The 43,518-nt window shown below is 45.7% G+C and carries 25 protein-coding genes and 2 pseudogenes; 12 read left to right on the top strand and 15 right to left on the bottom strand.

The genetic code is table 11. The features are described 5' to 3' along the window. Positions 1-311 precede the first annotated feature (311 nt). Complete coding sequence (locus QUA47_RS07090) at positions 312-914, bottom strand: thioredoxin family protein (RefSeq protein ID WP_190737270.1); 603 nt, start codon at positions 912-914, stop codon at positions 312-314. Between the two features lie 175 nt (positions 915-1,089). Here QUA47_RS07090 and QUA47_RS07095 point away from each other — a divergent pair, with 175 nt between their 5' ends. Together QUA47_RS07095 and QUA47_RS07100 are read left to right on the top strand one after the other, a co-directional pair. Next, positions 1,090-1,494, top strand: coding sequence for an NIL domain-containing protein (locus tag QUA47_RS07095; RefSeq protein WP_006635751.1), 405 nt, complete (start codon positions 1,090-1,092; stop codon positions 1,492-1,494). 65 nt (positions 1,495-1,559) lie between these two features. Then, positions 1,560-2,003 (top strand): hypothetical protein, encoded by a 444-nt coding sequence (locus QUA47_RS07100; protein ID WP_333218034.1) that lies wholly within the window; start codon positions 1,560-1,562, stop codon positions 2,001-2,003. A 951-nt stretch (positions 2,004-2,954) separates the two neighbouring features. Here QUA47_RS07100 and QUA47_RS07105 read toward each other — a convergent pair. From QUA47_RS07105 to QUA47_RS07120, 4 genes are all read right to left on the bottom strand, one after another. After that, positions 2,955-3,506 (bottom strand): shikimate kinase, encoded by a 552-nt coding sequence (locus QUA47_RS07105; protein ID WP_333219147.1) that lies wholly within the window; start codon positions 3,504-3,506, stop codon positions 2,955-2,957. A 22-nt stretch (positions 3,507-3,528) separates the two neighbouring features. Beyond that, the gene (locus tag QUA47_RS07110) at positions 3,529-4,413 is read right to left on the bottom strand and encodes a LapA family protein (RefSeq protein ID WP_333430214.1); all 885 of its coding nucleotides are present in this window, start codon (positions 4,411-4,413) and stop codon (positions 3,529-3,531) included. Between the two features lie 108 nt (positions 4,414-4,521). Continuing rightward, positions 4,522-5,145: a flavin prenyltransferase UbiX gene (locus tag QUA47_RS07115; RefSeq protein WP_190737279.1), complete on the bottom strand. Its 624-nt coding sequence runs from the start codon at positions 5,143-5,145 to the stop codon at positions 4,522-4,524. A gap of 402 nt (positions 5,146-5,547) precedes the next feature. After that, complete coding sequence (locus tag QUA47_RS07120; RefSeq protein ID WP_333430215.1) at positions 5,548-7,914, bottom strand: ribonuclease R family protein; 2,367 nt, start codon at positions 7,912-7,914, stop codon at positions 5,548-5,550. Positions 7,915-8,793: 879 nt separating this feature from the next. On the opposite strand from QUA47_RS07120, the gene QUA47_RS07125 reads away from it, so the two are divergent. Then, the gene (locus tag QUA47_RS07125) at positions 8,794-9,774 is read left to right on the top strand and encodes a hypothetical protein (RefSeq protein ID WP_333430216.1); all 981 of its coding nucleotides are present in this window, start codon (positions 8,794-8,796) and stop codon (positions 9,772-9,774) included. 214 nt (positions 9,775-9,988) lie between these two features. Here QUA47_RS07125 and clpP read toward each other — a convergent pair whose 3' ends face one another. After that, the gene (clpP, locus tag QUA47_RS07130; RefSeq protein ID WP_333047400.1) at positions 9,989-10,621 is read right to left on the bottom strand and encodes an ATP-dependent Clp endopeptidase proteolytic subunit ClpP; all 633 of its coding nucleotides are present in this window, start codon (positions 10,619-10,621) and stop codon (positions 9,989-9,991) included. Positions 10,622-11,647: 1,026 nt separating this feature from the next. Between clpP and QUA47_RS07135 the strand changes: the two genes are divergently transcribed. Together QUA47_RS07135 and QUA47_RS07140 are read left to right on the top strand one after the other, a co-directional pair. Then, a complete protein-coding gene (locus tag QUA47_RS07135; protein ID WP_445302490.1) occupies positions 11,648-15,559 on the top strand; it encodes a PAS domain-containing protein in 3,912 nt (1,303 codons plus the stop codon). Positions 15,560-15,772: 213 nt separating this feature from the next. Then, a complete protein-coding gene (locus QUA47_RS07140; protein ID WP_333430218.1) occupies positions 15,773-17,167 on the top strand; it encodes a transposase in 1,395 nt (464 codons plus the stop codon). 158 nt (positions 17,168-17,325) lie between these two features. On the opposite strand, the gene QUA47_RS07145 is transcribed toward QUA47_RS07140, so the two are convergent. From QUA47_RS07145 to QUA47_RS07155, 3 genes are all read right to left on the bottom strand, one after another. Next, positions 17,326-18,546: a heparan-alpha-glucosaminide N-acetyltransferase domain-containing protein gene (locus tag QUA47_RS07145; protein ID WP_333430219.1), complete on the bottom strand. Its 1,221-nt coding sequence runs from the start codon at positions 18,544-18,546 to the stop codon at positions 17,326-17,328. A gap of 156 nt (positions 18,547-18,702) precedes the next feature. Continuing rightward, entirely contained in the window at positions 18,703-20,115 is a 1,413-nt protein-coding gene (locus QUA47_RS07150; protein ID WP_333281163.1) for an adenylate/guanylate cyclase domain-containing protein, read from the bottom strand. Positions 20,116-20,163: 48 nt separating this feature from the next. Next, entirely contained in the window at positions 20,164-25,692 is a 5,529-nt protein-coding gene (locus QUA47_RS07155; protein ID WP_333430220.1) for an ATP-binding sensor histidine kinase, read from the bottom strand. A 355-nt stretch (positions 25,693-26,047) separates the two neighbouring features. Between QUA47_RS07155 and QUA47_RS07160 the strand changes: the two genes are divergently transcribed. Further along, positions 26,048-26,929, top strand: coding sequence for a Cof-type HAD-IIB family hydrolase (locus tag QUA47_RS07160; protein WP_333430221.1), 882 nt, complete (start codon positions 26,048-26,050; stop codon positions 26,927-26,929). A 583-nt stretch (positions 26,930-27,512) separates the two neighbouring features. On the opposite strand, the gene QUA47_RS07165 is transcribed toward QUA47_RS07160, so the two are convergent. The 4 genes from QUA47_RS07165 to QUA47_RS07180 form a co-directional block, all read right to left on the bottom strand. Further along, positions 27,513-28,403 carry an alpha/beta fold hydrolase gene (locus QUA47_RS07165; protein ID WP_242718618.1) on the bottom strand — a complete coding sequence of 297 codons (891 nt, stop codon included), beginning with the start codon at positions 28,401-28,403 and terminating at the stop codon, positions 27,513-27,515. A 235-nt stretch (positions 28,404-28,638) separates the two neighbouring features. After that, positions 28,639-30,666 (bottom strand): adenylate/guanylate cyclase domain-containing protein, encoded by a 2,028-nt coding sequence (locus QUA47_RS07170; protein ID WP_333430222.1) that lies wholly within the window; start codon positions 30,664-30,666, stop codon positions 28,639-28,641. Continuing rightward, on the bottom strand, positions 30,632-35,332 hold the full coding sequence (locus tag QUA47_RS07175) for a PAS domain S-box protein (RefSeq protein WP_333430223.1): 4,701 nt from the start codon (positions 35,330-35,332) through the stop codon (positions 30,632-30,634). Before QUA47_RS07175 ends, QUA47_RS07170 begins: the two co-directional genes overlap by 35 nt. A gap of 818 nt (positions 35,333-36,150) precedes the next feature. Continuing rightward, entirely contained in the window at positions 36,151-36,660 is a 510-nt protein-coding gene (locus QUA47_RS07180; protein ID WP_333430224.1) for a hypothetical protein, read from the bottom strand. Positions 36,661-36,737: 77 nt separating this feature from the next. On the opposite strand from QUA47_RS07180, the gene QUA47_RS07185 reads away from it, so the two are divergent. The 6 genes from QUA47_RS07185 to QUA47_RS07210 all read left to right on the top strand — a co-directional run bounded on the left by QUA47_RS07185 (position 36,738) and on the right by QUA47_RS07210 (position 42,697). Next, positions 36,738-37,655 (top strand): histone deacetylase, encoded by a 918-nt coding sequence (locus QUA47_RS07185; RefSeq protein ID WP_333430225.1) that lies wholly within the window; start codon positions 36,738-36,740, stop codon positions 37,653-37,655. Positions 37,656-37,797: 142 nt separating this feature from the next. Further along, entirely contained in the window at positions 37,798-38,808 is a 1,011-nt protein-coding gene (locus tag QUA47_RS07190) for a glycosyltransferase family 2 protein (protein WP_333430230.1), read from the top strand. A gap of 195 nt (positions 38,809-39,003) precedes the next feature. Further along, positions 39,004-39,582, top strand: a complete 579-nt coding sequence (locus QUA47_RS07195; protein ID WP_333430226.1) for a serine acetyltransferase — start codon at positions 39,004-39,006, stop codon at positions 39,580-39,582. 43 nt (positions 39,583-39,625) lie between these two features. Continuing rightward, entirely contained in the window at positions 39,626-40,813 is a 1,188-nt protein-coding gene (locus QUA47_RS07200) for a glycosyltransferase (RefSeq protein WP_333430227.1), read from the top strand. A gap of 267 nt (positions 40,814-41,080) precedes the next feature. Continuing rightward, positions 41,081-41,584 (top strand): serine acetyltransferase, encoded by a 504-nt coding sequence (locus tag QUA47_RS07205; RefSeq protein WP_333430228.1) that lies wholly within the window; start codon positions 41,081-41,083, stop codon positions 41,582-41,584. 99 nt (positions 41,585-41,683) lie between these two features. Beyond that, positions 41,684-42,697, top strand: a complete 1,014-nt coding sequence (locus QUA47_RS07210; RefSeq protein ID WP_333430229.1) for a glycosyltransferase — start codon at positions 41,684-41,686, stop codon at positions 42,695-42,697. A 338-nt stretch (positions 42,698-43,035) separates the two neighbouring features. Here the strand turns inward: QUA47_RS07210 and QUA47_RS07215 are convergent. Together QUA47_RS07215 and QUA47_RS07220 are read right to left on the bottom strand one after the other, a co-directional pair. Continuing rightward, a pseudogene (locus QUA47_RS07215) lies at positions 43,036-43,302 on the bottom strand (transposase); the annotation flags it as partial. An 18-nt stretch (positions 43,303-43,320) separates the two neighbouring features. Further along, positions 43,321-43,518 (bottom strand): annotated as a pseudogene (locus tag QUA47_RS07220) (IS630 family transposase); the annotation flags it as partial.

Here is a 43,518-nt window from a genome sequence, read left to right on the forward strand (position 1 = left end):
GGCTGGCGACCAAATTGTTTTCGGTCAGGCTTTATTTTGTATAGGGAGTGAGAGAATATTTACGCTCCGCACCTGACAAGTAGTATAATAAATTTTAATAAATTGTCAAAAATGTTTTTTATAATACTCCTTTAGAGGTAGTCTATCGCCCAAAACGCAGATTGACATAAGTTGCGATCGGCTTTTAAATCTCTGTAAGTTATCGCAATCAGGAACAGGCAAGATGCCTGTTCCACAAGAAAGTTTATTTGTTGTGGAACAGGCATCTTGCCTGTTCCTAAAGTCTTCTTCCTTGTTCTCTCTTTCTTCTTTTACTGTACTTGAGAGCCGTGGGCGCGGGGGTCGGAGCTACTTGTTTTCACAGGCCCTGTGGGGGGAGTAAAATTAGAAACTTGACCGCCAGCTTGGACGTGTGGCAGAGGTTTTCCTGCTATTAAAGCTTCTAAGTTAGCTTCCATAATACTGCGCGGCATTTCCCCCATCGTTTCCGCAACGGGGCTGCCTTTATCGTTCAAATAGACAAAGTGCGGAATGCCGTCTACTCTATATTTGGTGATTTCTGGCAGCCATTTGTCATTGTCTACATTCAGCATCACAAAATTCATCGGTTCGGCGTATTTCTGTTTGATTTCGCTCAGATCGTTAGCCATTGCCTGACAGCTACCGCACCAATTAGCATAAAATTCCATGAGTGTCGGTTTGCCGTTGATCAAAGCTGTTTCTAATGGCGTTGAAGCTTTTGCCATATCGGTGAGACTGCTTGATGGCGTTTGGGTTTGCAGCCCTAAGAAGATAGATACTGAAAGGGCGATCGCGGCTAACACGATCAATAAGTTTCTGAGGCGCGTGGCGACTTTTGTTTCGGGATTCTTAGCAGCCGGAGAAACAGTTGAGTTGGGCGAATTCTGGGTCATAAAATAAATTGCCGTTTTATTTCTATGTTTTTATTTTAAATAGATTCAGATTATACCACATTTTGAGATAATCAGACCCATATCATAAAAAATTTGGATAAAGGCAGTAATTAGACCAAGTGCGCTAAAACATAAGATAACTAAGATTGTTTGTAAATTATCGAGGACTTGCAGGGTGAAAAAACGGGTAACACTGACGTTTCCCCAACGATCGATCCAAATGCCTGTCACCTATCGACTGGCAAAGGATTTTAATGTTGCAGCCAACATTATCCGTGCTCAGGTGGCTCCCAATCAAGTGGGCAAACTGGTGCTAGAGTTATCAGGGGACATCGACCAACTAGAAGCGGCGATCGACTGGATGCGATCGCAAAACATCGGCGTTTCCCTAGCCAGCCGGGAAATACTGATAGACGAAGATATCTGCGTTCACTGCGGTTTGTGTACGGGGGTTTGCCCGACAGAAGCCTTGACCCTAGACCCAGAAAGCTTTAAACTAAGTTTTGCTCGATCGCGGTGTATCGTTTGCGAGCAGTGCATCCCTACCTGTCCGGTACAAGCTATTTCAACCAACCTCTAGCCCCTGTAAAAAGTCCTCTGGATCGTCATCTTTTTTTTGCCTGGTTCTCCTAATTGTGCCATTGGATGAAAAAAAACTCTTGGGTTTCCCTAACTCTACTTTTTGTTACTTATTTCACCTTTGGCTGGAAATTATCTGAGTTTGATGTTCCCCCGCACCTGACTTGGTTTTTAGCCATAGCTTCAATTTTAGTGTTCACTGTCGCCTTGTCGTTCCCTCTGAGAGACATAAAAGCCTTAATTATGCGGTGGTTTTCTAGTGATCTCGGTGCTTTTCTTTCTATTATTGTAGGAGCTTTGGTGGCAGTGGTAGTTTTTGCCTGGATGCACCTTTTTGCTACTTGTTTACTCTTGATTTCAGCCGGAGCTTTGGCAAGACTCGATATTCAAATATCTGGTTGGAAAAATTGGCGGGCTTTTGCGGTATTAGCTAGCATTTCTTTAACCGGTGTGGGGCTGGGGGGAGCGATCGAGTTTTGGTCAAAAACAGGCAGGCTCGTATTCTCTTAATGAGGAACGGGAAATTCATCCAACCAAATTCTATAACTCGCAACGGATAATTAGCCGAAAACTATCAGATCGCCCATCAATAAATACAGCTTATTTTTTTTCAATCCCCCACCCCCGGATTAAGACCTCGTTCCGCGCCGTAATCAGAGCAGTTTTCAAGCCGGGTGAGGTACAGCATCTCAATTGCCGATTCCCCGCTAGTTGTTACCAATGCCCAATTCCCAACTACCCATTCCCCATTGCCAATTACCAATTACCGACGAACCGGGAGTGGAACTGAAAACCGCTATGGCAGTATTGAGGTGTAGCCACTGTTGCTCCAAATGTTATTCCCAAGAGTCCGCAAGTCGGGCAGCCAAAAACTCGATTGCAATAAAAAAGCAGCTTTAGGGAGCTGCTAGTCAGAATGCATGAGGTATTGCTTTTAGAATAGGACAGGTTGAATTCGAGCGGCGCTGGGTTACATTTTTTGATACAGGAAAATTGATGAGTGAATGGACGATCGTAAAATCGTCACATAGGACGATAGCATTGATGCTAAATTTCCCGACAATCAAGTTAGCGTTTAACTGTCCTTGCGCCCTACAGCCCTTCAGCGGTGGGGCCCTTTTATTTTTAGGGACAACTCAATAGGCGACATTAACGCATCAGATGAGTCTGCCATTAGTTCTTGTATAAAATCTCCGCATGGCCACATCCTCCTACTTATAAAAGTTACGCCTCACATCCACTCAAACCCGGTGGACTGTAAAATATTGGGTGGTTAAACCGACACATTCAGACAAAAACCAGTATTTTTACCGAAGTCATACCCTTTTAGATTTTAGATTTTGGGAATGACTGATGAAGCTGGTGGCTTGGAGCTTGTGTAGAGTTGCATTATTTTTGGGAACTAATACCACAAGTCCTGAGAAACCTGTTATTTTCTGAGAAACCGGGTTTATGAATGTATCAATTGAGATCGGATCCGGTTTCTGATTTGATAACTTTTTGGATTTCCTCGATCGCCCTAGTCGCCACTGCTTCAGGCCTTTCGCCCACACCAGCACAGACTCGGACATCTGCTTGAGTGTAAAAACGCTCTCGCTCTTTCAAAAGGCTTTGCAGCTTAGATTTGATCTCGCCCTCCTGCAGTAGGGGTCGAGCGGTGTCCGAACGCAGTCGATCGTAAAGTTGATCTACAGGCACATCCAGCCAAACCACTACACCGTAGTGCAAGTAACCCCAATTCATCGATCGGGCCACAATGCCCCCGCCCGTAGCCACAACCGAATTTTGATAAGCAGACAATTCGCCGAGCACTTTAGTTTCTAGTTCCCGAAAAGCCTCTTCCCCCTCTTGAGCGAAAATCTCAGCAATTGACTGATTAGCAACTCGAACAATTAGTTCATCAGTATCAAAAAAACGGTATTTTAATTTTCTTGCCAAAATCCGCCCCACCGTTGTTTTTCCCGCACCCATCATCCCGACGAGATAAATATTTACTCCCCTCAACCCATCCACTGCCAAATCCTCCGATATTTTTCTATTTTTTTAGGTTAATCGATCCGCCACTGGCGCGATCGTCGTCATCAAACTCATCACCCTCATCCAATCCCCAATCATCCTCTGTTTCTGCAAGAGGATTTATTGGTACTTCATCAGCGGGTTTAGGAATATCCCCTCCCGGAGGAACCAGCACGCGATACTCCGCATCGTATACAGCCTCAGTTTGCCCCACCCCAGACTGGCTCGGATCTCGATAGCCGTAAGAATATACTGAGCCAGCCCAAGATTTGCTTTTCGGTTCCTGCTTAGCTTCGTAAGCCCTCGGATTTGCCGCTGGAACATCATTTACCTGCGATCGATCGGGAAAATCGCGATCGTCCCCCCAATCGTCATCGCCGCCTTGAGAGCCGGATTTTGAGCCCTCTGAGACCCAATCGTCCTCATCGTCTGCTGCTGCATAAGTCCCTGGTTGAGCGTAATCCGTCGCCCCATCCTGGTTCGGAGTTTCTTGCAGGAAAGTCCGGGAACTGTAACCGGCCGGCGTACCGTACTCAGTTCGGTAGGAACCAGCAGCCTGAGTTTGGCTATTTTCCCTATTCATATCCGGGTCAATTCCCTCTTTTCTAGGAGGGGGAGATGGCGTGTAAGGTGTTCTCCTGTCCTCTGGGAAAGTATTGGGACGGCTGCGACTGGATCGGCCGGTGCGGTCTCTTGTTACAGATAGGTAATTTGAAAAAGCCAGCAAACCAGAAATCAATAAAGATGTGAGAGCTCCCACCACCATGCTGAGCAGAATCCAGATAGATAAGGGCAAAGCAGGCGATCGAACTCCCAAAAACACCAGCGATAATGCCGGCTCCACATTTTGCAGGGCAAAAATAGTCAGCCCCACCACAATTACTAGCAAAAATACAGGTCGCATATTAAAAATATTGGTAATTGGTAATTGGTAATTGGGAATTGCTAATTTAAACTAACAAATCATCAATAACAAATAACAAACTGTCAACTGTCAACTGTCAACTGTCAACTAACTCCCTTCTTCTTCCTTCCAGCGTTTGAGAGGAACGCAATCAATCCCCAACTGGTCTAAAGCGCGAGCCACCACAAAGTCTACCAAATCTTCAATAGTTTGCGGATTGTGATACCAAGCAGGAATCGCTGGTACAATTCTAGCTCCAGCTTCCGCCAAGGTAGTCAAATTCCGCAGGTGAATCAAGCTAAAAGGCGTTTCGCGAGGCACGAGTACCAATTTTCGCCCTTCCTTGAGCTGAACGTCGGCCGCTCTTTCGAGCAAATCCGAACTCAAGCCAGCCGCCAATTTGCCCAGCGTACTCATGCTACAGGGAATAACGATCATCCCTTGGGTGCGAAAGGAGCCACTAGCAATATTAGCACCGACATCTTGCCAGGGATGGCACCGAAGTTTACCCATTGTGGCTACTCCTGCTTGTTCCCGCCAGAATTCCTCTTGAAGCGTCGGCTCTGCGGGCATTCGGGTGTTCTGTTCGCTTTGCCAAACCATGTAAGTAGACTTGGAAGCGACCAGTTCAATAGCGCGATCGGCCTCCAACATAAACTTCAGAGTTCGCACCGCATAAATCAGTCCCGATGCACCGGTAACTCCTACAATGAGGGGGTAGTTATTCGTCATTAGTTATTTTTTAGTTGACCGTTTACTGTTGTTAGTAATTAGTTGTTATATCAAATCTCTTAGCATCGGAATTCATCCTATCTCTATTCTCGACCTCTGCGTGAATCAGCGTCCATCCCTTGTCATCTGCTGTTAATTAATTCTCTTTTTTTTACCGCAGATACAGGCAGATTAACACAGATTAACGCAGATAAATTATATAAATTCCGGTTGCACCGTCCGTGATTGTTAACTCTTGACTAGATTTTACAAGCCCGATGCTATCGGATTTGATATTAGTCCTTAATTATTTAGTGAGGATTGCTGAGTATAGTTGGCAGCCAACTTCTTAATACTTAGTTGCTAGACAATGACAACTAAGTATTGAGGAAAATCAACTGTCAACTGTCAACTGTCAACTGATTATTCATCATCATCAAAAGCTTGGCTGCCGCCACCAACTGCAACTAAATCAATTTGCTGGCGGTAGTAATCCACACTCTTGACTTGAACTTCTACCCGATCGCCCAAACGGTACTGATTGCGGTTTTTCCGGCCCACCAGAGTTTGCTGGCGCGATCGATATTCGTACCAGTCATCCTTCAGCGAAGAAACGTGTACCAGTCCTTCAACTCGCAGGATGTCGCTCTCCGGCGGCCGCACCTCAATTTCGACAAAGAAACCATAAGACTGCACACCTGTAATCAAACCCTGGAAAGTTTGCCCGGTGCGTTCTTTCATCAATCCGGTTTTCTTCAATCCCTGCAAATCGCTTTCGGCATCCTCAGCAACCCTTTCCCGTTCCGTCAGGTGTACCACGGCCGATGCAAACTCCGTCTCAAATTCGTGGTGCAAATCTGGCGGGAGAACATTCCAAGTAATTTGACCGTGACAGGAGGAATGGTGCAAGTCAACTTTTTCCTTAGCCCGTGTTGTGCGACTGCTGCGGCCTTGCTCGAACACCGCTTGCAACACCCGCAGTATCAGCAAATCGGCGTAGCGGGAAAGCGGCGAAGTGCAGCGCGTGTAACCCTCTGACAGTGCCAAACCGAAGTGCGGCTTGGGACTTGTGCTGTAAACAGCGGGCTTCATCGTGTCTTCTAGCAGGTAGGTGAGAACTCTTTCGGACTTAAGGCCCGCAAACTGCTGGGTAAATCGCTGAAAGTCCAAGGGCAAAACTTCTTCTTCGCTTTCGAGATACAGTTCCCCTCCGAGGTTGTTGGAGAGTTTGATGAACTCTTGAATGTCTGCCGGGTCTGGCATCGGCTGGACGCGGTAGATTGCTGGGACTCCCAATGCCTGCAGGTGAGTGGCGACAGCTTGGTTGGCGAGTACCACCAACTCGGAGACAGCCGACTGGGCGGGGGGAGCGAATGCAAAAGCTCCTAATTCGCCTTCGTCATCGAAGTGAGAGTTAGCATCGGGCAAATTTAGTTCAAAAGCTCCCCGCTTGAGCCTTGCCTTTCTGGCAGCCTGTGAGGCAGCCGACATTTGATCTAGGAAAGGACGGAGGGCGGATGATAAAGGGTGATCTTCGGCACCGCCTGGTTCGAGAATTGCTTGAGCTTGCTGGTAGGTGAGGTGGTAGTCAATTTGAATGACGCTGGCTTGAATTTCGTATTCTAAGAGTTCTCCAGATTCGTCTAGGGTGAGCAGTATGCTGAAGGTCAGCCGTTCGGTATCTGGCAGCAGAGAGCAGCGCTCGTTGAGGATTTCTGGAAGTACGGCGATGATTTTTTCTCCCAGATGGGCGGCGGTGCCTCGCTTGCGGGCTTCGCGGTCGATCGGGGTTTCTGGCTGCACGTACTCGGCGGCGTCGCTGATGTGGATTCCTATTTGCCAGCGGCCGGGCTTCAGGGTTTCGATCGACACAGCGCGTTCCACTGGCGGATCGGATAGGAATGATGTCGGATCGAACTCGTTTTCGGCTCCTCCCTCGGAGAGATTTTCCTCCTGGGTTTGGGGGGCATCGTTTTCGCTGTTGGTTGTTCCCGGTTCGTTTTTGCTGAAGCTAACAGTCAGAATGTTACGCAAATCTAGCCGTTTTTTGATGTCGGTTTTTTTGACTTTGCTGGGCAAATTTTCGGCTGCTTTGATGACGGCGGCGGGGAACGATCGCGGCAAGTCGTGTTTGCAGCATACGATGTCGAGGTCGTCAGCGGCTTCGGCGTCGGAACCGAGTACCTGTACTACTTTGCCGACTGGGCGGTGCGTGCCGAGGGGGTAGCGTTTGACTTCGACGTGTACTAGGTGGTCGATCGCCTCTTGAAGATTTGTGCCATTGGCGAGCAAGTCTAGTTCAAACAACAGGCGATCGTCCAGGGGGATTGCTCTGTAGCTGACGCGGCCGGTGGGGGTGGCAGTTTGCTTGACTCGCGCCAGTACCGAGGGGTTGGCGCGTTCGAGGATGAGCATGACTTCGCCTTCGGGCGATCGGCGGCGGCTACCTTCTTTGATGATTTTGACTAAGACTCGATCGCCATTCCAAGCTGTCGAGAGGTGACTTTCCCGCACGTAAACGTCTTCTGAGCCTTCGGCGTCTTGAATTGCAAAGCAAAATCCTTTGCTCGAACAGCGCAGTTTTGCTTCTACTACGTCGTCTTCAACTACTCGGCGATAGCGGCCTTTGTCTTTGACTAATATGCCAATTTTCTCTAGAGCTTCTAATGCGATTTGAAGTTTGAGTTGACTGGTGGCGTCGTTGCAGTCGAGTTTTTTCTCTAATGCTTTAGGAGCCACTAATTTGTCTTCTGTAAAATTTGCCAGCAGTGCAGCGATAGAAAATTCCATGTAGCGATCGATCCTCTTGTTTCCAGCAATTAGTCTAAATTTTGGCGAAATCAGCCGCACCCCCTCGGGCCCTCGCAGTGCCTGCTTCCCAACAAATGCGCGGGTTAATAGGTGGAGACGCGAGCACAGCCACCTTGTTTCATCGCGAGGTTTTTTTGAGATTCTCTCCCGACACCGACTTGGTGCTAATTGTCTGCTGTCTGTCTTGAACTGACTGCTGACGGTGCAGACAAATGTCCCGCACGCTATTCCCCAATACAATTTTTTAGCGTTGGTTTGTTTGCTTTTAGGTCAGCAGCGCCGAGCACTTTGCGAATTAGAAAGCCCCTGTCGGTTCTTAAAAGATGGCTCGATACTGAAAGCGACGGCTTGAGTCGAGGATGAGCCGATGGAGGGATGGAGAGGGAGAAAATTTGCATTTCTGCCTTCTGCCTTGTTTCCTTCTGCCTTGTTCCTTCTTCCTTTTGAAGTGCCTCTTGCTTCTTGCTTTAGCAAAGAACTTACCGGATCGAGGCAAAATTGCTAGTAGCTCGCTGCTGCGATGCCCCTGTGTTTTGCACGCGATCGGCCCTTGCGGACAGAGGTGCAACGAGCGGGTCGGGAGCAATCTGTGCTGTAGAAAGTGCAAGGTACACAAAACCGGAGACTTTTACTACTTTGGCTTAGTTGCTGTGTCATTTCCTATAGGTAGAAATGACCCCCGATGCTTGTTAGCTTAAACCGCTGGATGTGGGATGGGGTTTAGTGGCGTGTAAGGTTGCGCGGATGACTCACCTTTAATTTATTGTATGTTGAATAGGTGCTTTCAGAAAATTGTTTTCTCTCTGGCTGTACTACACTTAAGTCATAAGCCCCTCCTGGTTTCGGGGTCAAAAAATTATGTTTGCTGAATTTCGCGCCCTTTATCCCGCTGGACAGTTAATCTGTGAGTTGCTGACTGTTCATCACGGTAAGTTTGTTGTTCGCTGTCTGGTTCAGGTTGACGGCAAGACTCTTGTTACGGCTATGTCGGCTGCTGAGTCTGTTGAGGATGCTGAAGACCGCGCCCGGTTGCGAGCGATCGCTGTCCTTGGATTTGCTGCGCCCGATCGTGCGATAGCGAGTGTTGATCCGGCTCCGGTTGCTCCGGTTGCTCCGGTTGCTCCGGTTGCTCCGGTTGCTTCGGTTGCTGCTGTTCCCCCTCCCCTTCCTCCTGCTGTTCCGGTTCCTGTTGGGCCGACAAGTGTTCCTCTTCCGGTTCTAGAAATGCCTGTTGCTGACAAATTGCCTGAAACACATCAAAGCAATTTTGTCAAGACTGAAGCAAAATTAAATGAAGATCCGATCGCACCTGTACCGGAACCGCTGCCTCCAAAGGTCGATCGCGTGGAGGCTACTGGATTTGTACCGAAGCAGTTAGACTCGGACGCTTGGCTTTCTTCCAGCTACGGCGAACCGCTTGAGGAACTCGATGTGCCGACTCCCAGCCAAAGTGAACTGCTACAGGGTGCCGCTGAAGTCAGGGAATTGCAACCGATCGCAGTGGGAATCCCCAGCGATGCGATCGAGGATAATTCTGATACGATCGCCCAAATAGAGGCAATCCTCAGGCGCTTGAAATGGACTAAGAAACAAGAAACTGACTGTCTCGAACAAAATTTCGGCAAGTCGTCGCAGAGAGAGCTTTCTAGCGAACAGTTGGTAGATTTTCTAGAATATTTAGAAATCTACAGCAGAACTACTGAGGAAATCAAACGATTGGGCTGGACTGCCAACCAAGGAAAAGATTATCTCAAACAAGGTTACGGCAAAGAAGCGCGCCATTTCTTAAATCAAGTAGAATTGCTCGACTTCCTGCAATATCTCGAATCTTTGCCTTAGTAATTCTGTAGGGTTTCTAGGTGTGAGGTTTTTTTAGAATAAGCTAAATATAGCAGTTTTCAATTGTATGAAATACAGTAATGACTTAACTGTGACGCCGTATCATGCGCCCCAGCATCTGTAATTCACTCCACTGAAAACTGCTATATGACCGTTAAAAATTAAAAATCAAAAATGAAGAATATTTCCTCATTTTTGATTTTTAACTTTTTATTTAGACGACAGCGGCGATCGGTCTGCTGGCGGAAGGACGGCGATCGATCACTTGATCGACTAATCCGTAGTCCTTGGCTTCTTCAGCGGACATGAAGAAATCCCGTTCGGTATCTTCTTCAATGCGGGAAAGCGGCTGACCGGTATGGTTGGCAAGATGTTCGTTCAGGCGGCGTTTGTGGTACAAAATCTCTTTGGCCTGAATTTCAATATCCGTTGCTTGTCCTTGAGCTCCGCCTAGAGGTTGGTGGATCATAATCCGGGAGTGGGGCAAACTCATCCGCTTGCCTTTAGCGCCGGCACTCAACAGAAAAGCGCCCATGCTGGCGGCCAAACCGAGACAAATAGTGCAAATGTCGGGGCGGATGTGGTTCATCGTGTCAAAAATGCCCATACCTGCTGTTACCGAACCCCCTGGGGAGTTGATATAGAGGTAAATATCTTTCTCCGGGTCTTCGGCGTCTAAAAATAGCAATTGGGCAACGATCAGGTTGGCTAAGTCAGAGTCAACCTGTTGGCCCAAGAAGACGATGCGATCGCGCAGGAGTCGCGAGTAGATATCAAAGGCGCGTTCGCCGCGACCGGATTGTTCTATAACGGTTGGGATCATTGACAGGGCCTGCCTATTACGTATCTTTTTTTTATTTTAGCGATTTGGGTTTATTTGTAGTGAGCCATCGGTGGCGGGCGATCGGCTTTTACGCGCAAAATCCTTAAGTTGGGACGGGTTGAGGCATTTGGGCCGTCGCAATTTCTCGATCGGAAGCTCGATATGCTGTTTCTGCTTTAGACTAATTGCAATCTAACTGAAATAACGAGATAAGTAGTCGAAACAATTCTGTGTAAAGAAACAGGAAGCAATTGCTAGGCAGTAGCCCTTATGCCAGTCTTGACAGTCGGCTTAAATGTTCTCTGGCAGAGCTTGGTAGGCTGTTGAAATCCTCCTTAAGGCAATACTGCGGACTATTTTGAGATAGGGATGCGATGCCTGCGGCCAGCAACGCTTACGCAGTACAGCACAGAAGCGAAAAAAGTTAGTCGAATCGGATTTAAAAACAAACAGAAAAAAAAGCACTCTTTTAGGTTAAGCTAAAAAAACACACAACCTCTTCAGATTTACTGATGATTATTATTCAATCAATATTACAACAAATACCAGGAATTAGTCAACCCCAAAGAAGTTTTTAGGGGTTTTATTTTCAGCTATTTGGCTCGTTTAGGGCAAATTTAAATTTACAAATCTTAGTTGTCGTTATAGTTTTTTTTTTAAGTGGAAGAACTGATAATCGTCAGTTTCGCAAAGGCTTTAACTTTCCACAATTTAATCAAGGCTGCTTAAACAGTGTCGGGACTATTTTTAAGGGAGATCGGTCTGTCTAATTTTTGACAGATATTGAGTAGGAGAGATACCATGTGTTTAAACTGTATGAAATCTTCTAAGAGAAACGATTAAGCGTTGGCCAAATAAATGGATTCAACCCTCACCTTTGGCATTAAGGCAAATTCGGACGCTGGTTGCGGAACAGGGTCAATCCTATTCAATCGTCATTCGAGAGGGCAGCAAACAGCTTTTAGCTCAGTATTTTTAAGCGAGGTATAGTGTGTGAGTGATTTGGTAGATGAGGCTGCTCCTAAAACTTTATTTGCAGGCGATAGCGAGATGGCGATGCGGATACGATCGCACGATTGGTCGCAAACTTCACTGGGGGCGGTCGAAACCTGGTCGGACAGCCTGAAAACGGCTTGGCAAATCCTGTTGACCGAACTCGATCGCACTCAGCACCCGGAAAAGACGCAGCTAGAATCTAATCTTCTGCCGCAGGAGCGCCCATCAACAGATGCCTTGCGCCAAGCTGCCCAAGCCGATGCGTTTCGAGTCAGGCTCACCAATGCGCTACGCCCGCTGAGTGATGCCAATGAGATTCAGGCAACCGCTGCCCGCATTCTCGGGGATTCTTTAGGAGCAAGCCGCGTCATTTACATCGAAGTGTTACCCGGCGGCAAAGAGGTCATCGTTCATAAAAACTACACGAACGGCGTTGCCGAATTGAGTGGGCTGTACCGTCTGGAAGACTTCGGACGCAACCTGACAGACGACCATCGAGCGGGGCGAACAGCGATCGTTCCCGATGTGGCAAACAACCCTAAATACACAGCAAGCCAGAAGGCAAGTTATCAAGCGATTGATATTGCTGCACATATTGATGTGCCGCTGATCAAGAACGCTAGATTTGTCGCGTTGTTGGCGGTGCATCAGGCAAACCCTCGTCCGTGGAGGGAAGATGAGGTGAGACGAGTCGAGGAAACCGCAGAGCAGACGTGGGCAGCCATCGAGCGTGCCCGTGCCGAAGTCGCATTACGCCAGAGCCGCACCGAACTCGAACAGCAAGTGCGGAACTTCGATGCGATCGTAACTGCAATTCCCGATTTTATTTACACCTTTGATTTGGCGGGACGGTTCACGTATATCAGCCCGGGGTTGCTCGATCTTTGGCAGAAAACTTCGGATGAAGCTCTGGGAAAGAACTTTTTCGAGCTAGATTATCCAACCGATTTAGCGACCCGACTTCAACATCAGATTCAACAAGTCATCGAGACGTGCCAGTTGCTCAAAGACGAAACGCCCTACACTAGCGCAATCGGCACGCGCACCTATGAATACATTTTCGTGCCACTTTTATGCATAAACGGTGCAGTAGAAGGAGTGGCAGGCGTGATGCGAGACATCACCGATCGCAAACGGGTAGAGCAAGCCTTGCGCCAAAGCGAGGAGCAGACTCGGAATATTCTGGAGAGCATCGCTGAAGCGTTTTTTGCCCTGGATGAAAACTGGCGGTTCACCTACGTCAATCGCTCTGCCGCGACACTGCTCGATCGCACTCCAAGGGGTTTGATTGGCAAGAATTTATGGGAAGAATATCCAGGACTGATTGGCAATGATTTGGAGCAGATTCACTGGATCGCCATGGGCGATCGTGTGGCTGCGTCAATGACCGCGTTTTACCCGGATCACGATCGCTGGTACGAAGTTCGCACCTACCCAGCGCCAAATGGCATCACCGTTTATTTCAACAATGTTACCGAGCAGATTCAAACTGCCGCAACCCTGCGTCAATCCGAAGAACGCTACCGCACTTTATTTGAGTCGATCGACCAAAGCTTTTGCCTCTGCGAAATGCTGTTTGACGAGAACGGTGAACCGATTGATTATCGCTTTCTGGAAGTCAATCCGATCTTTGAAAAGATGACGGGACTTCAGGATGCAGTCGGGAAAACGGTGCGGGAACTGGTTCCAGATCTGGAAGCGCACTGGTTTGATATCTATGGCCAAGTCGTGCAGACTGGTGAATCTGTGCGGTTTGAGAATCAATCCGCTGCGATGAATCAGTGGTTTGATGTCAACGCTTTTCGAGTCGGCGAACCGCAAAATCATCAGTTTGCCCTCTTGTTCACTGATACAAGCGAACGCAAACGGGCAGAAGAAATTTTGCAGCGAGCCGGCGAATTCGATGCTTTCCGTGTTTCTCTCGCCGACGCGCTGCGTCCGCTTGCCGACCCAGTGGAGATTCAGGCTACTGCCAGCCGTGTGCTGGGTGAATATCTCGGGGCAAACCGGGTGGCATACTTTGAGGTTCGCGGTGCTGATTACGTCGTTGAGCGTGATTACGTCAATGGAGCCTTAGGGATGGCTGGCAACTACCCGATTGATTCGTTCGGGCCGAAGCTGCTCGCAGCATACCGCAGTGGTCGCGCCGTGTCCGCATCTGATGTGGAAGCAGATCCCAACCTATCTCCAGATCAGCGATCGGCCTACGCTGCGATCGAGATTGGGGCATACATCGGCATACCCCTGGTCAAGGAGGGCGAGTTCGTAGCGGGGCTGGCAATCCACACATCCGAGCCGCGAGCCTGGACACTGGACGAGGTGTCCCTGGCCGAAGAAGTGGCCGAGCGCACTTGGGCGGCAGTGGAACGCGCCCGCGCCGAAGCAGCCTTGCGAGACACTGAGGAGCTAAAGCAACGCATACTCCAAAGCAGCCAAGATTGCATTAAAGTCTTAACGCTCGATAGCGAAATTGTCTATATCAATCCAGGCGGATTCTGCTTGTTGGAAATCGACGATCCGTCACTCGTTCTAAACACCAGTTGGCAAGATATCTGGCAAGGTAAATATTATGAAAATGCCAAGGCGGCGATCGCGGCTGCCAAAGCGGGCAACGTCGGTCAGTTGCAAGGCTATCTTCCCACTTGCAAGGGCACACCAAAATGGTGGGACATCATTATCACACCCGTGCGGAATACCACTGGAGAAGTGACGCAACTTTTAGCAATTTCACGTGATATCACGAAGCAAAAGCAAGCTGAAACTGAACTGGAACGAATGCTGGCGCAAGAGCAAGTTGCACGAGAATCTGCCGATCGCGCTAACCGAATCAAAGATGAGTTTTTGGCGGTGCTGTCCCATGAATTGCGATCGCCACTCAATCCGATTCTCGGCTGGTCAAAACTATTGCAGCAGAGAAAATTGGACGCGGCAAAAACCGCAATGGCATTAGAGACGATCGAGCGTAACGCGCAACTCCAAGTGCAACTCATTGACGATTTGCTCGACATCTCTAGGATTTTGCGCGACAAACTGATTTTAACCGTGATGCCCGTCGATCTGAGTAAAGTCATCTCAGAAGCCCTAGAAACGGTTCGCTTGGCTGCAGAAGCGAAAGCCATTCAAATTGACACAACGATTTTACCCAGTGTTGGCATCGTAATCGGCGATGCTGGGCGCTTGCAGCAGGTGGTTTGGAATCTGTTGTCTAACGCAGTCAAATTCACACCTCAGCGGGGACAAGTCGCTATCACCCTCACTTTGGATGAAACCCACGCTCAAATTAAAGTTACCGATACTGGAAAAGGGATTCGCTCTGATTTCCTGCCCTATGTCTTCGAGCATTTCCGGCAAGAAGATGGAGCCACCACCCGCAAATTTGGCGGCTTGGGATTAGGACTGGCAATCGTGCAGCAAATTGTGCAATTGCACGGGGGAACAGTCGCGGTTGATAGCCCGGGTGAAGGACAAGGAGCTACGTTTACAGTTCGGCTTCCGCTTGCGCCTCGCTCTCAGGAATTGCCAGGGATCGAGCAGCCATCCGACTCAACCGCCGGAGATTTAAGCGGCATTCATGTCTTAGTCGTGGATGATGAGGCAGACTCACGCGAGTTTGTGGCGTTTGTTTTAGAACAAGCGGGGGCGAGCGTCACCAGCGTTTCCTGTGCAACTGAAGCACTGCAAGCATTGTCCCAAGCGGTTCCAGAGATCGTTGTCAGTGATATTGGGATGCCAGAAATGGATGGCTATATGTTGATGCGTCACATTCGTAGCCTGCCGCTTGAGCAAGGCGGACAAATTCCAGCGATCGCTCTCACAGCCTATGCTGGAGAGATGGATTTACAGCAAGCGATCGCCGCAGGCTTTCAACGTCACCTTGCCAAACCTATTGACCCAGATGCAGTGGTTGCGATCGTCACCGAATTAGCTAACCAGACGGGAATCCCCACACTATATCGCTTCGATTAGTGTGGGATGAAAGGCGCGTGAGACTCCTGATTCCACCCGTGGATCAATTCAAGACATAGTTTTGAACAGTAAACGGGTGGATGACGAGACGAACAATCTCTTTATTTAATAAACCAACCTTGCTATTTAATAAATATAATTATTCACTCGCTTGACAAAGTGTAGTATTTTCTGGTTATTTTATAATAATAAATGCGTCAAGGTCGTAGCGCAATGAAGACAACATATCAGTACCAGTTCTATCCCGAAACCAAACAAAAGCTAACTCTCAACCAGTGGTTAAGAATCTGCCGTTATTGGTACAATCGCCAGCTAGGTGATCGTTTCGATTGGTGGGAGATGAACAGGACTACTGTAAACGCTTGTCCATTGATTGCTAGTATCTCTGCGCCTAGGGAAAAACCCAACTACTACTCGCAAAAGCAACAATTACCCGTCCTTAAGAAAGACTTGGTAAAAGTTTTTCATAGTGGTGAGCTGCTGGACTTTAAACAGGTAGACTCAACCATTCTGCAAGATGTTTCTAAGCGAGTAGATAAAGCCTTTGAGCGGTTTATCGCAGGGGATAGCAAGGGTGGGCGATCGGGTAGACCCCGATTCAAGACTGAAGCGGATTATCGCACGATGACTTTTTCTACGGCTAACAACGATTGGATTAAATTAATTCGCAAGAAGTGGATTTATATTCGATTGCCGAAGTTAGGAGTTGTAAAAATTCGGATGCACCGCTCAATTCCCGCTGGATTTACCATCAGGCAAGCTAGTGTTACTAGGAAGGTTGATGGTTGGTTTATTCAGTTAATGCTTGAAGATGCTTCTGTTCCGGAATTCACACCTGATAAAGTTAGCCCCACTTGGGATAACTCGGTGGGTTTGGATGCAGTGCTGCACGAAGATGTTTATTTGGCAACGTCGTCGGGTGAAAAGCTACCCTCGTTAAAACCACTTCGTACAAATCAAGCCAAGTTAGACCGGATTTCTAGGAAGCGAAACAAGCGGAAACGAGGCTCTAGAGCTAGACGCAAATTAGCCAAAAAAGAAGCTAAACAGCACCAAAAGATAGCTCGTTCTCGTCAAGATTTTCATTACAAGACGGCTCACCGATTAGTACGCTCAGGAGCTAAATTCTTTTTTCATGAAGACTTGAACCTCAAGGGCTTAACAAAACGGAACAAAGTTAAGCAGGATAATGAAGGGACTTACCTTCCGAACGGTCAATCAGCCAAATCAAGACTGAATAAATCTTGGTTGGACGCTGCATTTGGTCAATTTTTTAAGACGCTGGAATACATAGCCGAAAAAGCTGGATCAGTCGTCGTTCCGCAAAAACCTGCTTACAGCTCAATGGTTCTGTGCTATCGGAATGAAATCGTTTTCACCGATTGTAGCTTTCGAGGCTATTGGGATGAACAGCATTCTTTGATGGTCGATCGCGATATTAACGCTTCGATTAATTTGAAGAAACTGGGGTTGGGCATTTTCCCCAGTATAAAACGCCGTAACGGGAATCTTTCTGTAGTAGGAACTATGGATGACAGTACCGCAAAGGAAATCTTGTATACCCTTCATCGGGCTGCAAGAAGCCCACGTCATACTGTACTCAGTTGATATGGGAGTATGTCACTATGCTCTTGTAGTTAATTTAGTAATTAAACAATATAGTCAGCCAGAGTTTTGCCGTGGTATTCATCGACAATACCCAAAGCCTTTTCAAGTAGACCAGGTGCTACCCAGAAAAGAGGTAGATCCACTACATACCAAACCACTCAAATTTTTATCGCCCAATCACGTCGGTACATTCCATACAAAATTAACCACCAAAATAAGACCGCCGTCACGGCAAATGCCAGGGAACCATTCAGCGGCCCCGCCCACGGCAAAAACCAGTTCTCGTAAATCCAAGTGTAGGTACTTGGAGCATTTTCACCAGTGCCGATATGGGTTTTTAGAAGAATTCTGGCGACAATACCAGAAGCAACAAACAGGAAAATTGCATTCAATCCCATGATTTCAAACGGTCTCCCCCATTTCCAACCTCGCACTTCTATTGTGTCGTAGCAAACTGCTAGTAATAGCAACGCCCAACCAGCGGTAAACACTACATAGGAACTTGTCCAAAGTTGTTTGTTGATCGGAAATAAAAATCCCCACAAACGGCCGATTACTACGCAACGGAACCCCCAGATTGCTAAGTTTAAACTGGTGCGGGTTTTGATTTGCTGTACGCGCAGCCATTCTCCTGTAAAGTAGCCGATCAGGACTGTGACAACTGCGGGTAAGGTACTCAACAATCCTTCGGGGTCGAAGGGGCCGCCTTTGTACAGGCGTTGGCTACCGAGAATTAGCCGATCGACATATCCCCCTAAATTGCCCTCTGGCGTGAGTTCGCCGGCAGTGTACCCCCCTACAGCAAATACGGTTAAGGCAGCCCAATAGCCCAAAAGTACGGCAACAGCGAGCAGTTTTTGATTGCGGGGGGAAAGGTTGAGAATGGCGATCGCACTGATGAAATAAGCTAAGCCGATGCGCTGCAATACTCCCATGATGCGGATTTTACCGAAGTTTTCAAGCGGGGCGCTGTTGAGAAGTACGTCAAGGGCGATCGAAGATGTATTTAGCAGCAATCCTAATATAAATAAAATCGCGGCGCGGCGCGCAATTCGCCAGTAAATATTTGAATAAGGAAGAAGGAATAAGGAAGAAGAAAGAGGGTTTTTGGCGGATTCTGATTTTTGCTTTATTTGTCTAATTTTTGAGGTTTCTATTCCGGTTTTTGGATAATTTTGAATATATTTAGACAGCGAGAAAGACATCGCGCAGCCAACGATGAACAAGAAAAACGGAAATATTAAGTCTGTCGGGGTGCAGCCGTGCCATTCTGCGTGCTTTAGCGGTGGATACACCTGTTCCCAACTGCCGGGGTTGTTGACTAGAATCATGGAGGCGATCGCAATTCCGCGAAAAACATCAAGGGATTTGAAGCGCATAAATTAAGTTATTTGTTCACTGTTCACTGTTCACCGTCCACTGTTCACTATCTTAGCGGATGCCCATTTCCTAATTCTTTTCGGCCCAATGCCCCATGCCCCATGCCCCATGCCCAATTCCCAATTCCCAATTCCCCATTCCCCATTACCCCTCAACTAAATTTCAATACCTTCCAGAGTCATAATTACTGCATTTTTCATCAACATCTCGCAGCGTTCTGCATAAAAAGCTGCGGCCTTATCATACTTGTTGACTTGCAAGACGCGCAGAAACATTTGCCTTGCTTGCGCGAATTGCTGCTGGTAGTGAAAAAAAATTCCCTGTTCAAAATAAGTTTGAGTTTGTGCTTTTAGTTCGATCATTGTCGGCGAGTCGCCGTCGTAAATTTCAAAGACAGCAACAGGTGTTTGTTTTCCTTTTACTTGAACGCGATCGAGAAATCGGCACTTGTAATGTTGAGGATCGTCTATCCGGCAAAGGGTTTGGACGCTAGCTACAATAGCCACCCCATAAAGCTTTGTCAATCCTTCCACGCGGGAAGCTAAATTAACGGCATCAGAAATCACCGTACTTTCCATTCGTTCCGCTTCGCCAATCGTACCTAACATTAAAGTCCCCGTATGCAAACCAATCCCTATCGAAATAGGTTGATAGCCACTGTTTTGCCTGTGTTTGTTATAAATCTTCACTTGCTGCTGCATCTCAATTGCTGCTTGCACAGCATCTTCAGCCCTGTTAGGAAACAAAGCCATAATCCCGTCACCAATGTATTTATCTATAAAACCGTTGTACTCGCGGATAACTGGGCCAACTCGGCTTAAGTAAGAGTTAATAAATTCAAAGTTTTCTCGGGGAGACATACTTTCTGACAGACTTGTAAATGAGCGAATGTCGGCAAACATAATCGTCATTTCTGCTTGTACAGAGTCTCCTAGTCTGGCATCAACTATGCTTTCTCTTTTGAGAAACTTCAAAAATTCACGGGGTACAAAACGGGCTGATGCGGCTGCAATTTTTTCTAGTTCGCTTTTGCTGGATTCGATTTGATTGAGCGATCTAAATGCTCTCAGTGCGGTGACTACTGTGGTAAATAATTTTTTGTTAGTAAGTTCTGTTTTGGTTTTGTAATCATTGATATCGTAGCTGACAATTACTACATCTTCTGGTACTTGTCCGGGCTGTCCCGTGCGTAAAATAATCCGCACAATTTGATTATTTAAAATATCGCGGATGTATTTAACTACTTCCAAGCCTGCTTCTTCTGTTTCCATAACTACATCGAGTAAAATCAATGCTATGTCGTAGTTATTTTGGATTATTTCTTTAGCTTCTTTTCCTGAGTAAGCGCTGATAAATGTTATACTTTTTCCTTCAAATTTAAAATCGTTTAACGCTAGTTTAGTAATATTATGAATTTCTATTTCATCATCTACAATTAATATTTTCCAACTGTCTTCTAGCGGTTTTTGTTCCGCCTCGTCTTCCTCTGCAAATATTAATTCATCGTCGCCCGCCGCGATTAATTCCTCATCGCCTGCAGCCAACAGGTTTTTACTAGCTTCTGACATATATCGTTCTCCTATATAAAACTTATATCCATGTTGGCGGTCTAATAACTAATTGCTCATTTTAGCGGGAAATTCAATCATAAATTTTGTGCCTTTATTTACTTGACTTGTGCAGTTAATTGTGCCTTTTAGTTTTTGAGTAACAAGGTTATAAATAATGTGCAGTCCCAATCCCGTGCCTCCCTGACCTCTTTTGGTGGTAAAAAACGGTTCAAAAATTTTACTTAGATTTTCTGGGTCAATTCCTTTGCCGTTATCGGCATATTCAAATATTAGCCGATCGCCCTCTAGTTTGAAATCAAAAGCCAGAACTCCTTCGTCTTCTCCATCGTAGGCGTGAATTAGGGAATTCAACACCAGATTTGTCACAATTTGACACACTACGCCCGGGTAACTGTCCACTACAATATTTTCATCACACTTAATGTGTATTTTGTGCTTAGTTCTTCTTAGTTTGGCTGTTAAGGATGTCAAAATTTCCTCTAGATAGTTTTTAACATTAAACGTGCGTTTTAACTCGCTCGACTGATCTACAGCTACTTCTTTAAAACTGTGAATCAAGTCGGCTGCCCGCGTGAGGTTAGATAAGATCATATTACTGCTTTGCATGGCGGTATCCAGAAACTTTTCTAACTCGGAACGTTTTATTTGGCCGTTACTGTAAACCTCAAAAAACTTTGTGGCTTTTTCAGCAAGCAGGGAGGCGGCGGTGATGCCGATGCCGATGGGAGTATTGATTTCGTGGGCAACACCTGCAACCAACCCGCCGAGCGCAGCCATTTTTTCCGACTCTACGAGTTTATTTTGAGCCGATTTTAAGTCTTCTAAAGTTTGGGAGAGCTCGGAGGTACGCTGCTGTACTAAATTTTCGAGATTCTGATTGAATTGGTGCAAGTTGGCGTAAAGTTGGGCATTTTCGATGGAGATAGAAATTTGAGATGACAGCAGTTTTAATATTTCTAACCTATCTTGTGTAAAAGCGCCTGTAGTCAGATTGTTTTCTAAATATAGAATACCAGTGAGTTGGCTTTGATTAATTAACGGAGTGCAAAGAATTGATTTAGGTTGAACAGCCATTATATAGGGTGTGCGAGTAAATTGTCCTTCGCGGCTGGCATCGTTTAAAACTATACTTTGCTGGGTGCGGGCGACGTAATTCACAACTGCAACTGCCAGCAAAGTTACTTCTCGATCGTCGGCTACAAAATCTATCGGAATTGATTGCATGACAGCAACGCGATCGACATCTACAGAGCCTGATGCTTCAATCACCCATTGACCCTCTTTTTCTAGTATTAAAAAGCCTGTTTGCGCCCCCGCATTTTCAATAACAATTTTCATCATTTTTGCCAGCAGTTTGTCGAGAACTATTTCGCCGGCTAAGGTTTGCGATGCTTTAACTGCTGTGGTCAAGTCTAGCACGCCTGCACTGTCGTTCGTAGTGGAAGCGCTGCTGGTAGATTTGTGAGTTTCAATATTAGTTGAAATCGAGCTTGAAGTTAGCAAGTGCGAGTATTTCGATTCTAAATGCGCTGCTTTGGCTGTTGCTCCCCAGCGCTGATAGCAATAACGCGCTTCTGTCAAGTAAGTTTTAGAACTTTTTTCTCGTCCTATCGATAGATAAAATGCTCCTGCCAATTCTGCTGCTAGCGCTTGGACTTGTATGTATCCGTTTTCTTGGGCTCCTTCAATTGCGCGATCGTAATATTCCATTGCTCTCACAACATTGCCCAAAACCCGCGCTTTTTCTGCCGTAAGTAAGTCGCATTTGTGCTGAAGATTCATGGGCGCCAAAAGTGCTTTTTGTTGCAGTTTCTTCCGGTTACTGACCGCGTAAAAAATATGCTCTTCTTGTTCCTCATTGGTCGCAGATGGATAGGCTGCTAAGCGGGCTAGAGAATCGTAAAACTGGTATTCAGAAACATTAATAAAGCCTGCAACTCCGTCTAAATATACTTCGGCTTGCGCTGCATTTTCTAGCGCTGTAGCGGTATCCCCAAATAAATACGCTAGTATTAATTTTTGCACATAAAAGTGCTGTAGCCCCACCCGATCGTTAGCTTTCAACAGCAGCGACAACAATTTTTGTTCGCTGTATGCTTCATCTAATATAAGGTGTGGACTTTCCAATTTCCCCATCAATTCCAAAATAGTTTGCCGATATATTTGATTCCAATTCAAGACAGTTTCTTGCTTGAGTTGAAACAGCAAATGGTTGTAACTTACCATTCTCCGTTCCAGTTGGGGCAATTCTTGACCGATGAAATACAAAGACTGACAAATATTTACTGCTGCATATCCGACACATTCTAAATCCCCATTTTCTAGCGCGCTTTGATAGGCGTCCTCTAATAGCGGCAAAGAGTCTTTAACGTGATGCTTGCCGTTCATCAAAATGAATGCTACTAAATTAAGCGTTTTGCTTTTGAATTCTAACGCATTTAATCTCTCGCTCAAATTTAAAGCTAATTGACCAAAGCGATCGCCAGATTCAATATCTCTAACTATTCCTTTTAAAATGGCTCCGTAATTAGCATAGCCGAAGGCAGAAAAAGTAGAGTTTCCGTAATTAATAGATAAATTAACTTGCTCGCACACAATCAGCGGCAGCAGCACAGGTTCAACTATAAATGTAGCTGAAAACATACTGGAAAGCACGCGCATAGTTGCTAGCTTGTGCGGATTTGTCATAATCGGCAAGTTAATTAAATCTTCTATTTTCTTTCCGGTTAAGTAAGCTGCGGTTTTAGCCAGTGCTTGCTGAATGTGGAGGGGAATCGGCGATTCGGGAAAGTTTATTCCTAACATTTTTAGTGCTTCGCGACCAATTTTTACCGATTCTTGGAGTTTGGCTTGCATCGCACAAGCTATGATTCTGATTTCAAATACTTTGATTTTGTCTAGTTCATTTTTTGCGTGTTGCAGGACAATTTTCGCCCATTTTTCCATTGGCTCAAAGTCGGTATTGAGGTAAGCAGCTTCTGCTGCTGACTCGTAGAGTGCAAGAGTCAATTCGTAGTCAGTTTCCCAACTTTCCGGGGGCAGCAGTTCAATACCTGCGGTTAAATATTTCAGGGCAAGTTCGTAAGCTGCACTTGCTTTTGCTTTGCGGCCTGCAATTAAATTTAATTTGCATAAATGAAGTTGTTCTAATTGGCTGGTGATGATTTCTTTGGCAAAATTTAGTTGGTTTACGGTATCGAAAATATGCTCTTCTAATTGCTCTGGCGGTGCATTGCGTAATAAAAAACTGCCTATTTTTAGATGAATTTCTTGTTTTTGAGAATCGGATATTAAAGCATAGGCTGCTTGCTGCACTCGCTCATGCAAAAATTTGTAAGTTGCGCTCAAAATATCAGCCACTGGCAGGGAAAATTTATCGGTAAAGTCTCTAGATATTGTGTCTGTTACTTCTGTGCTTGCTGCTAGTGCGAGCGGCATTTTGTAGGCGTTATTCACGAGCAAAATCAGACCGGACTGAAGTGCCTCACCGAGGTCGGTTGCTGCGGACGCCAGAGGTTTTTCGGCGATTGTCGAGAGAGTTTTTAAATCAAATTTGTTTCCGATACAAGCGGCTACTTTAAGCAGTTCCTGGGTAGCCTCTGAAAGTTTCTGAATGTTATCTATCATTAATTCGACAACATTGTCAGTTATTCCCATTTCTTGTATTTGTTCGATCTCCCACTGCCACTCGCCTGTGATATGGCATTTTTTCACAATTTGCTCTGAGATTGGTTGCGCTAAGGCCGACAGGTTAGATTCAGCTAGCTTGACCAAATTATTCGAGGGTAAAACTTTAAATTGAATTAAGTTTTTTGAGTTAAGAAATTTAATCAATTGAGTTAAAAAGAATGGATTTCCAGCGGTTTTTCGGAAAAGCAATTCTGCTAAACTTAGGGATTTTTCTGGGGCGCAGTTCAAAGTATCGGCAACGAATTGGTTGACGCTGCTTATATCTAACGGCGGAAGGGCGATCGCCCTCACAGTTCCGCCTGCTTTTTTAATTGCTTCGGCGGTCAGCATTAGGGGATGATTTGCATCTACTTCCTGCTCTCTATAAGCTCCAATTATTAATAAATATTGAGTTTCTAGGTCAGTTGCTACCAGTTCTATTAACTTGAGAGAGGCTGAATCGACCCACTGCAAGTCGTCGAGGAAAATTACTAGGGGGTGTTCTTTTTGAGCAAAAACGCGGATGAAGTTTTGAAATACTAAATTAAAGCGATTTTGAGATTCATTTGCTCCTAAATCGGGCACGGGGGGCTGCGGCCCGACAATCAGTTCTACTTCAGGAATAGCTTCAATAATTACTTGGCAGTTGCCGCCGAGTGCTTTTAAAATTTTTTGTTTCCAAACATGAATTTGTGCGGCATTCTCTGTGAAAATTTGCCGTAACAAATCTTGAAAAGCTTGGAGCAAAAAAGCGTAGGGAATATCGCGCTTAAATTGCTCAAATTTGCTGTCAATAAAATACCCGTTTTCCCGCCGAATCGGCTTGTAAACTTCATATACTAACGACGATTTGCCCACACCTGCACCACCCGAAATCAGCACGATTTCTGTATTGCCTCGCCTCATCCGCTGGAAAATACTGAGAAGCATATTAACTTCTGCTTCTCGCCCGTAAAATTTTTGCGAAATTTGCAGGTGACTTGACTGATCATGTTCACCGAGGGTTATGTGGGAAATTTTGCCTGTTGTTTGCAGTTGAGCGAGACAATTTTCCAAGTCGTACAAAAGTCCGAAAGCACTTTGATACCTGTCTTCGGCTGTTTTTGCTAAGAGTTTTATGACGATATCGGAAACGACTTGAGGAATCTCTTTGGTTCCTAGTTGATTGATTCTGCCTTCTATGCTTCTGCTTTCTACTTTTTGCTTTCTGTTTTCACAAGGAAAAACTGGCGTTTTAGCAATATGGCAGTGTACTAATTCCATGGGATCGATCGCCTGAAAAGGCAATTCGCCACACAGCATTTCGTAAAAGGTGACGCCTAAAGAATAAAAATCGGTGCGGTAGTCGATCGCCCGATTCATGCGTCCCGTTTGTTCAGGAGACATATAGGCGAGAGTGCCTTCGAGTAAATGGGGATGGCTGGGGGCGGGGTTTTCGCCCGGTAGCAGGGAGGCGATCGCAAAATCAGCAATCTTGACATCTCCTGTCTCGATATTGACAATAATATTGCTGGGTTTAATATCTTTGTGAATAATGTGGTGTTCGTGAAGTTGCCCAATAGTTTCTGCTAGTTTGATGCCAATATGCAGAAATTGTTGTAACTCTAGCTGGTTGTTGCTGAGAAAGTCTTTTAGGGAAATGCCACCAAAATCTTCTAAAACTAAAACAGGAAAGTGATTGTATGTTTCTATTTTGTAAAGCTTGACTATTCCGGGCAAACTCAAATTTTTAAGAATTTCGGATTCGTGCAGGAGTTGGGATATTTGCGCTGGGGTAGGGTATGTCGGCGTGAGAGTTTTGAGGATAACGGGTTTTTCTTCCTCAAGCTGCATCCCTCGATAAATAACTGTGTGAGGGTTTGTATAAAGTTCTTCGTCAATGCGGTATCCAGGGATAGAAATCATGATATTGGGGGTAATTTGAAATATCTGGTTATACAATTTTAAATGTTAGATTGGGAATGATTGATGACATAAGGTTTTGGCTCAGACGTACAATTGCATTCTTTTTTGCCACAAGTATTATTAAGTAAGTGGAAATACACATCGCGATCCAGTGCGGTTTTTACGGCAGTAAACTGGCTACTATTATATAGCTGAGCTAAAACCATCCCTAAAGAGTTCTCCTCGATACTTTTTTTGTCGCTTATTTACTTATCTATATTTTAGTCTTCAAAAAATCAGAAGTCGCACTTTGCTATCCCGCCAGTGGCAAAATAAATGGGTGCTTGCAAATCAACAGCTAAAATCTAAAAAAATCATGCAGAATATAACTGCCTCAAATCCAGCTAATGCGACCGATCGCGCTTTTGGCACCGCAGACATTCAATTGCTGGTAGTGGATATAGACGGCACGATCGCAGGTTTGTCAAATACCATCCGAGAACCAGTCAAGCAGGCAATTTTGGCGGCCGAGTCGCGGGGAGTGAAAGTGGCCGTCGCTACGGGCAGGATGTACCGCTCAGCTTTGCGTTTTCACCGCGACATCGGCTCAACATTGCCGCTGATTTGCTACCAGGGCGCGTGGATTCAAGATCACGCTACTCAAAAACGGCTGCGGCACTTGCCGCTGTCGAAACAAACTGCTCTGCAACTGTTAGATTATTTTGAAGAACCGCATTTGCGACCGCTCCTTTCGATCCATTTCTACATTGAGGATCAACTTTACGTGCCGGAAATTACCGCAGCTACCCGAATTTATGCCGAACGATCGGGCATTGAACCAATGGTGATTAAAGATTTGCGGCGAGATCTTCCGGGGGAACCGACGAAAGTTTTGGCTTTGTGCGAGAATCCGGGGGTACTCGACGGCTTGCTCAGCAGTATGCGGCAGCGCTACACGCCTGCGGAGCTTTATTTGACTCGATCGGTTGCTACTTTTTTTGAAGCTACCCATCCTTTGGCGAATAAGGGAGATGCGGTGCAGTATTTAGCGGAGGAACTTTTGGGTTTGCAGGCGGCGAATGTGATGGCGATCGGCGACAATTTTAATGATGTAGAAATGATTGCCTACGCGGGTGTGGGCGTGGCAATGGGCAATGCTCCTGATGGGGTGAAGGCTGCTGCTGATTGGGTGGCGCCGGATGTGGAGGAAGATGGGGTGGCGGCTGCGATCGAACAATTTGTTTTGGGCGATCGTTGATATTTGTAGCACGAATACCGCAGGGGCGGGTTTAGCGACATTTGGAAAAAATGTATATCAACTCGCCCCGACCCAGCGACAATTTATTATTATATAACTCTCTAGTTTTGAGTTCTATGCAATCAAATTTTGATTATAAAAAAAATCCACAATTTCGGATTTTTCGAGATTAAGTCCAGTCAATTACTTTGTTTGCAACATCCGAATATTTATTTAACGAACCGCGAAGACGCTAAGAACGCGTTCGGCGAAGCCGTTCCCGAAGGGTAGGAAGAAATGAAGAAAGCGGGGCGGGCTTACAGATCTTCTGGATGTGAATTTATAGATAATTTCAAACTCTTAAAAATGGGTTCCAACAGAAAGAGCACCGACGACTGGCCGTGTTTCGTCTCGGTGCTCTTACTGGTTCGCTCCTCACACGTCCATCAATATAGCTGACTCAGGAAATTGTGTCAATACTTTTTACAAAAATTGTTTTTTGAGTCGGCTGCTGCCGGGGTGCTGGTGCGGTGGAGCGAGGCTGAACCTTTGTAAGGCAGGGGTTTTTGTCGATCGCCCAAGGGTTGGATTCAGCATAAAAAATTTACTTCAATTCCAGCAGCCAGTCCAAAATCAGAGCGTTGACTTCACTCGGCCGCTCGTCGTGGGGACAGTGGCCGGTGTTGGGAATTGACACAAATTTCACTGGTTTATCGTTGGCGGCCAATTGTTGATAAATCTGGCTGCCGGCGATTGGCGTCCAGGGGTCGTCTGCGCCCCAAAGTACCAATAACGGACGATCGACTTTGGGCAGCAATTCTGACGGTTGAGGGCCTGGAGGGGCAGTGAGAATCGAGGCAAACACTTGTTGAGCTCCGGGCTCGCAGGAGGGGGCGTGGAGGAGTTCTACGAGTTCGTCGGTGATGGCTTCGCGGTTCCCGTAGACTTGGCGCAGGGTGTTGCGGATGCGGTGTTTTTGGCGGATGTTGTTGAACATAAAGGGGCCGATCAGGGGCGATCGAACTAATTTAGTAAAAGTCCCCATTACTACTCGCAGCGGGAAATTCAGTTCGTCGGGCCGGTGGTTGAGCCCGCCAGCACAGTTGATTAAGACTGCACCTGCTGATATTTCTGGATGGTTGGCGACTACCATCAAACTCAGCAAAGCGCCGATCGAATTCCCGACAAATACCGCCGGTTCCTGTACCAGATCCGCCCAGAAATCAGTCAGCAATTCTTCCCACAATTCCAGAGTGTAATCTAGGGCTGGTTTGGCGGAAGCACCGAATCCCAGCAAGTCCAGAGCAAATACGCGATAGCCACCGGCCGCTAGTGGGGGGATATTTTGCCGCCAATGTCCGATCGAAGCCCCAAATCCGTGAATCAAGATCAGAGGGCGGCCGGTTCCTTGGACGGTATATTGGATTTTGTGACCTTTCCAAGTCCAAATTAGCTTTTCAAAACTCGTTGCAGATACTAATTGTTGTGCAGTCACGGCTATTATGTAAAGTTTCGTTAACTACTTTCATCATAGCAGAAGTCAGTAGTCAGTAGTCATGAATTATTGGTTATGTGTTATTGGTTATGTGTTATTGGTTATTGGTTATTGGTTATTGGTTATGTGTTATTGGTTATTTGTTATTTGTTGTAATACCCCATGCCCAATGCCCCATGCCCAATGCCCCATGCCCAATTCCCCATGCCCAATTCCCCATGCCCAATTCCCATTTTTAGTTTTTTTCTAGCAACCAATAAGTCATCATATTCCCCTTACCTTTTACCGGAATCACGCCTCGCCTCTCAAACAAATACTTATCTTTCAAAAGGTCATAAGTAACATCAGTAACTTGAATTCTGCCTGCAAAACCCGTAGCTTCCATCCTCGCCGCTACATTCACCGTATCTCCCCACAAATCATAAGTGAACTTGCTCACACCAATTACTCCCGCAACCACCGGCCCGGAATTGATGCCGACGCGAATTGCCAGTTTTTCCCCTGTCTCGGCGCACAACTTTGCTATTTTTGCCTGCATTCCCAGGGCCATTTGGGCGATCGCCTCGGCGTGATCCTGTCTCGGCGTAGGCAATCCCCCGACTACCATGTAAGCATCGCCAATAGTCTTAATTTTTTCCACACCGTACTTTTCAGCTAACTGGTCGAAGTGGGAAAAAATTACATTCAAGCGCTTTACCAACTCGGTGGGAGACATTCTAGCAGACAACTCAGTAAAGCCAACAATATCAGCAAATAAAACACTTACTTGGGCAAAACTGTCGGCGATCGTGCTTTGCTCCGCCTTCAAACGTTCTGCTATTGGTTTTGGCAAAATATTTAACAGCAACTTCTCGCTTTGTTCTTGTTGAACTTTTAGGGCTTCTTGTGCTAATTTGCGCTCGGTAATGTCCGAAACAGTACCCTCATAGTAGATCAGCTCACCTTTTGCATCTCGAACAGCCCGGACATTTTCTGACACCCAAATCCGCCGCCCGTCTTTGCGGCATACCATAGATTCAAACCCCAAAACGGCATTGTCAGCATCCATAGCAGCCACGAATTCGAGGCGGCGTTCCTGGTCAACGTACAGTTGCTGAGCAATATTTTTAATGTCGGACATCAGTTCTTCTGGGGATTCGTAACCGTACAATTTTGCCAAAGCTGGATTAGCGCTGAGATAGCCTCCTGAAGGCGTGCTTTGAAAAATGCCTTCCATCGCATTTTCTACAATACTGTGATATTTTTCTTGAGCAATACGCAGCAATTCTTCTGCTTGTTTGCGCTGAATTAAAGAACCTAATTGAGTGCCGACTGCATTAAAAACGTCTATAAATCGTGCGTCTTTCCCACCCGACGAAATTTTAAAGAAAACTAGCACTGCCAATACTTCATCGCCTACCAAAATCGGCACGCCAAAACCCGCTTTGAATCCGAGTTCTAGTGCTATCTGACTTCGGAAAAAATGCGGGTAGCCCTTGGAAATATCTTCTACCCATTCCGGTTGCTTGGATGCCCAAATTCGTCCCGGCAGCCCTATATTCCGGGCAAATGTCAGTTGTTCGCTTTGCTTGCGGAACGATTCCATGCTGGGGTTGCTGGCATACCAGCCCCGGGCAGATTGCAGCACAGTTCCTTCTGCATCGGGAATCCAAGCTTCTCCTACATCCCATCCGATTGTTTCGCCAACATGGTGCAAAATTACTTCTAAAGCTGAGTGAAAGTCTACAGCTTCGCCGATCGCCCGGGTAGTTTCCAGCAAAAACCGGATTGATTCTTCAGCCCGCTGCCGTTCTGCGATTTCTTCCTGCAATCTAGAATTGCGATCGTGCAGTTCCGTAGCTTGCAGTTGCAGTTTGGATTGCAGCGAACGAAGGGAAAGTTGGTTTTGGACGCGGGCTAAGACTTCTTCTACTTGAAAAGGTTTAGTAATATAATCCACTCCTCCTACTTGAAAAGCTTTAACTTTTTCCAGCACGTCATCTAGCGCACTAATAAAAATTACCGGAATATCTTTAGTTTTTTCGCTTAACTTTAACTGCTCACAAACTTCATACCCGTTCATTTGCGGCATATTAATATCTAGTAAAATTAGATCCGGAGGAGATATTTGTGCCCCTTGCAAAGCCAAGTGTCCGTTAATAGCCTTCCTGACATGATACCCGTAAGATGTCAGCATAGTGGATAAAAGTCGCAAATTATCCGGCATATCGTCAACGATCAGAATGTCTTTAGGAGTCACTGGTAATGGATGGTCGTTCATCATAATATAATTGAGTTAAATCGATAATGATATCTATCCGAAAATTATCGACTAAATCTGTTAAAGCGTTAGCGAGATTTGCCTCTGTTTCGGGAATTTCCTCGATCAGTTCGAGGATGCGCTGGTCATCTACACAAAGTGCTGCTCGGTGCAACTCGACCACCCAGTCTGTGGGCATTACACTCAAATCTTCGGTGGTCAAACTTTTAAGCAGCGTCGGTGTTGAAAAAGAAGTAGATAAGTTTTCTTTCTCATAAATATAACGCAGGTTGAGGTGATGCGCTATCTTTTCAAAGAGTACCTCTTCCCGAAACGGTTTACAGATCAAATCGTTACAACCAGCCGACAAAATTATTTGCCGCTGCTCGTCAAAAGCACTGGCAGTCAGGGCAATAATTATTGTTTCTCTACCTTCTAGAGTTTTTTTGATCTGTCTTGTCGCTTCATACCCATCCATCACGGGCATCAGCATATCCATTAATATCAAGTGCGGCTTCCAAGTTGAATGCAAAGCAATTGCTTCTTGACCGTTTGTTGCTTCCCGGACTTCAAATCCCAGGGGTACCAGCAGCTTAAGCAGCAGTTGGCGATTTTCCGCTACATCTTCAACTATTAATATCCGATAAGTTTCTTGTCCGGCTTCTAAAGCAATAACTTGTTTAATCGGTGATTTTTCTTGTTCATCACTTTCTGTTACTAAGTTAACCCAGATATTAAAGCTGAAAGTTGTGCCTTGACCGAGTTGACTTTCAACAGCAATATCACCTCCCATAATCCGGACAAACTGTTGGCTGATCGGCAACCCCAGACCAGTTCCCTGCATGGATTTTCGACCAGTTTCGGTTTGTACAAAGGGCTTAAATAATGTGGAAAGTTCCAAGGGAGAAATGCCGGGGCCCGTATCGGCAATTTCAAAAGACAATAGGGATTTGTTTTCTTCGGTGGCGTCTTTTTCAGCTTGGCTGCTGACGCGCAAAGTAACGGTTCCCTGTTGAGTAAATTTAATCGCATTGCCGAGGAGGTTAATTAAAACTTGCCGCAATTTAGCTTCGTCTGTTTGAATGTACTGCGGCAAATCCTCGGCATTTTCAAAAATTAGGTGCAAACCTTTTGAGTTTGCTTTTAGTTGCAGCATTTCTTTGAGACTGTTGAGAAGGTTGTATAGATTAAAGCGGCTGGGATTGATAGTAATTTGACCGGATTCTATTTTGGACATTGACAAAACATCATTGATGAGTTCCAGCAAATGTTCGCCGCTGCGGTTAATAATTTCTATGTATTCTTTTTGTTCTTCCGTGATAGAACTGTTGCGGGCCATTACTTGGGAAAAACCGAGAATGGCGTTGAGAGGTGTGCGGAGTTCGTGGCTCATGGAAGCTAGAAATTGGCTTTTGGCGCGGTTGGCAACTTCGGCGTTTTCTTTGGATTTAATCAGTTCCATTGACTGCCTTTGAGTACGGGCGAGCAATTCCGCTTGCTGTAATGCTACTCCTAGCTGAGTGCTTACATCAACTACAACGTTGATTTCAGCTTTGCTCCACTGGCGGGGAGCTGAATTTTGATAGGATGCTAGTAATCCCCAGAGCGTTTTTCCGCAGAAAATTGGCACAATAATGTAGGATTTAGCTTGAAATTTTTCTAGCAAATGGATGTAACAAATATCGAATCCTTGCTTGTAAATGTCTGGGACACAAAGGTAAGTTGTACCTCGGCTGAAAACTCCGCCTTGGGTTTCTTGCAAATAGGTATCGCCTACTTCTTGTGAGGGGCTATCTAATTCTTTGACAACGCAACGTTCGCTGTCTAAAGCGCCTTCAGTAAAGTGAGAATCGAGTTCCTGTTGTTGGATGAAAGAAACCCACTTGTGGTCACGGGATTCGGCTACAAATTCGCCGCTCCAGTCTGGATTGAAACGGTAAATGGCGACTCGATCGCACTTCATGGTTTGGCGCAATTCTCGGGTTGTGGCGTAAAAAATTTCTCGGATATCTAAAGTCTGCCGCATTCTTTCAATGATGCGGGCGATCGCTCTTTGTCGTAAAGCACTTTCTTGCAGTTCGGTTTCTGCCTGCTTGCGTTCGGTAATATCTACAGCCATTAGAGCAATGCCGATCGCTGTACCGTTATCGTCAATTAGCTGAGTATTGTACCACTCGCAGATGATAATTCTGCCGTCTTTAGTCCGATTTTCGGTAGTGCCGCTGGATTTGGCATTCAAGTCATGATTGAAAATCTCAGATAATTGCGGGTGGTAGCTTTCAGGTACGATAAAATCGGAGGCGACTCGACCAATCGCTTCTTGCTCACTGTAGCCAAAAATAGCAACGGCTGCGGGATTCCAAGTAATAATTTCTAAATTGAGGTTTAACTCGATAATGGCGATCGGCGTTTGCTGCAATAAAAACGAGATTCTTCGCTGCGATGCTAGCAGTTTCTCTTCGGCTAATTTGCGGTCTGTGATGTCATTAGCAGTGCTGAGAATTTGTTTGGGTCTACCATCGGCTGTTCTGAGAAATACTGTATCCCAAGTGTGCATCCATCGCCATTCACCGTTTTTGTGTTTCATTCGGTATTGAGATTCAATGATATCGCCGTCTTTGGCTTCATCTACTTTTTGGACGCTTTCAAAAAACTTTGGCCAATCGTCGGAGTGGATCAGAATTGGCATCATTGCTGTACCCATATCTTGTATTTCTTGGGCGGTGTATCCGAGTATCGTCGAAATTTGTCGGTTGGTATAAACATTCCGCTGTTCAATTACATCGTAAACGTACAATAGGTTGGGATTGGAATCGGCGATCGCTTGAATGAAGTGCTGGCTCTCTCTGAGTGCGGATTCTGTTTGTTTGCGAACGCTAATATCTCTGGCTACGATAATTACTGAATCAGGAGTAAGTGGAGAAACTTTAGCGTCTAGGCAAACTTCGCGCTCTCCGATTTTAAAGCTATATTCAACATTGAGGGTTTGCTTCGTTTTTAGAGCTTGTTTGATGGCATTTAATACTAAATCTGCTATAGGTTGCGGCAAGACTTCATGAGCGGTTTTGTTAATCATTTCACTGGGAGGTTTCACCAAATTTGTTGATGCTGTCGGGGCAATTTTGATGCAGCGCCCTTCTGCATTTCTCACTAAAACTGTGTCAGTCATGGCAGCAAAAATCGCCCGCAATTCTGTTTCAGATTCTTGCAGAGCTTGCTCGGCGCGGACACGGGTGCGAATTTCTGCTTGCAGCACTTTATTTTGCCGATCGAGCTGCTGAATTCGGTTTTTTTCTCGTTCGATCAGTTTAGCTTGAGCGATAGCGAGCCCTACTTGAGCCGCCACAGCTTCTAATAAGTCGATTTCCTCGGAAGTCCATTCCCGGTAACGATCGCACTGGTGCAAACAGATAGCGCCGTTTGCCATGCCTTGGTAGGAAGTGCGAATTGCCAGCATTGATTTTAACCCAACCTTCTGGCAAATCGGTTGAACAGCTTGCAACAGAGGGTCTGAATAAACATTGTTGGAGGCGATCGGCAGATCTTGTATCATCATTTGTATGACGTGAGGATTGCCCCAAATTGGAACAGGTACGTTCCGAATAGATTCGCACTCGGGTTCGAGATACTCTGCCGCCAGAGGAATATCGACTTGGGGGGTAGTAACGTAAGTATGAATCAAACAGCGATTGGCGCAGAATGCCAGACCGATTTGAGTTGCAGCTATTTGAAATATTTGTTCTGGCTGCAAGCTTGAGCGAATTTCTTGAGTTATTTTTGCAATTAACAATTCTCGTTGAACTTGCCGTTCTAAAGCAGCTTTAGCTCCCGCCATTTCTATTTCTGCGTGCTTGCGATCGCTGATATCAAAAACTACGCCATACCAAACAATATCGCGATTATCGCGTATTTCTGGCCGAGAATTAGATTGCAGCCATTTGAGTTTACCCGACGGTGTAATAATCCGCCATTCAAAGGCAAAAGGTTCTAAAGTTTGGGCGCTAGTAGCAATTTTTTTGACCAGATAATCTTGGTCATCTGGATGATTTTGAGAGAAGCAAAATTCGGGATCTCTTAATATTTCTTCACTCTCGAATTCGTAAATCTCCCGACAAGCATAACTAATATATTCAAACTTGAAACTTCCATCGGCCTTCTTTATAAATTGATAAAGAACTCCCGGTATATTGACTGCCAATTTCTGCAACCGTGCTTTGCTTTCCCGGAGTGATTGTTCTGTTCGCTTGCGAAATTCTACCTCTTGTTGCAGTTGGGCATTCTGCTGTTTTAATTGTTTTGATAGCTGTTGTATAGTCAATTGACTTTCGAGCCGCACTAAAATTTCTTCCACTTGAAAAGGCTTAGTAATGTAGTCAACACCGCCGACTTCAAAAGCTTTGACTTTGTAAAAAGTTTCCTCAAAAACGCTCAAGAAAATAACCGGGATTTCTCTAGTTTTTTCGTTAGCTTTCAGTCGGGCGCACACTTCATAGCCGTTCATTTTGGGCATGGCAATATCTAGCAAAATTAAGTCTGGGAGGACGGTTAAATTAGCATTAACCACCATTTCTCCCGAAATTGCCCGCTGAACTTTATACCCTTCTTTCGTCAATATGTCTGATATAAACCGCAGGTTTTGGGGCTGATCGTCAATAATTAAAATTTGAATATTTCCTTTATCTAATATCATTTTTGTCTGATTACTGTGAATTTTTTAGTGCTAGCAGCAGGTTGATAATTTAATATGTTTAGCGATTCCTTTCCGATCGTAATTATTCTTTATTAAACACTTTTTTACCTCAGCAACAAAAAGAGTAATTTTAGATATTAGTTCATTAAATAACGCACATTTTCTACTTTGAACTTATTAGTTGCTGTTGCTAGTCTTAAGTTAGCAACTAAAGTTAACCGTATTTTAATTATATTTAATTGCCCACAAAAATCCCCTTATTTGCTGTCCAAATTAAGTTTGCCGAAAAACAATCATCGCTTAGGCACTCCACACCAAAGCAACCGGGTTTTTTAACTTTGTTCAAGGGCTGCGACAACGTATTTTTGTACAACCAGGTTGAGCCGCCTGGGACAGTTTTTTTTACTTGACTTTAGCATTAAAGATCCCAGGAGGGTAACGCAAGTTTCTTGACATTTTGCTGCCATCTTCAAAAAGTTTTAGCACATATACATACCTGGACGCAGTGCGAGGCGAATAAACCGGGTTTTTACTCTTGCCCCAGGGAGCATCTCAACGAAAGCAACCAAGCTAGAAATTGGAGTTTTGAGCCAGGAGACAGGAGGCAGGAGGAAAGAGGAAGAAGGAAGGAGCCAGAAGAAGTGTTTTTACAAATATGAGATGCTCCCTTGCCCCAGGCTGCAACGAAGTATGGCTGTGAAAAAACTCGGTTTCGACGCACCCGTCCACAAGTCTTAAGATATTTATAGGTGACTAAGAGTATACATCGCTCATCCCGCACCCCAAGCCTACCATATCAACTATTTTCTCCGTCTTTTCTATGCCAGCAATTCCTTAAGTTTAGCAAAATTTTCATGGCTGAAGTAAATTTTAATTTCTAGTTCTTGGTCAGATTCCCACAGCAGCAGCATATTATCTTCGCCCAAGGCGATTTCGGGATTGTTTAATTCAAGTGTTTGATATTTAACTTCGGGAATGCCTACGCGAATTACCAGTTCCGATTCCAACTGAGGATAGATGTACAATTGCTGTTGCAAGTTGTCAAGTTCTAATTTGTCAACAGTGTTGTTACGTTGGACGGCAGAATCGGGTGTGGACCAATAGAGAGTTTGCTCCCGAATTTCGGGATTGACTATCACAAATGTTTCGTCAAAACGCTGGGGGTGCCAGTGAATTTCGCTCAGACCGCCGATTTGCGGAATTAGTCGCTCTACCCAGCTAATTTCTTTGCCGTTGAGGTTGCCCCACCACTCACTGATATTATGGAGGTTGTCACCATTTTCGGGGTGGCTGCTGCCGGACTGCCAGACTGTTTTTAGTTGTTGCATATAGAGGTTCTCCAGCGAATTTAAATTTGAGATTGCAGGCTTTCAATTGGAGATTCATTCGTTATACAATAATTTTAATGGACTTACCAATTATTTACCACGAAGATTACGTTGCACCTCTGCCACCGGATCACCGCTTCCCGATGGCAAAGTTTCGGATGCTTTACCAGATGCTGCTCGCGGAGGGGGTAGCAGATAAATCGCAATTTCACGCTCCCGAACTTCCCCCTCAAGAATGGATTGAATTAGTCCACGACCACTCCTATGTTCAAGCTTACTGCAACGGGACGCTCGATAACAAAGCGACTCGGCGAATTGGTCTGCCTTGGAGTCGCGCCCTTGTTAATCGCACTTGCACTGCGGTTGCAGGAACTGTACTAACTGCCAAGCTCGCTTTAGACTACGGTTTGGCTTGCAATACTGCGGGCGGAACTCATCACGCCTTCCCTGCTTTTGGGTCTGGTTTTTGTATTTTTAATGATTTGGCGATCGCCTCTCGCGTCTTACAAAAAAATGGTTTAGTTCGCAAAGTTTTAATTGTCGATTTAGATGTCCACCAAGGAGACGGAACCGCCGTAATATTCCAAGATGACAGCAGCGTTTTTACTTTCTCAATGCACTGCGAAGTAAATTTTCCCGGCACTAAACAAAAGGGCGATTTAGATGTATCTTTGCCTGTGGGTATGGAGGACGACGAATATTTACAAACCTTGGATAAATTCTTACCTGATGTGCTTTCAAATGTCAAGCCAGATTTAGTTCTGTACGATGCTGGAGTAGACCCTCATCACGGTGACAAACTGGGAAAATTAGCTTTAACTGATACGGGCTTATTTCGCCGGGAAATGCAAGTTTTGATGGCCTGTTTGGCTGGCGGCTATCCCGTTGCCTGCGTGATTGGCGGGGGCTATTCCGATGACGCTAAGGGGTTAGTTTACCGGCATTCGCTGCTGCACCGAGCCGCCAGTCAAGCCTACAGGCAGTATCGACTTTGATCCAGATCGGCGATACTTCCGAAATATGGCCGAAAAAACTGTCTCCCTCACCCAAACAACTAAAAATACTATTAGCGAGCGCTCCTGCTTGCCAGATGGGTACAACTTGAGCTAAAAAGTGGTTAAACAAACAACCGCACCTATGTCCAATGCCCGCGAGTCCAATCACCCGTATCCACTGCTGGTTGTCATTGTTAACTACCGAACCTCTAGTTTGACAATTGACTGCTTGCGCTCTCTAGTTAGCGAAGTGCAATCGCTGCCCGGTATGCGGGTGGCAGTTGCCGACAATGCTTCAGGCGATCGATCAGTCGAAGAAATTGCCAGCGCGATCGCCTCAGAAGGCTGGAGCGAATGGGCATCCTTCGTTCCCCTAGACCGCAACGGCGGATTTGCCTTCGGCAACAACGCCCTGATCCGTCCCGCCCTCCAATCCACCAATCCCCCCCCTTACTTCCTGCTGCTCAACCCAGACACCATTGTTCGCCCCGGTGCCTTAAAAGCCCTCGTCGATTTCATGGACTCCCACCCCGAAGCCGGCATCGCCGGCAGCCGCTTGGAAGACCCCGACGGCACTCCCCAGGAGTCAGCTTTTCGGTTTCACAACCTCTTGACCGAACTCGATTTTGGTTGGCGCACAGGCTTTATATCCAAGTTATTAGCCAACTGGGCCGCAGCGCCTCCCATTTCCCAAGAAACCTGTCAAACTGATTGGGTAGCTGGAGCCAGCATGATCGTCCGTCGCGAAGTATTTGAAAAGATTGGCTTGATGGATGAAGCTTATTTCATGTACTGCGAAGAAATGGACTTTTGCCTGCAAGCGAACAAAGCTGGCTGGAGTTGCTGGTACGTACCCGAAAGTCGCGTTGTCCACTTAGTCGGCCAAAGCTCAGGCGTCACTGACACCAAAAAGCCCGCCAAGAGGCGACCCACCTATTGGTTTGATTCCCGGCGTAGGTACTTTATCAAAAATTACGGCTTGGTTTACACAGCATTAACTGATGTATCCTGGGCTTCGGGTTTTGCAGCCTGGAGGGTGCGCCGCGTACTTCAAGGCAAACCAGATAGCGATCCACCACAATTGCTGAGGGATTTTGTATTAAATAGTGTATTTTTTAAGGGGGGTAAGATTGAAAAATCCAAAAACTTTTAAAGAAAGTTGGTAAATCGGTCAAAGCCAACTAAACCAGGTTAACCTAGGCAAGCAAAATATTTTATGATGCAGCCGAGAAATTAGTATTCTCGATCGATAAAAGCAGATTGCTCCTTCCTCAAAAACCTGAGAAACCAATTAATATCGTCGGCATCTAGCAATAGAGTAAACAAGAAATAGTGTGAATTAGAGCTTATGGTAACTGAGCAAAACTTAATCACGAGTGAAAATCAAGTAGAAGGCCCCGGCCTGGGACTGTGGCAGCAAATTAAAGAAGACTGGATTGCTCATGGTCGAGATTGGACAAAACCGGGATTTCGCGCTGTAGCAGTGCAGCGTTTTGGGGTCTGGAGAATGCAAATAGAACCGAAATTACTTCGAGCGCCTTTGAGCATTATTTATCGCTCACTCTACCGAAAAGTCCGCAATAGTTACGGGATAGACTTGCCTTACACTGTGAAGCTCGGGCGGCGGGTGGTGATTGAACATCAAAACGCTATTATTATTCACGGATATTGTACGATCGGGGACGACTGCATTATCCGCCAAGGTGTAACGTTGGGAAACCGCTATTTGGACAAACCGCTAGAATCCCCTCAATTGGGCGATCGGGTTAACGTCGGTGCCGGCGCGAAAATCCTCGGCAAGGTAAACCTGGGTGACGATGTAAATATCGGTGCCAATGCAGTCGTCTTGTCAGATGTTCCCGCAGGCAAAACAGCAGTGGGCATCCCAGCCAAGATTCTTCAATCTACTAAAAATTCCGACAGTTAATGCTAAAATCAATCAAGTCAGTTGACAACGGAAGGCTAGTAAAATGCGTTTATTAATAGTCCAGTATGCCGGCGATTACCGCGAATCATTTGAACGCTTTGCTGAAGGTAAAGGAGAAACATACTCTGCTCAAAAATATTCGGTTGACGCAGTTGCTGAAATTGGCAAGCTGATGGAGGAAGTTACAGTTATTTGTTGCTTAACAGCCGAACCTTACAATCGAGTTTTAGCAAATGGAGTACGAGCAATCGGTACCGGATTTCAAGGTAAAATTCCGATGAAAAACTTACTTCGCTTGATAGCAGAACAAAAGCCTACTCATTTAGTTTTGCGAACCCCGATAGGAGAAATTTTTCAATGGGCAATCCGACACAAAGTTAAAACAATAGCAACGTTAGCAGACTCTTTTTCAACCGAAGGTTTGCGCAAGAAAATTAAAAATTATTGGCTAGCTAGCCTATTAAATAACAATCAAATAGAATGGATAGGAAATCACGGTATTAATTCATGCCTATCTATTAAAAAAATAGGTGTAAAATCGAGTAAAATAATTCCTTGGGATTGGCCTTCTACTGTTACCCCAGATTTGTTCACACAGAAAACACTGCCAGTTGGTAAAAGCACTTGGGATCTAGTTTACATCGGCAGCATTACAGAATCTAAAGGCGTTGGCGATGTTATAGAAGCCGTAGCCAAGTTAAAAGCCAAGAATTTATCAATGAATTTAAAGATAGCAGGTGGAGGCGAAATCGAAAAGTTTACCAAACAAGCCAAACAATTGCAAGTAGAAGACCGGGTACAGTTCCTGGGACTGTTGGAAAACAATCGTGTAGTACATCTGATGAGAGAAGCTGACCTAGTTGTCATTCCCAGTCGCCATGCATATGCAGAAGGAGTCCCAATGACAATTTATGAAGCTCTGTGTTCTCGAACTCCTATTATTGCCTCAGATCACCCAATGTTTCAGAACAACTTAAAACATCAAGAGAATGCGATGATATTTTCGGCTAGCGACTCTAGAGATTTAGCGGCACAGATTGAAAAATTGCTGTCAGACTCGGCTCTTTATGAAAGTATCTCATTGGTGGCAGCTGATGCCTGGAAAAGGTTACAAATTCCGGTGAAATGGGCATTGATGATTGAACGTTGGATCGACGGTAGCGAAGAAAATCGGCAGTGGTTGTTAGAACACACTCTTTCGTCAGGACTCTACAACTCTAGATCGGCATAAAAGCAACTTACAGTGCCTCAAAATCGAACCACAGCTCGTACAGTTGCGGGTGTCACACTATACAGTGATACATCAGCTTCAATGGAGGCGCGATCGATGGCTTTGGCACAACCAAATTTTAACAAATAAGCCTAGGTAGATTGATTAAAAAGTCAACCTAACTCTGCGGAGATTCAAGCACTCTCCCTACTCAAGTTAGAGATTCCTCTCAAGGTAAACTTCACAAATAAGCACAATAGTCTACATCATTAAAACACTGCACAAACAATGGTTGAGTCAATCATTTCTGCTACAGAAGCAGACTGGATCCGCGAAAAATCTAGCAAGTGGTGGGAACCCAGTCACCAACTGCTCAAATCTATCCGCCACTATCAAAAGTGGCAGAAGCAGGGTGGAATTGCAGGATATATTTTATGCCGTTGGAACGTTATCCAGCATCGATTTTGGAGCGTTGTAACGGCAACAGACATCCCTTTAAACTGCCAACTACAAGGAGGACTACTGCTGCCTCATCCTAATGGCATTGTCATTCATCCCAGTGCTTCCATTGGCCCTAACTGTCTGATTCTTCAACAGGTGACAATTGTTGCTGATGTGAAAATCGGCGGTCACGTCGATATCGGTGCAGGAGCGAAAATTATTCGCTCCGTAACGATCGGCGATCATGCTTTGATTGGTGCTAATGCTGTGGTGATTTGTGACGTGCCACCAGGTGCAACCGCAGTGGGAATTCCCGCAAAAATTATCGAAAAAAAAACCCAGGAAGTCTGAAAAATAATTTCTAGAAGTCGCAGAAAAATTAGGAAATTAGCTGGACTTTTATTAAAATATAAAACGAACTACTCAGTAGTCGAATTCAAGAGGTAAAACTTGAAACAAATTGGATTAGTAGCGATCGGACGAAATGAAGGGCAGCGCCTCCGCCAATGCCTAGTCTCGGCCACCAATAAAGTTGCCCGCGTCGTCTATGTCGATTCCGGCTCAACAGACGGTAGCCTAGAGTTAGCCCGATCGATCGGAGCCGATACAGTAGAACTAGACTTATCTATACCGTTTACCGCAGCACGCGCCAGAAACGAAGGCTTTGCCCGCTTGCTGGAACTAGCGCCAGACATCGAATTTGTCCAATTTGTGGACGGTGACTGCGAAGTAGTTGATGGATGGCTCGATCGGGCCTACAACGAACTCGCCGCCAAATCTGAGGTAGCAGCAGTATGCGGGCGGAGGCGCGAACGATACCCCCAAGCCAGCATCTACAACCAATTGTGCGACATCGAGTGGGATACCCCCGTCGGCGAAACCAAAGCCTGCGGTGGCGATTCCATGATGCGCGCCTCAGCATTTCAACAAGTCGAGGGTTTCAATCCTGCACTAATAGCCGGCGAAGAACCAGAACTGTGCGTGCGGTTGCGCCAAAAAGGTTGGAAAATCCTCCGCTTAGATGCAGAAATGACCCTGCACGACGCGCAAATGACCTGTTTCGCTCAGTGGTGGAAACGCGCTCAAAGAGCGGGTCACGCCTACGCCGAGGGTTCCTGGATGCACGGAAGCGAACCGGAGCGCCATTGGGTCAAAGAAACCCGCAGCACCTGGTTTTGGGGCTTAGTCTTGCCAGCCCTAGCCTTGGCAATGACATGGCCGACAAAAGGCTGGAGCTTTTTACTATTGAGTGGTTACCCCTTAGCAACCTATCGCACCTATAACTATTATATAAAGCATCGGGATCTCACAACTAAAGACGCAGCCATCTACGCTTTTTCATGTGTATTAGCCAAATTTCCCCAGGTACAAGGTCAAATCCAGTTTCACCAGCGCCGATTGCTGGGGCAGCAGAGCAAGCTAATCGAATACAAAACAACCAACTCTATTAATTCAGCCAGCTAGAATTACAGCTAACGTCCCAGAAAGTCCACCCCTGAGTAGCCAACAAATGAGTAATAAAAAATTAAAAGTTTTACTAATTGTAGAGCAGTGCAATCCTGGCTGGGCATCTGTACCTTTGGTCGGATACAATTTTTTTCAAAAAATTAACAACTTAGTTGATGCAACCCTCGTTATATCATGTCCGGTCGATTGACCAGTATTAACATTTTTCCTCCGGCCACCAATAGAAATGAGTCAAACCACTAATTAGCTGTTTGAGATTTAACAGTTTTCGACATCGTTCAAATAAAACAGCTTCTAATTCATCTAAGCTTTTAAAACAGCGGTTGGCTATCGGTTCATTTGTCTGCAGGCCACAGTCTTTCAGCAGGTTGCAGTTCGGGTGAGTGGGAAGGCAGACAATATAAATGTATGCCGTCGGGGATTTTCACGCTTTCACTAAAATGCCATCCGGCTCCATCCACTACTAAAACCATTCTTTTTTTCGAGCCTACTTTCCAATGTCGGGCAAAATCTGCTAAAACTCGCTCTAAAAGCTGGCTATTGACAAACGGTAGTATCCACCAATAGGTTTCTCCGCTACTCGGATGTACGGAACCATATAACCATAACCATTGAAACCGTCAGTTAACCACAGCCGTAGCATTACTAAACTCATCCACCCATTCTCGCCTCAACACAGGTTTCAATCCGAGCCGATGTTCGTCCATTGACCACACTTCTACGTCGCTTTCTGGGTTCTGCTTCTTGATTTTCTTGACGAACCGACCCAGATTTTTTTTTCCATTCCTGCAAGTTCTGCGGAGATCTGATTCCTGATG

Source organism: Microcoleus sp. MON2_D5 (genome assembly GCF_036701905.1).
Classification (GTDB): Bacteria; Cyanobacteriota; Cyanobacteriia; order Cyanobacteriales; family Microcoleaceae; genus Microcoleus.

Coding starts and splice junctions, on each gene's coding strand:
- QUA47_RS07090 (WP_190737270.1), bottom strand. CDS start 914: ATGACCCAGAATTCGCCCAACTCAACTGTTTCTCCGGCTGCTAAGAAT.
- QUA47_RS07100 (WP_333218034.1), top strand. CDS start 1,560: ATGAAAAAAAACTCTTGGGTTTCCCTAACTCTACTTTTTGTTACTTAT.
- QUA47_RS07110 (WP_333430214.1), bottom strand. CDS start 4,413: ATGCGACCTGTATTTTTGCTAGTAATTGTGGTGGGGCTGACTATTTTT.
- QUA47_RS07115 (WP_190737279.1), bottom strand. CDS start 5,145: ATGACGAATAACTACCCCCTCATTGTAGGAGTTACCGGTGCATCGGGA.
- QUA47_RS07120 (WP_333430215.1), bottom strand. CDS start 7,914: ATGGAATTTTCTATCGCTGCACTGCTGGCAAATTTTACAGAAGACAAA.
- QUA47_RS07125 (WP_333430216.1), top strand. CDS start 8,794: ATGTTTGCTGAATTTCGCGCCCTTTATCCCGCTGGACAGTTAATCTGT.
- QUA47_RS07135 (WP_445302490.1), top strand. CDS start 11,648: ATGGCGATGCGGATACGATCGCACGATTGGTCGCAAACTTCACTGGGG.
- QUA47_RS07140 (WP_333430218.1), top strand. CDS start 15,773: ATGAAGACAACATATCAGTACCAGTTCTATCCCGAAACCAAACAAAAG.
- QUA47_RS07145 (WP_333430219.1), bottom strand. CDS start 18,546: ATGCGCTTCAAATCCCTTGATGTTTTTCGCGGAATTGCGATCGCCTCC.
- QUA47_RS07150 (WP_333281163.1), bottom strand. CDS start 20,115: ATGTCAGAAGCTAGTAAAAACCTGTTGGCTGCAGGCGATGAGGAATTA.
- QUA47_RS07155 (WP_333430220.1), bottom strand. CDS start 25,692: ATGATTTCTATCCCTGGATACCGCATTGACGAAGAACTTTATACAAAC.
- QUA47_RS07160 (WP_333430221.1), top strand. CDS start 26,048: ATGCAGAATATAACTGCCTCAAATCCAGCTAATGCGACCGATCGCGCT.
- QUA47_RS07170 (WP_333430222.1), bottom strand. CDS start 30,666: ATGATGAACGACCATCCATTACCAGTGACTCCTAAAGACATTCTGATC.
- QUA47_RS07175 (WP_333430223.1), bottom strand. CDS start 35,332: ATGATATTAGATAAAGGAAATATTCAAATTTTAATTATTGACGATCAG.
- QUA47_RS07180 (WP_333430224.1), bottom strand. CDS start 36,660: ATGCAACAACTAAAAACAGTCTGGCAGTCCGGCAGCAGCCACCCCGAA.
- QUA47_RS07185 (WP_333430225.1), top strand. CDS start 36,738: ATGGACTTACCAATTATTTACCACGAAGATTACGTTGCACCTCTGCCA.
- QUA47_RS07190 (WP_333430230.1), top strand. CDS start 37,798: ATGTCCAATGCCCGCGAGTCCAATCACCCGTATCCACTGCTGGTTGTC.
- QUA47_RS07195 (WP_333430226.1), top strand. CDS start 39,004: ATGGTAACTGAGCAAAACTTAATCACGAGTGAAAATCAAGTAGAAGGC.
- QUA47_RS07200 (WP_333430227.1), top strand. CDS start 39,626: ATGCGTTTATTAATAGTCCAGTATGCCGGCGATTACCGCGAATCATTT.
- QUA47_RS07205 (WP_333430228.1), top strand. CDS start 41,081: ATGGTTGAGTCAATCATTTCTGCTACAGAAGCAGACTGGATCCGCGAA.